The organism is Pseudomonas sp. 22082 (assembly GCF_052046055.1).
In the GTDB taxonomy this organism is placed as follows: Bacteria; Pseudomonadota; Gammaproteobacteria; order Pseudomonadales; family Pseudomonadaceae; genus Aquipseudomonas; species Aquipseudomonas pharyngis.
In genome coordinates, this window is sequence record NZ_JBQEQB010000007.1 from 1 (window position 1) to 55,641 (window position 55,641).

Here is a 55,641-nt window from a genome sequence, read left to right on the forward strand (position 1 = left end):
CTCCACTCAGCCTTCCGATGGGGCCGGCACGTCAAGAGCGGTACTCGAGCTAACGCTCATTGTTTTGAGTGGTGGGAAGCGAACAGCGGAAAACGGAAAACAACTGCGGACTGTTTGATCGTTCCCACGCTCCGCGTGGGAATGCCGCCCGGGACGCTCCGCGTTCCATTCTCGAATGTTTAAAAGTTGTGTCTGTTTCGGCGATCCTTCCCACAATGTTTTCAGGTTGTCCGTCGGAAGTGCGCTCTCTAGTCTTTGGCTGTCGCTGCCAATTCAGCGAACAGGTGTGGAAACCTGATTTCAAGTAGTTGCAAAGCATCTCCCCGTAATCGTTGCCGATGTCTTCTTTCGTCTGCAAACTGCGTCGCGGCGGCTGTGCGCAGGCAGACTTCGGTCTGGCCGGTTGCCTACTTATCGGTTTTCCACCCTGCGTACAGCTGCCACCTCTTGTCGTGTGGAAACGACAAGGGATGGCTCCATAGCCAAGTAGGAGTTTTTCATGGACAAACTGATACCCGACCCACCCCTCGAATCCCCCACCCCACTCGAAGAGGCCATGCGCGCCGAAGACCTCGCCCGTAACCGCGAAGCCATCAAACGCGCCCTCGATTATTACCTCTGCCCCAACCCTGCCAAACCTCGCCCGAGCACGATGTATATGGTCACTCCCAACGTCGACACCGAAAGCCTGCTGGCCAATGCCTGCGAATCCCTGGCCTCGGCCAGTACCATCGCCAGCAATTTCGCCAATGAGCTTTCGGGCCCGCAGCGCAGTACGGCGCTGGGAATCCAGCAGATCATCATGCTGGCCGAGTTGGCGGTGAACAGGGCGCTGGATCGGGTTGATCCGCAAACGTGATCCGCTAGTCGAAGAGTTCCCAAAAGGGACCGGTCGTACCCTTTTGGGGACTCTTTAAACTCCGCACACGCAGGTATACTGCGCGCTTTCGCGGCTCGTCCACCGGGCCGGACTTTTTGCTTCGCGGAGCTTTCATGACTTCCCCAATCGACAACGCTGTGAGCGATGTCCCGGCAGAGCTGGCCGAGGCCGGCGAATCCAAGCCGACCATTCCTGCGTTCAAGTTTCCGTTCAAGCCAGGTGAGCTGGCGGCGGCCAAAGCGGCCAAGCAGCCGCAATTCAAGGGCAAGGACGGTGATCGTCACGCCAAGATTCCGGGTGTGGCGCCTTCGGGTACTCGCCGTTCGATGGGCAAGCGCTGATTCATTCCCGCCTCGGCCGACGCTGTGATTTTCGGTCACAGTGATGGCTAATTGCTCAGTTCCTGAGCCAGATCAACGTTTAACCAGTGAGTGCGCTTAGAGTCAGCAGCCCTGCCGACTCTTTCCAATAAAACGAGCGCGCTTTTCATGAAGATCAATCTCCCGGTGACCGGGCGCAATGTCGATGTTGCGCCGGATGCGAACATTCTCTCGACCACCGATCTGACCAGCGCAATCACCTACGCCAACGACGACTTCATCAGGATCAGCGGTTACAGCCGCGACGAGCTGCTGGGTGCGCCGCACAATTTGCTGCGTCATCCGGACATGCCGGCGCAGGCGTTTGCCCATATGTGGCAGACGCTAAAGCGCGGGCGGTCGTGGATGGGGCTGGTGAAGAATCGTTGCAAGAACGGTGATCACTACTGGGTCAGTGCCTATGTCACGCCGGTCACGCAGAACGGTGCGGCGGTGGAGTATCAGTCGGTGCGTACACGGCCGGATGCGCGGCAGATGGCGGCGGCGGAGCGGGCGTATGCGCAGTTGCGCGAGGGGCGGGTGGCGCGGTGGCAGTGGCTGCCGAGCCTGAGTTTGCGGGCGAAGATCATGGCGTTGACCAGTTCGGTGCTGGCGCTGGTGCTGGGGATGGAAGCCTGGCTGCGGCCGGAGTCCATGGGCATCGAAGCCGCTGCGCTGGTGGCCGGCAGTGGCGCCTGTGCGCTGGGCGTGGGTTGGTTATTGCGGCCGCTGGAGCATTTGACCGAGCGTGCCCGGCTGATTGCCGATAACCCGTTGAGCCAGGGCATTTATACCGGGCGGCGGGATCAGTTCGGGCAGATCGAGTTTGCCTTGCAGATGCTTGAAGCGCAGGTCGGCGCGGTGGTGGGGCGGATCGGTGATGCATCGCAGCGGCTGGCCGGGCATGCGGCGCAATTGGTCGATCATCTGCACAGCAGTCACACCAGCACGTTGGCGCAGCAGGCGGAAACCGATCAGGTGGCGGCGGCGATTCATCAGATGGCGGCCAGTGTGGCCGAGGTGGCCAGCCATGCGCAGCAGGCGTCGGTGGCGGCGGACATGGCGGGTACGGAAACCCGTGAAGGTCATCTGCTGGTGGGCGAGAGTCGCAGTGCAGTGTTGCGGCTGGCCGAGGAGTTGGGGCGGGCGACCGAGGTAATTCATCAGCTCGAAGGCCACAGCATCGAGATTTCCGGGGTGCTGGAGGTGATTCGCAGCATCGCCGAGCAGACCAATCTGCTGGCGCTCAACGCCGCGATCGAAGCTGCGCGGGCCGGGGATGCGGGACGTGGGTTTGCAGTGGTGGCCGATGAGGTGCGTGGTCTGGCTCAGCGTACTCAGCAGTCGACCAACGAGATTCAACGGATGATCAGCACCCTGCAAAACGGCGCGCGGGATGCGGTGCTGGTGATGCAGCAGAGCAGCGAGCATGTGGATAACAGCGTCGAACAGGCCCAGCGTGCGGCCCGGGCACTGGACGGAATCAGCGGGCGGGTCGAGCAGATCACCGAGATGAGTCTGCAGATTGCCGCAGCGGTCGAGGAGCAGAGCGCGGTGAGCGAGGACATCAACCGCAACATCGTCAGTATTCGCACGGCGTGCGAGTTGACGGTGGATGAAGGGCGCCAGAGCCAGCTCAACTCAGAGGATGTGGCGGGGCTGGCGGGGGATTTGCGTTCGCTGGCGCGGGAGTTCTGGGGGCGGCGGCAGGGCGCTTAGGCTGCTCGCAGTGAAATGAACGCGTAGGTCTGCGGCGGCTCGGACACCACCTGTGCCCCGGCCGCCCGCACTTGCCCGGCGATGTCGTCGCCGGAGACATGGAACAGCCATTCGCTGGAAACTTCGCTCAATGGCTGCGCCGCGACCTGATCGATCACCGAGGCAAACGCGCCCATGTCCGGCAGGTACGCGGTGAACCCATCGCCCTTAAGCGCGGTGGTGCGGATGCCGAGCAAACCGCAGATCGCGTCCTTGATCCGGATGTCGTCGCGATCGGCCTGACGCGAGCGCTGGATCAGCGTCACCAGTTCCTGATCCACCAGCTCACCGCCGACGATCAGTTGCGGCCCTTGCTCCCACGATTCTGGCGGGCAGTCCTTGGCGGCAGGGTTCAGCGGGATGTGCGGATTGATTTCGGCGGGATAAATGCGACACACCAGCGGCCGACGCTCGTAGATGCGGCACAGCTTGTCTTCGTCAAGATTCCGGCAGGGGCCGACGTTGTAGGCGGCGAAAGTGATCGCGACGTGGGCGTCGGACATTCCGCTGCGCACCACCGCCGAACGCCGCTGAGCGTGTTCACGCTGCTGTTCCGGCAGGCCCAGGCCGTTGGCAAGAAACGCCTCCACCAGCACGATCACCTGACCGCCGTCAGCCGCCCACATGCGGGCTTCGGCCAGGGTCAGGGGCACATGGTGATCGGTGCAGCATTTGCCGCAGCCTACGCAGGAAAAGGTCGTATTCATTGAGCGGGCAATCTTCAATCAGGGTGTGAATCGGCGACATAAAGCCGCCGTACAGGCCCGGAGTGAAGCAAGTTGTGCGCCATTCGCTCAGGGTTTGGCGGTCGGGCGGATCGAGTCCCATTCGGTGACGAACGCGGTTTTCGACTTTTTGTTGTACAGGCAAAGCTCGGTGCCTTGCTGGCCCTTCATGTGTTTTTGCGGGTACTGGCCTTGCAGCAACAGCGCGGTGTAGCCGACGCGGTCATCGAATTGCGCGGCGTTGCCGACCGGTTTGGCGTTTTTCAGGCCGCTGGCCTTGGTGCAGCTGGCGAGCACGGCTTTGTCGTAGGCCGCCCAGGCGTCGGGGCTGGAGGCGTGGGCCAACGGGGCGATGAGGCAAAGTACGGAGAGGGCGAGGCGTTTCATGGCTCGGGCATCCTTGGAAGTTGATCGCCAAGGTTGGAGTATGCCGCAGGATTTTAGTTTGTCAGTCCGGCACCAATTCCCGGCGAACCACATACATTCCAGACATTTCGTACAAGCGCTGCGCTCGCTGATTGCTCTCCAGCACCTTCAGATCGACAAACCCTTCGCGTCGATCCCGAAACGCCTTGAACGCATGAAGCAGCAACGCCCGACCCAATCCCCGACCTTGCCCCCGAGGATGCACCACCAGATTCTTGATGTAGGAACTGGTCCAGCACTGCGCCAGGCCAATGACGCCTTCGGCATCGCTGGCGATGAAACACAGTGCCGGATCGTATTCCGGATCGGTTTCGAACTGCTGTTGCCAGACGTCCAGCGCCGGCACCCGGCCACCGCCTTCGCGGTAGCCGATCTGCATCAGTTCATGCACGGCGGATGCGCGTTCGGCGCTGTAAGTCGTGAGTTCGATGCCGTTCGGCCATTCGATGGTCGGCACGTCCTGGCTCAGGTCGCGCCGCATCAGAAAACAGAACGTCTCGCTCAAGACTCAGTGACCCTGAGCAGCGACATGCTTGGCCGCTTCGATCAGGCAGTGGGTCAGCTCGGGCGAGGAGAACTTGGTCAGCACGCCGTTGGCTCCGGCGAGGCGGGCCTTTTCGCTGTTCATCGCGCTGTCGAGTGAGGTATGCAGCAGCACGTAGAGGTGGGCGAAGTCCGGGGTTTCGCGCAGGGTGCGGGTGAAGGCGTAACCGTCCATCTCGGACATTTCAATGTCGGAGACGATCAGGTTGATCTGCTGCGCCGTGCCTTGCAGGTCCAGCAGGCAGTCGATGGCTTCCTTGGCGCTGCGCGCAGTGTGGCATTGCAGGCCGAGGTTGCGCAGGGTGTGCACCGATTGCTGCAGTGCCACCTGACTGTCGTCGACCACCAGGATCCGCGCGTTGCCCAGCACTTCGGCGTCTTCCATGCTCAGCTCGGTCGGGGCCATTTCGATCTGTGCCGGGGCGATGCCGTGGATGACTTTTTCAATGTCCAGCACCTGCACCAGCGTGCCGTCGACCGAAGTCACGCCGGTGATGTAGGCGCGCGAACCGCCGGAACCAAACGGCGGCGGTTTGATGTCGGTGGTCAGGCAATGCACGATCTTGCTCACCGCCTGCACATGCAGGCCCTGTTTCGAACGGCTGACGTCGGTGACGATCAGGCAGCCGCCGTTCGGATCTTCCAACGGCCGCTCGCCGATGGCCCGGCTCAGATCGATCACCGACAGCGAAGCACCGCGCAGGGTGGCGATGCCTTTGACGTGCGGGTGCGACTCCGGCAACTTGGTCAGCGGCGGGCAGGGGATGATTTCACTGACCTTCAGCAGGTTGATCGCCATCAGCTTGCCGCTGCGCAAGGTAAACAGCAGAAGCGAAAGTGAATCTGCGCGGGCTTTGTTGGAAGACATAAAAACCTTCTGTGGAGAAAGGTGGGTGGGCGAGGGTGGAAGTCGCCAGAAACTATTGATGCCGGGTTATCGGCGCCAAAAGGTTGGGCTTTAGGTTAGTTGTCGGGTGGCGTTCCGATGAAGGCGCTTTTGAACTTGAAGCACATTTCAGCTTTTCATCCCCAACCGCTTCGCCATCCGCCCCAGATTCGCCCGGTCCAGCCCCAGCTCCCGCGCCGCACTGGCCCAGTTGTCCCGATTGCGCTCAAGCGCTGCACTGATCAACTGCCGCTGATACTGCTCGGTGGCGGTGCGCAGGTCGCCGCTGATCAACGGCTGGAGGGTGGCTGCTTCGGACGGCGCCGGTGAGTTATCCACAACCTCGCGCGGCAGATCGAGATCCAGCGCACTGAGGCTGAGAATCTTCGGCCGCACCTTGCAGTTGCCCAGCGCTTTCAGTGCGCTGCGTCCGATCAGGTGTTCCAGTTCCCGCACGTTACCCGGCCAGGTGTAGGCCAGCAGCGCTTCCTGGGCGTCGCTGTTCAGGCGCAGGCTGTTGAGGCCCATGCGCGAGCGGTTCTGTTCCAGGAAATAGCCGCTGAGCAGCAGCACATCGCGCCCCCGGTCACGCAGCGCCGGCACCCGCAACGGGTAGACGCTGAGGCGATGGTAGAAGTCGGCGCGGTAGCGGCCGCTGCGCACTTCTTCGGCCAGATCACGGTTGGTCGCAGCGATCAGGCGCACGTCGACCTGATGTTCCTTGTCCGAACCCAGGCGCTGCAACTGGCCGCTCTGCAACACCCGCAACAGCTTGGCCTGGACGGTGAGCGACAACTCGCCGACTTCATCGAGAAACAGCGTGCCGCCATTGGCCAGTTCGAACTTGCCGCGCCGGTCGCTGGTGGCACCGGTGAAGGCGCCGCGCACATGGCCGAACAGTTCGCTTTCCACCAAGGTATCCGGCAGGGCGGCGCAGTTGAGGCTGATGATCGGTTTGTCGGCGCGCTTGGAGGCAGCGTGAATCGCCTGGGCCACCAGTTCCTTGCCGACTCCGGTTTCGCCAGTGATCAACACGGTCAGGTCGCTGCCGCCGACCAGGTTGATCTCTTCCACCAGCCGTTTATGCGCCTTGCTCTGGCCGATCATTTCGCGGTTCTGCTGGCCGCTGGCCTGGCGATAGACCTCGGCGCGCTGATGTTCGTCTTCGGCGCGGATCGCCAGACGTTCGATGCGTTCGGCGGCATTCACAGTGGCCGAGGCGAGGCTGGCGAAGGCTTGCAGGGCGTCGAGTTCGATCGGTTCGAAACGCTCCGGATCGAGGGCGTCGAGGGTGATCAGGCCCCAGAGTTTTTCATCGACGAACAACGGACAGCCGAGGCAATCGTGAACTTCAAGATGATCGTCGAGGCCGTCGACCAGCCCGTCGTAAGGGTCGGGCAAATCGCTGTCGGCGGCGAAGCGGGTCGGCCCTTCACCGGCCAGCAGCACTTCAAAGCGCGGGTGTTCGCTGACCTTGAAGCGCCGGCCGAGGGTATCGGTGCTCAAACCGTCCACCGCCAGCGGCACCAGCCACTCACCGTCGAGGCGCAACAATGCGGCGGCATCGCAGGGCAGCAGGGCGCGCATGGCTTCGAGCAGGCGCCGGTAGCGCTCGCCTTCGGGCAGTTCGCGGGACAGGTCGGAAACCAGTGGAAGCAGGGCGGTGAGCAATGATTTGGCGGACATAGGCTTGTAGTCAAAGAGACACGTTGTAGTCGAAGCGACTATAGATGTGCTTGTGTCGATCTGACTACAAAATTTTCAAGATATTGATTTATATAGAAAAAATAGTTGGCACGAATACTGGAATGGATAAGGCACTTTTAGAGAAAGCTCAGGAGTCACCCTTATGCTTAGCGTCCAGGATCGTGCCATCATCAAGTCCACCGTGCCTCTGCTGGAAAGCGGCGGTGAAGCGCTGATCACCCACTTCTACCGGATGATGCTCTCCGAGTACCCGGAAGTCCGCCCGCTGTTCAACCAGGCCCACCAGGCCAGCGGTGACCAGCCTCGCGCTCTGGCCAACGGTGTGTTGATGTACGCCCGCCACATCGATCAACTCGACCAGTTGGGCGATCTGGTGGCCAAGATCATCAACAAGCACGTGGCCCTGCAAATCCTGCCGGAGCACTACCCGATCGTCGGCACCTGCCTGCTGCGCGCCATCTCCGAAGTGCTCGGCGAAGAAATCGCCACCCCGCAAGTGATGAGTGCCTGGGGCGCAGCCTACGGTCAATTGGCCGATATCCTGATCGGCGCCGAAACCGCGATCTATGACCAGAAAGAACAAGCCGTCGGCGGCTGGCGCGGGGCGCGGGAGTTCATTGTCGCGGCCAAGGTCGAGGAGAGCGCGGAAATCACCTCGTTCTACTTCGAACCGGCGGACAAGGGCCCGATCCTCGCCGCCGAGCCGGGTCAGTACATCGGCATGAAGCTGATCCTCGACGGCGAAGAAATCCGCCGCAACTACTCGCTGTCTGCCCTGGCCAACAAAGGTCAGTACCGCATCAGCGTCAAACGCGAACCGGGCGGCCGTGCCTCCAATTACCTGCACGATCAACTGCACGTCGGCGCCAGCATTCAGCTGTTCCCGCCATCGGGTGAGTTCACTCTGACTGCCAGCGACAAACCGCTGGTGCTGATCAGCGGCGGCGTCGGCATCACGCCGACGCTGGCGATGCTGGAAGCGGCGCTGGAAACCGAGCGTCCGGTGTACTTCATTCACAGTGCGCGCAACGGCAGCGTGCATGCGTTTCGGGACTGGGTCGACGGGCTGGCCGCGCGCCATCCGCAGCTCAAGCGCTTCTATTGCTACGCCGAAGATGACGGCGTGAGCCCGGCGGCGGACAAGGTCGGGTTGTTGAGTGAAGAGCAACTGGGCGAGTGGCTGCCGGTGGAGCGTGATGTGGACGCTTACTTCCTCGGGCCGAAAGGTTTCATGGGGGCGATCAAGCGTCACCTGAAGGCGCTGGGCGTGCCTGAGAAGCAGAGCCGGTATGAGTTCTTCGGGCCGGCTGCTGCTCTGGAATAATCCGGAACCGAGTCGCCTTCATTCGCGGGCAAGCCCGCTCCCACATTGGAATGCATTTCAATGTGGGAGCGGGCTTGCCCGCGATTGGCCGTTACGCGGACTTGATTCTTAAATTCTGTTTAAAGGTTAATCGTTTCTTAACCGGTTTATCGTTTATTCCCCGATGCTGATGATAGGCGCTCGTTCGTTTACATGATCAGGATCGTCCCCATGTCGCACTTCGCCTCTTCCCGTCGTTTCAGCCTGGCCACTTTGGGCCTGTCGGTTGCCTTGCTGTCCAGTCCGTTCGCCTTCGCCGAATCCGCCTTGATCGAACCCCAGACCCTGATCGTCGATCAGAGCCTGCCCAAGGCCCAGCGTGATGCGATGGAGCTGGCGGCGCGGCGTTATGGCAGTTTCTGGAACACGGGCGAAGAGGCGTTGGCCACCGCCGCCCTGTCGCCGCAGTTCGTCGACAAGACCCCGCCGGAAGGCCGGGTGCAGGGACCGACCGGGCCGTTGCTGGCGTCGAGGTTCTTTCGCACGGCGGTGCCGGACTTGAGTTGCGAGATCGAACAAATGATCGTCGCCGGGGATCGCGTGGTGGTGCACCTGCACTTTCGCGGGCATTTCACCGGCACCTTCAAGGCTCTCAAAGGGCAGGGCCAGCGTGTAGACTTCCGGGCAACCGATATTTATCAGATCGACAACGGTCGCATCGCGGCCAATTGGCATATCGAAGACAACATCAGCCTGATGGCGCAACTGCAAGCGCAGCCGCCGGCCAGCTGAACCATGGACTTGAAAGGGAAACGCGATGAGCGAGGAAACGATTCGATTGGGACGTGAGCGGCGCTATCTGGTGTTGCTGGGCATCATCTGCCTGGCGCTGATCGGCGGCGCGCTGTACATGCAGATCGTGCTGGGCGAGGCGCCGTGCCCGCTGTGCATCCTGCAGCGTTATGCGTTGCTGCTGATCGCGTTGTTCGCGTTCATCGGCGCGGCCATGCGCACCCGGCGCAGCATCACCGTGTTCGAGGTGCTGGTGGTGATTTGTGCCATCGCCGGGGCCGGCGTCGCCGGGCATCACGTGTACACCCAGTTCTATCCGGCGGTGAGCTGCGGCATCGATGTGTTGCAGCCGATCGTCGATGACCTGCCGCTGGCGAAGATCTTCCCGCTGGGCTTCCAGGTCGACGGTTTCTGCTCGACGCCGTACCCGCCGATCCTCGGTCTGTCGCTGGCGCAATGGGCGCTGGTGGCCTTCGTGCTGGTGGTGATTCTGGTGCCGCTGCTGACCTCGCGTAACCGAAAAGCGTTGCGCTGAATCAACTTTTCGGCGCGTGCGCCGATAAAACAAACGCCTCGATTTGCGGTGACGCAGATTGAGGCGTTTGGCATTTCAGGGTCTGTGTGAAAACACCGTGACGAACGGCAAGTAAGGGGGCGACAGGTGTGCGACATGTTGTCACACGCGCCCAGTCGCAGCGCGGTTCACAGGCCCGGATTGGAGTGCTGTTACAAAAAAGGATTGGTCTGTTTCAGAGTTTTTTGGTTTTTGCACGGGAGTGCCGGATCAGGCAGTTTTAACAGACTCTGACAGATGGCCAAAAGCCTTGGCATATCGGGCTTTGCGCGGATCGCGCCGTGGGAAAAAGCTCTCGGAGCTGTCTGAACTGAGGCCGATAGGCCTACATTTTTTGATGTTTTTGTTGAGAATCGATTTCGATAACATGGGGCACTTTTGCAAAAACGATGATGGATTGTTGCTCTGAGCGATAAAAATTATTTCGGGATAAGACATGGTGTATAGGGCGCTACCTATCTACAATCGCCCGCACTGAATTCCCGGCACTGTTCAGCCTTTATTAAGGAGGCGAGCAGGAAGTCGGGTGTCGGGCAGCCGAGAGGCTTGCGAGACACCCAGGTGTCGGTGCCTTTCCAACTTTCCGCACCAAATGGAATTGGTCTGTAACAAGGCCTTTGACCACGAATTCGAATAAGAACTGACCGCTGTCCCAGGTTTTGTCGAGCGTCTGACGCGCGACGGGCGGCCCTTATTCAATCCAAAGAAAATGCCAACCCTTGGCAGGGTGAAGTGTTGGCGATCAAAACCCAACTGCATTGCGCAAGCTGCTTTAGAGGTCGTGAGATGAGTAAAAACAGGTACCCCAGATTACTAGGCCTAGTGCCGCTGCTCGGCACGTTGTTGCTGGGAGGCTGCAACATGACCTTGCTCAATCCAACGGGCCAGGTCGGCCTGGAACAGCGCAACCTGATCATCACCGCCACGCTGCTGATGCTGTTGGTCGTTGTGCCGGTCATCGTCATGACCTTCCTGTTCGCCTGGAAGTACCGCGCCTCCAACAAGAACGCCGTCTACACCCCGAAATGGTCGCACTCGACCAAGATCGAAGTGGCAGTCTGGACCATCCCGGTCCTGATCATCATTGCCCTGGGTTACATCACCTACAAGTCGACCCACTCGCTGGATCCGTATCGTCCGATCGAATCCGACGTCAAGCCGGTGACCATCGAAGTGGTCGCGCTGGACTGGAAGTGGCTGTTCATCTACCCGGAACAAGGCATCGCCACGGTCAACAAGATCGTTTTCCCGGCGCACACGCCAGTTAACTTCCGGATCACTTCGGACGCGGTGATGAACTCGTTCTTCATCCCTGGCCTGGGCGGCCAGATCTACGCGATGGCGGGCATGACCACCAAGCTGCACCTGATCGCTGACCGCAACGCTGAGATGGACGGCATCTCCGCCAACTACAGCGGCGCTGGTTTCACCGGTATGAAATTCAAAGCGATCGCAACTTCTCAGGAAGATTTCGACGCCTGGGTAAGTGAAGTCAAAAAGGCACCTAAACAGCTTGAAGCCGCTGAATACGCAGCCCTTGCCAAGCCAAGCCAGAACAATCCAGTCGAGCTCTACTCCTCGGTCACGCCGAACCTGTTCCAGACCATCGTCGACAAGTACGAAGGCATGAAACCAGGCAAGCCGCTGAAGCACGAGAAGAAAGAGAAAGAAGTGGCGGCAACGGATATGGACTCGAATTCGCATTCAGCTGCCGGGGCAGAGGAGTAAACGATGTTTGGTAAATTAAGTTGGGAAGCGATCCCTTTCCACGAGCCGATCGTGATGGTCACCATCTCGATGATCGCGCTCGGTGGTCTGGCGTTGTTCGCTGCAATCACCTACTTCAAGAAGTGGACTTACCTGTGGACCGAGTGGCTGACGTCGGTCGACCACAAGAAAATCGGCGTGATGTACATCATCGTCGCCATGGTCATGCTGCTGCGCGGTTTTGCCGACGCCATCATGATGCGGACCCAGCTGGCCATGGCCACCGAGGGTTCGCCTGGCTACCTGCCACCTGAACACTATGACCAGATCTTCACCGCTCACGGTGTAATCATGATCATCTTCATGGCGATGCCATTCTTCACCGGCCTGATGAACCTTGCAGTGCCGCTGCAGATCGGCGCGCGTGACGTTGCGTTCCCGTTCCTGAACTCCCTGAGCTTCTGGCTGCTGGTGTCCGGCGTCGTGCTGATCAACCTGTCCCTGGGCGTCGGCGAATTCGCCAAGACCGGCTGGGTTGCCTATCCACCGCTGTCGGGTCTGCAATACAGCCCTGGCGTGGGGATGGACTACTACATCTGGGCGCTACAGCTATCGGGTCTGGGTACAACGTTAACCGGGGTCAACTTCCTCGCGACCGTGCTGAAAATGCGTACCCCTGGCATGAAACTGATGGACATGCCGATCTTCACCTGGACCTGCACCTGGGCAAACGTTCTGATCGTGGCTTCGTTCCCGATCCTGACCGCTACCCTGGCACTGCTGACCCTTGACCGTTACATGGATTTCCACATTTTCACCAATGAACTTGGTGGCAATCCAATGATGTACGTCAACCTGTTCTGGGCATGGGGCCACCCTGAGGTTTACATCCTGATCCTGCCGGCATTCGGCATTTTCTCGGAAGTCATCTCGGCCTTCACCGGCAAGAAACTGTTCGGCCACCACTCGATGATCTACGCCTCGGGCGCGATCTCGGTACTGGGCTTCATGGTTTGGCTGCACCACTTCTTCACCATGGGTTCGGGTGCCAGCGTCAACGCCTTCTTCGGTCTGGCGACGATGCTGATTTCCATCCCGACGGGTGTGAAGCTGTTCAACTGGCTGTTCACCATCTACCAGGGCCGTCTGCGCTTCACCAGCCAGGTTCTGTGGACCCTGGGCTTCATGGTGACCTTCGCCATCGGCGGCATGACCGGCGTACTGCTGGCCATCCCGGGTGCTGACTTCGTTCTGCACAACAGCCTGTTCGTGATCGCGCACTTCCACAACGTGATCATCGGCGGCGCGGTATTCGGCTACATCGCAGGCTTCGGCTTCTACTTCCCGAAAGCGTTCGGCTTCAAGCTGCACGAAGGCTGGGGTAAAGCAGCGTTCTGGTTCTGGATCTCGGGCTTCTTCGTCGCGTTCATGCCGCTCTACGCTCTGGGCTTCATGGGCATGACCCGTCGTCTGAACGCCACCACCAACCCTGAGTGGGTACCGTACCTGTACGTTGCCATGTTCGGTGCGGTGATGATTGCTGTGGGTATCGCCTGCCAGCTGATCCAGCTGTACGTGTCGGTGCGTGACCGCAAGAAACCGGAAAACATGTGCGAACACGGTGACCCGTGGAATGCCCATACCCTGGAATGGTCGACCTCGTCGCCACCTCCGTTCTACAACTTCGCTGTACTGCCAAAGGCAGACTGCATCGATCCGTTCACCGAGGCCAAGGAAAACGGTACCGCGTACAAGGCTCCGGCCAAGTACGAACCGATCCACATGCCGAACAACACCGCCACTGGCGTGGTGATGGGCGCACTGCTGACCGTGTTCGGTTTCGCGATGATCTGGCACATCTGGTGGTTGGCGATCGCCAGCCTGGCCGGCACTGTCATCTACTTCGTGATCCACGCAGCACGTGACGATCAGGGCTACATGGTGCCGGTCGACGTGATCGAGCGCATCGAAGCCGAGCAGCACAAGCGTCTGGTAGCGGCCGGGAAGATCCCTGCTTCCGCAACCCGTGTTGAAACCAAGTTGGAACAGGCTTAAACAATGTCGAACTTAGTGACCAATGCTGGACACGCCCATGGTCATGACCATGGGCACGATGACCATCACCACGACTCGGGCGAGATGACCGTATACGGTTTCTGGCTCTACCTGATGACCGACTGCATTCTGTTTGCGTCGATCTTCGCGGTGTACGCGGTACTGGTAAACAACGTCGCCGGTGGCCCGTCGGGCCACGACATCTTCGAACTGCCATACGTGCTGGGCGAAACCGCTCTGCTGTTGTTCAGTTCGATCACCTACGGCTTCGCCATGCTGGCGTTGTACAAGGGTAAAAAGCAGCAGGTTCTGGGCTGGTTGTTCATGACCTTCCTGCTCGGCGCAGGCTTCATCGCCATGGAGATCAACGAGTTCCACCTGCTGATCTCCGAGGGCTTCGGTCCTAGCCGTTCGGGCTTCCTGTCGGCGTTCTTCACGCTGGTCGGTACCCACGGTCTGCACGTGTCCGCCGGTCTGATCTGGATGGGCATCATGATGTACCAGGTCAACAAGCACGGCCTGACGGCGACCAACAAGACCCGTCTTAGCTGCCTGAGCCTGTTCTGGCACTTCCTGGACGTGGTGTGGATCTGCGTATTCACCGTTGTTTACCTGATGGGGACCCTGTAATGGCTAATGCACACTCCCATGACAGCCATGATGCTGGCCACGGCAGCGTAAAGTCGTACGCCATCGGCTTCATCCTGTCGGTAATCCTGACCGTCATCCCGTTCGGCCTGGTGATGTTCCCGACCCTGCCGAAGTCGACGACGCTGGCAATCGTCCTGCTGTTCGCCGTGATCCAGGTGATCGTTCACCTGTATTACTTCCTGCACCTGGACCGTTCCATCGCTCAACGTAACAACGTGATTGCGTTCGTCTTTACGGCCATCGTGATCGTGCTGCTGGTCGGTCTGTCGCTGTGGATCATGTTCAGCATCCACACCTACATGATGGCGAAGTGAGGTAAACCCGATGTCGCTCAAGCACTTTATCCAAATCACCAAACCGGGGATCATTTTCGGTAACGTGCTTTCTGTGGCAGGCGGGTTCTTCCTGGCCTCGAAAGGGCATGTCGATCTGGCCGTGTTTCTGGCAGCCATGATCGGCACTTCCCTGGTCGTGGCCTCCGGTTGCGTGTTCAACAACTGCATCGACCGCGACATCGACCTGAAGATGGAGCGCACCAAGAACCGGGTGCTGGTCCAGGGCTTGATCTCCCTGAAACTGGCCCTGGTCTATGCGACCGTCCTGGGTGTCGCCGGCGTTGCGTTGCTGTACAAGGTGGCCAACCCGTTGGCTGCCCTGTTCGCCGTGATCGGCTTCATCATCTACGTCGGCTTCTACAGCCTGTACCTCAAGCGCAAGTCGGTTCACGGCACGCTGGTGGGCAGTCTGTCGGGCGCGATGCCGCCGGTGATCGGTTACGTGGCCGTGACCAACAGCTTCGACATGGCCGCGCTGACCCTGCTGGTGATGTTCAGCCTGTGGCAGATGCCGCATTCCTACGCCATCGCGATCTTCCGCTTCAACGATTACCTGGCCGCATCGATTCCGGTGCTGCCAGTGAAGCGCGGAATCCAGGTGGCCAAGAAGCACATCCTGTTCTACATCCTGGCCTTCCTCGTGGCGACGTTGATGCTGACCTTCAGCGGTTACGCCGGCATGAGCTACCTCGCCGTCGCCGCGGCCATGGGCATGTACTGGCTGTACATGGCCTGGACCGGCTACAAGGCGGTGGATGACACGGTCTGGGCACGCAAGCTGTTCGTGTTCTCGATCTTCACCATCACCGCGCTGAGCGTCATGATGTCCTTGGACTTCAAGGTGCCGACCGAGCTGCTGCTGACGTACGCGCCGTAAGGTTCGAACGTTGTACGAGAAACCCCGCTCATCGAGAGATGAGCGGGGTTTTTTGTTGCTCGGATGATGGAGAAACGACGTCCTTTGTCGTGAACAGCCTCGCTACCAAAGGGGTGCGGTAATCAGCCATTCCCTCGAAACGACTAGCTAGAAATCGACAGGTTGCGATCAACAGGCAAAAGCCCTAGATTCGGATCCAACTTCATGCATCGATCAAGAGGCTGGGCGAAATGACTGAGAGGATGACCTGCGACGAGCGATTCATTGCCCTGGCAAAAGAGCTGAACTACGACATCAATGGCGAGAACACGGTGGGTGGCAATTACGCGCCGTTGATCCGTCATCGCGATGAGATCTACATCAGCGGCATGGTGCCGCGCACCGAGGGCAAGATTCAGTATCCGGGGCGGGTGGGGCAGGAGTTGACGCTCAAGGATGCGCAGGCCGCGGCGAGCATCAGTGCGATGCGCTGTCTGGCCTTTATCGTCGATGCAGTCGGTTCGCTGGACAAGGTCAGGTCGTTGTTGCGGGTCACGGTGTACGTGAAGTCCACGCCGGATTTCGTTGACCTCAGCGAAGTCGCCAATGGCGCGTCGGACGTGTTCAGTTATGTGTTGGGCGATGTCGGGCGACACACCCGCACCACCGTCGGCGTCTATCAGTTGCCGAAAAACGCAGCCATCGAAGTCGATATGATCGCCGCAGTGCATCCTTCGGCGTAATCGCTGAAAGCCGCACAACAAAAAGCCCCGCCTGAATTTCAGTGCGGGGCTTTTTTGTCAGCGCCCGGTATTACTGGGCGGCGATGCTGTAGCCATCAAACGCGGTCTGCTGTTGCAGGGCGGTGATGATGTTCTTGCGATTGATGGCGTGTTCGGCGCCGGTGTTGTCGACGAACGTTTCGCCTTCGATTTCCGCCTCGTCGCCTTCGCCGACGAAGGTGAAGCCGAGGAATTCCAGCGCCTCGCGATCCACGCTCAGGCGCGAACGCGGTGTGCGCATTGGCAGGGTCACGCTGATGCCGTCCTTGCTGATGCTGAACACTTCGACGTCTTTCTTGGCGCGTGCGGCCTTGCTCTTGCCGCCGCTCGGGTTGCTGATCGCCTGATGGGTCTGGTTCAGCACCTTGAGGGCCAGGCCGTAGACGATTTCCTGGAACGCCGGATCGTCCTTGAAGCTGGACAGGATGCGGCTGATCGGGAATTTGCTGCTCAGATCTTCGAGGGCGGCGATGTCGGCAGCCTCGGCGTCCTTCAGGCGCTTGAGTTCGCCCATCAACTCGTAAGCCTGGTCGTCATCGAAGCGGTCGTGGGCCTGACGGATCGCGGCGCGCAGTTCGCGGATCTGATCGCTTTCGCGGCTCGACTGGAACGCGTCCAGCACCATCTCGCTGATGATCTTCGCCTGTGGGATATGTTGTGAAAGATTGATGGAGTTTTCGTATTCCGCTTTGGACGACAGAGTGACTACGGATTCAGCGGTGTTGAAATCGGACATTGAAATTTCACTACTTTTTTAACTTGAGATGAGACGAGAAAGCGCTGGGGGCTTTTTCAGGCCGACTAATTTAGGGGAGCGCGGCAGCGTTGTCACGGAGCAAGGGGCCGGCGGTGCCGATTATTTATCCGGATGATTTGTGTTGAGCAACCTGGCACCGCGAGCGCTGTGCCTTATTCATTGGCGGCGACATTCCTCGGCAACCGCCCGGACGCCAGAGCACGCAGTGTCCAGTAGAGCTTCAACGAACGGGTGCCGATCAGGCCGCCCAGGAACCCCGAAATAATCGACTTGAGCAACAGCAGGTCCGGGGACGCGGAACGCTCCGGATTCACGTCATTCTGGTAACCGAAGTAGTAGTTCGCGGAAAAGAACATCAGGTACATGATCAGGATTTTTACTGTGCCCGGCATGATCAGCCCTGTCGCAGAGTCGTCGAGCACCACGCCCCGCCGAGAGAACGCCAGCCAGGCCGAGAAACCTCCCAGCAACAGTGCGCCGAGCCAGATGCTGAAAAACAAGGCCGGGTTGATCGACAGGTTCAGGGAGTACAGCGACCATGCCAAAAACGCCGGGGGCGTAATCAGCATCGAGGCACGGCTCTCGCGTCGGGGAGAAAACGACTTGATGCCGAAATAAACCACCAGCAGAAAAATCAGGTAAACCCGTAGCGGAGTGTTTTGCAGAATCGTGAGCATTGCGCAGCATCCATGCTGGAAAAGGAGGAGGGTGGAGCATAGTCGGGGTCACAGTAACCGTCGGCTATTTCAGTCGCAAACGCTCCATCGCGATCACCGAGGTTTCAAACCCCAGGCTGGCAAAAAACGCTTCCGCACCTTCGCGCCCGGCACGCAGAACCCAGGTAATGTCGGTGTTGTCGCCCATCACATGTTCGACCAGCGCCCGCCCGATTCCCGCGCGCCGGTGTTGCCCGTCGACCACGACCATCGACAGGTAACCGTTGGACAAACCATCGGTGATGCCACGGGCGAAACCGACAACCTGCTGGCCGCTCAATGCAACGGCAGTGCGTTGGGAGTTCTGAACAAGCTTTGCGAAATGCTCGGCGGTGCCGGTGCGATGACCCCAGCCGTGCCGCCCCAGAAACTGCCTTGCGGCCTCGACTTCCGTCGGCAGGAGGTCGCGTATTGAAATGTCCTTGTTCATTCGTTGATCCCGTCCCTGGTGTATTTCCAACAGTAGTCGCGTTGCTTACGGTCTGCCCCACATCTGCATGGCGAACTCGACGAAGCGACGCAGTTTCGGCAGCCGATAGCGATCCGGCGCGTAAAGCAGATGCATCGGGCGGTTCGGCGGCTGGTAGTCCGGCATCACGACGACCAGTCGGCCGTCGCGCAGGTCCTGTTCCACCAGTGCATCCGGCAGCATCACGATGCCCATGCCGGTGCGCGCGGCCTGATGCAGGCCGGCGGAACTGTTGATCAGCATCGGGCCTTTGACGTCGACCATGATTTCGCCGTCCGGGCCGCTGAGGCGCCACTGCTTTTCCACCGATTGCCAGTCATCGCCGGCAGGGTAGGCGAAGGACAGACAATCGTGCTGGCGCAGTTCCTCAGGCGTGAGCGGCATACCGCGTCGGGCCACGTACTCCGGGGAGGCGCAGACGGTCAGGGTGTAGTCGATCAGCGGGCGGGCGATCAGGTTGGACTGGTCGAAGTGGCCCAGTCGGAAGGCCACGTCGAGACCGCTTTCCAACAGATCCGGGCGACGGTTGGTCAGGATCACGTCGAGTTTGACCTGCGGACATTGCAGGGAAAACTCGCTGAGCGCCGGGGCCAGGCGTTCGACGCCAAAGGTCAGCGGCGCGGTCACCCGCAGGATGCCGCGCGGTTCATCCAGCGTCTGTTCGGCGAGCCGTTCGGAGTCGGCGACCAGACCTAATACCTCCAGGCAGCGCTGGTAGTAAACGCTGCCGAACTCGGTCAGTCGCTGGCGGCGGGTGGTGCGTTGCAGCAATTGCACACCAAGCCGTTGCTCCAGTGCCCGCAGGTGATTGCCCACCATGGTCGTGGACATTTCGCACTGCAGCGCGGCCGCCGTCATGCTGCCGGACTCCACAACCTTGACGTATACGCTCATCGACTGGAACAGATCCATTATCAAGCCTGGCTTCTAAATGATTGAAGTTTTGCCGAGTTTATCCAGTTCAGGTGGATAACCATACTGCCAGCACCTCTCACCTCGCTGGAGTTTGCCGACATGACCGCCGCCCTGATGAACACCTATCAACCGCTGGACCTGAGCTTCATCAAGGGCCTGGGCACCCGACTCTGGGATCAGGCGGGCCGCGAGTATCTGGACGCGGTGGCGGGCGTGGCGGTGACCAATGTCGGTCACTCGCACCCGCGCATCGTGTCGGCGATCAGCGAGCAGGCGGGATTGCTGCTGCACACCTCCAACCTCTACAGCATCGACTGGCAACAGTCGCTGGCGCAGAAGCTGACGCGGCTGGCGGGGATGGAGCGGGCGTTCTTCAACAATTCCGGTGCCGAGGCCAATGAAACCGCACTGAAACTGGCGCGCCTTTACGGCTGGCGCAAAGGCATCGAGCAGCCGCTGGTGGTGGTGATGGCCAACGCGTTTCATGGGCGTACCCTCGGCACCTTGTCCGCCAGCGATGGCCCGGCGGTGCGCCTGGGCTTCAATGAGTTGCCCGGGGATTTCGTCAAGGTTCCGTTCGGCGATCTTGAGGCGCTGGAGCAGGTACAGCGCAAGCATGGCCAGCGGATCGTGGCGATTCTGGTCGAGCCGATTCAGGGTGAAAGCGGCGTGCAACTGGCACCGCCCGGCTACCTCAAGGCCCTGCGCGAGCTGTGCAACCGTCACGCCTGGCTGCTGATGCTCGACGAAATCCAGACCGGTATCGGCCGTACCGGTCGCTGGTTTGCGTTCCAGCATGAAGGCATCGTTCCCGACGTCATGACCCTCGCCAAGGGCCTGGGCAACGGCGTGCCGATCGGCGCTTGCCTGGCACGGGGCAGGGCGGCCGATCTGTTCACCCCCGGCAGCCACGGCAGCACCTTCGGCGGCAATCCACTGGCGTGTCGGGTAGGTTGCACCGTGCTCGAGATCATCGAGGAACAGGGTCTGCTGGAAAATGCCAGGGTTCAAGGCGAGTGCCTGCTGACCCGCTTGCGTGCAGAACTAGCGGACAATCCGAATGTGCTGGCGATTCGTGGGCAAGGGCTGATGATCGGCATCGAACTGAAACAGCCGATCCGCGACCTGACATTGATTGCCGCGCGGGATCATGGACTACTGATCAACGTTACTCGCGGCAAGACAATCCGGCTGCTGCCGCCGCTGACGATTGATGAGCGGGAGGTGGGGATGATTGTCAGAGGGGTGGCGCGAGCGCTGGGCGAGAGCTGATTTCCCGCTTGCGTCTGAAATGGCTGCCGTTTTTTCGGCAGCCATTTTTTGCTTAATCAGGATAATCCGACAAATCCGGCGCCAGCATCCGGGTCTTCGGTGCGCCATTCGAGTTGTGCTGGATGATGTCTTTCGGCTGCCCCTGTTGATTGAAAAACACCTGACCAATCCCCGCCGAATTCCACAGCCGTTCACCCGCTTCGGCGTGTTCCGGCACGTAAGGAACGATGCGCATGCGGCGGCGTTTGGTCAGCCAGTTGAGCGGCGAGCGTGGTGAGTAGAGCCAGCGGTTGAGGCGGTCGAACCATTCCAGCAGGGTAGGCGGGAATTCGTTCTTGATGCCGCTGCTGGTGATCTGCCAGATGCGCGGCCCGGCCTTGCGGTGTCGGATCAGGACTTCGTAGACGAAGGAATAATGCACGTCGCCTGACAGCACCACGTAACTGCCCGGTGTACGTGAGTGTCGGAAAATGTTCAGGATCACCTGGGCGGCGCCGCGATGGGCCATCCAGTTTTCCGCGTCCACCAGCAGTGGATAACCGCACCAGCTGAACACTCGCTGCACGGTTTCGATCAGCTTCACGCCGAAGATCGGCGCCGGCGAAACGATGATCGCCGAAGGATGGTCGAGCAGTTCCTGCTGCAGTTCGCTCAAGGCTTCCCAGTCCAGCAAACCCGACGGTTGCTTGAGCGCCATTTCGCTGCGCCAGCGTCGGGTGCGAGTGTCGAGCACCACCAGTGCCGGGCTGGTTGGCATTACGAAATGCCATTGCTGAAAGCGCAGCAGTTCCTCAATCAATTCGTCCTGCACGGGAGCGTCGAGATAGCGGTCGTCACCGCTGGCACTCAGGCCGCGGGTTTTCTCCAGCACTGCGCTGAATGCATCCGGATTGTTGCCCCAGCCCTGACACAACATGTAGGCGATCAGCGCGTTGCCGATGATGCGTTTGGAGAACGGGTGGCGGTAGGCCGTTTCCTCCCATTGTGCGGACAGGTTCCAGTCGTCGGTGATGTCGTGGTCATCGAAGATCATCAGGCTCGGCAAATGCGCCAAGGCCCGGGCCACCTGGCCGAGGCCGGCCTTGAACCCGTCGATGCGGGTCTGTTCGAGGGCATAGCGCTTGAGGCGTTCCGGCGTCAGCGCTGGCGGCTGCGGATTGACCAGCGTCCAAGGCGTTGGCGACCACACCAGCAAATACATGGCCATGACTTCGGCGAACGTCACAAGGTGATTGTCGGCGCTGCTGCTGGTGAAAATCGGTTTGCGCGCACCGCCGAAGAAACGCTCGCGCAATGTCTCGTTGCTTTCCAGTGCCGGCAGCAAATCCGCGCGGCGGTAGTAGCTGGCCGGGTGTTCGTAGAGTTTCGCGCTGTCGCTGACGACCGCGCCTTCGAGGTGTTCACCGAACAGACCGAGGCGCTCGATCAAGGCATGAATCGCCCGCAACATCGGACCGGCCACATCGTCGGCATAGACCTGATCACCGCTCATCATCAACAGGGCGGGACGTTGTTGCGGATCGGTTTCGGCGGCCAGCAACCGGTCAACGCAGAGCAGGCCGTCGGCGGCCGGGTGATGGGGCTTGCGGCAGGAACCGTGGAGCAACTGGTCGATGCGCGAGCGCAGGACGAAGTTCGGGCAGGTGGCGTCGTCGTAGAGCAGGTGTGGCGCCCAGTCGGCGATGGGTTGCTGGTCATCGATCAACAGGTCGTAGTCGATGCGGGTGTCGCAGGGCAGGGCGGTTTCCAGCGGAACGTCGATCAGGTGAACAAACGCCCGGGTGCCTACCGGAATGACCGTGCATTTCCCGGCATCCAGTGGAATGTCTCCTACGCCTTGCAGGTGCAAGGTCAACGACAGCTCGCGGCTGCCGACCAGCCAAAGCACTAAGCGCGTTGGCTCCAGCCGTCGCAGCAACGGCCCGGCCAGAACAGCGGGCAGTAGGCTCAGGTCATCAGGTGTCGGAGGCATCAGGGGAAAAGCTCAAGGCGCACAGGCCGGCGATGATAGCGCAGCCGGCGCCTCGAACCCTTAAACCAGGCTTAAGAGCCTGTTTTTTCCAGCTTCAGCGCCAACAGGCGCCATTCGGCAGGTGTCGCATCGACTCTTTGCTGTTCCTGTACGGAGCAGTCGAAGCGGTACGTCACGTCGTCGCCATTCATGTTCCGCGCGGTGACGGTGTTGCTGAAGGAGTAAACCTGATCCTTGAAGCGCTGCGGTGTCAGGCTTTTGCTGTCGGCAAAACGGGCAGATGCGGGGAAGCGCAAGGTGCCGGTCACGAACGGGCTGCACATGACATACGCGAGCATCGATTTGTCGCCCTGGGCGTCGGCGCGCAGTTTTTTGCTCAGCGCCGTCAGGGCCTTGCGCCCCTCATCGTCACTCTGGTCGATCACGGTTTGCACCGACATCGTCTTCGGCGCCCGACTGGCATAATTCGGCAGCAGCGCGGAATCCGCTGGAGAGGGCTTGTTGTCCGGCTCGATAGCGGCAAACACCGGCGCATCTTTCAGCGCAGCAGGGCTTGCAACCGCCTCGGCTTCCGGCAGCAACGAGGTCGGCTCGGCTTCCTGCTGTGCCACGACGTTTTCAGTCTGCGCGGCTTCGTAATGATGCGCCGACGGGAGCAGTGAAAAGCTGATCGCCAACACCACCATCGCCACAATGAAACCGCCTGCCGCACCGACCAGGTGGCCGTAGAACAAGTGCCAGCTGCCGCGGTTTTTCACTACCCAGCGCCACATGAAACCCCAGGCCGCGACAAATGCCAGAAAACGCAGAAACTCCATTCGATCCTTTCCTTTTAACCTTTCGCAAAACCCGGAACACGACGGGGGCGTCAAGATACCAAACCTGGTGCATCGCGCCATCAACGCGTCGATCGTTACTCCATGGCATGGATATTCAGTCAAGCGCCTGGATAGATAAGTCGGGTGGTCAGTAGCAGGGCAATAGCTCCCGCCGCAGTCCCATAGACAGCCCCGATCAGATGACGGAGCAGACTGGACTCAGGTCGCTTGAGCTGTGCGACCCACATCCACATGCCGACCAGTGCTCCCGCGCCGCTCATCACAATCAGCAGGCTGCGCGCCGGAATCGGTGGCATCGCCATATTCGCGCCAGCGAAGATCCACTGGTACAGGATCACAAACACCCAGCCTACGATCCAGCCGCTGATGAAGCCGGCGCAGTTCGCTACCAGCAAATTCCAGCGGCCCCTTTCGCCCACGACCCAGATCCAGGTCACAACGTGGACAAACATGAAAAGCCAAGCGTCCATTGCGATCTTTTTCCTGAAAGACATTTCACTTGAGAGGACGTCAGTGCCTCTATTTTCAATAAGGTCGCAAGATAGCAAAACAGTGTCGTAGCGCCACTATCTTCATCCTCCCCAACTGAAGTGCCAGATGCCACTGCCGGCATTTCTGTAAGGCCTTACAGTACGTCTTTCAAATAGCCCTTGAGTGCAAGGAGCGGTGCGTCCAACTGCTCCATCGAACGTGCCTGGTTGAAATCGGCGGACAACTTGTGCAACTCCCGCCCCAACGGCTTTTCCAAACCGCCCAGGGCGTCCATCGCCAGCGTCAGGCACTCGTTCATTTTGAACTGGATCGTCTCGACATCACCCCGGCGCACCAGCAGTTCGAACACATCCTTCTGATAGTCGCCCATGACCATGTCATCGCGCAGGATCGGGCTCAGGCCTTCTTCCTCATACGCGAGTTTGAGGGAGAACAGGGCGACAGTTTCCAGTGACGTTTCCATGGGGTGAACCTGTGTGGGATCTCGCCGGAAAGCCAGCGGCACTTTCCGGCAGACGAAAAAAAAGGCCTTGCTAAGCAAGACCTTTTCTAATTTTGGTGCCCCGAGGGAGACTCGAACTCCCACTCCTTTCGAAAACGGATTTTGAATCCGCCGCGTCTACCAATTCCGCCATCAGGGCTCAATGGCGGCGAAGTATAGAGAGGTGCCTACCGTTGGTCAATCACGTTTCATGGTCAATTTTCGATATTTCCGCTAGACTTTCCGGCCCTGCTAGACGAACCCCATCATGCGCGTTGCTGACTTTACCTTCGAGCTTCCTGATTCGCTGATTGCCCGCCATCCTTTGGCCGAGCGTCGCGGTAGTCGCCTGTTGACCCTGGATGGGGTCAGCGGCGCCCTGGCACACCGTCAATTCACTGATCTGCTGGAGCATTTGCGCCCCGGCGATCTGATGGTGTTCAACAATACCCGGGTGATTCCGGCGCGCCTGTTCGGGCAGAAGGAGTCCGGCGGCAAGCTGGAAATCCTCATCGAACGCGTGCTCGATACCCACCGCGTGCTGGCTCATGTGCGTTCCAGCAAGTCGCCGAAACCGGGTTCGAAGATCCTGATTGACGGCGGCGGTGAAGCCGAGATGCTGGCGCGTCACGATGCGCTGTTCGAGCTGGGGTTTGCCGAAGAAGTGCTGCCGCTGCTCGATCGCGTCGGGCACATGCCGTTGCCTCCTTATATAGACCGCCCGGACGAAGGTTCGGATCGCGAGCGCTATCAGACCGTGTACGCCGAGAAGCTCGGCGCAGTGGCGGCACCGACCGCCGGGCTGCATTTCGATCAGACGCTGATGGAAGCGATCGCCGCCAAGGGTGTCGAGACGGCGTTCGTCACGCTGCACGTCGGCGCCGGCACGTTCCAGCCAGTGCGCGTGGAGAAGATTGAAGATCACCACATGCACAGCGAGTGGCTGGAAGTCGGTCAGGACGTGGTCGATGCCGTCGCCGCTTGCCGTGAGCGCGGCGGTCGAGTGATTGCTGTCGGCACCACCAGCGTGCGTTCGCTGGAAAGCGCCGCCCGCGATGGCGTACTCAAGCCGTTCAGCGGTGACACCGACATCTTTATCTACCCGGGTCGGCCGTTTCATGTGGTCGACGCCCTGGTCACCAATTTCCATTTGCCCGAATCCACGCTGTTGATGCTGGTCTCGGCATTCGCCGGTTATCCGGAAACCATGGCTGCCTACAAAGCCGCGGTCGATAACGGATACCGCTTTTTCAGCTACGGTGATGCGATGTTCATCACCCGTAATCCCGCTCCCCGCGGCCCAGAGGAATCCGTATGAGTCGCACCTGTCGTATGTCGTTCGAGCTGCTTGCCACCGATGGCAAGGCCCGTCGTGGTCGTCTGACCTTCCCCCGTGGCACCGTCGAGACCCCGGCCTTCATGCCGGTGGGCACCTACGGCACGGTCAAGGGCATGTTGCCGCGTGACATCGTCGCCACCGGCGCGGAAATCATTCTGGGCAACACCTTCCACCTGTGGCTGCGCCCGGGTACGGAAGTGATCAAGGAGCACGGCGATCTGCACGATTTCATGCAGTGGAAAGGCCCGATCCTGACCGACTCCGGTGGTTTCCAGGTGTTCAGCCTCGGCGCCATGCGCAAGATCAAGGAGGAGGGCGTGACCTTCGCCTCTCCGGTCGACGGCTCGAAAGTGTTCATGGGCCCGGAAGAATCGATGCAGGTTCAGCGCGACCTGGGCTCCGACATCGTGATGATCTTCGACGAATGCACCCCGTACCCGGCTGACGAAGACGTCGCCCGTGTGTCCATGGAGCTGTCGCTGCGCTGGGCCCAGCGTTCGAAGAATGCCCATGGCGACAACACGGCGGCGCTGTTCGGTATTGTCCAGGGCGGCATGCACCAGGACTTGCGCATGCGCTCGCTGGAAGGCCTGGACAAGATCGGTTTCGACGGCCTGGCCATCGGCGGTCTGTCGGTGGGCGAGCCCAAGCACGAAATGATCAAGGTGCTGGACTACCTGCCGGGCATGATGCCGGCTGACAAACCTCGTTACCTTATGGGCGTTGGCAAACCGGAAGATCTGGTTGAGGGTGTGCGCCGCGGTGTGGACATGTTCGATTGCGTGATGCCAACCCGTAATGCCCGCAACGGGCATCTGTTCATTGATACAGGCGTGCTGAAGATCCGTAACGCGTTCCATCGCCATGATGATTCGCCGCTGGATCCGACCTGCGATTGCTATACCTGCCAGAACTTCTCCCGCGCTTATCTGCATCATCTGGACAAGTGCGGCGAAATGCTCGGCAGCATGCTCAATACCATCCACAATTTGCGCCATTATCAGGTGCTGATGGCTGGTTTGCGCGAGGCTATTCAACAGGGTACATTGGCCGCCTTTGTCGATGCCTTCTACGCCAAACGCGGGCTTCCTGTTCCGCCTTTGGACTGAGTTTTCTGACCCCAAGATTCAACATTTGCAACTGGAGTGCTAAATGAGCTTTTTTATCTCTAATGCCATGGCTGACGCGGCTGCACCGGCTGCAGCGCCTATGGGCGGCGGCTTCGAGTGGATTTTCCTGGTCGGCTTCCTGGTCATCTTCTACCTGATGATCTGGCGTCCACAGGCCAAGCGCGCCAAAGAGCAGAAGAACCTGCTGAGCAGCCTGCAGAAGGGCGACGAAGTGGTCACCACCGGCGGCATCGCCGGCAAGATCACCAAAGTGGCCGATGACTTCGTGGTTCTGGAAGTTTCCGACACCGTGGAAATGAAGTTCCAGAAGGGCGCCATCGCCGCCACGCTGCCAAAAGGCACGCTGAAAGCGATCTAAGGTTCCAACTTCTACTCAATCGACGGGGCGCGCAAGGCGCCCCGCGTTCATAACGGGCGGCGTGATGCTGAACAAATATCCTCTGTGGAAATACATTCTGATCCTGGCGGTGCTGGCGATCGGTCTGATTTATTCCGCTCCGAATCTATACCCCGATGACCCGGCCATTCAGATCAGCGGCGCCAGCACGGCCCTGCAGGTCAACCAGGCCGATCTGGATCGCGTGAGCACCGCGCTCAAGGAATCCGGGATCAACGTCAAGGCTTCGAGCCTGGCTGCGAACGGCAAGGGCGGTCTGATCCGTCTGACCAAGGCTGAAGACCAGCTGCCGGCCAAGGACGTTGTCCGCAAGGCATTGGGTGATGACTACGTCGTCGCGCTGAACCTGGCACAAACCACCCCGCAGTGGCTGCGCAGCGTGGCCGCGCACCCGATGAAGCTGGGTCTGGACTTGTCCGGCGGTGTGCACTTCCTGCTGGAAGTGGACATGGACAAAGCCCTCGACGCCCGCCTGAAAGTCTACGAAGGCGACGTCAAGAGCCTGTTGCGCAAAGAGAAACTGCGTTATCGCAGCCTGCCGCAACTCAATGGTGCCATTCAGCTGGGCTTCAGCGATGCTGATTCCCGTGAACAGGCCCGTGCGCTGATCCGCAAGAATTTCAACGATTTCGACATTGTTCCGGCCGACCTCAACGGTCAACCGGTGCTGCGTCTGGCGATGACCCCGGCCAAGCTGGCGGAAATCCGTGAGTACTCCATCAAGCAGAACTTGACCACGGTACGTAACCGCGTCAACGAGCTGGGTGTTGCCGAACCGATCGTCCAGCGTCAGGGCGCCAACCGTATCGTGGTTGAGCTGCCGGGCGTGCAGGACACTGCCGAAGCCAAGCGTATCCTCGGCAAGACGGCCAACCTGGAGTTCCGTCTGGCGGCAGAGCCGGGTGCTTCGAAAGCCACTTCCGAAACTTTCGAATTCCGCGAAGGCAATCGTCCTCCTGCCCAGATCGAGCGTGGCCTGATCATCACCGGTGACCAGGTGACTGACGCCAAGGCCGGTTTCGGCGAGCATGGTACCCCTGAAGTGAACATCCGTCTGGATGGCCACGGTGGCGAGCTGATGAGCCGCGCGACCCGCAGCAACGTCGGTCGCAGCATGGCGGTGATCTTCATCGAGCAGCGTCCGGTCACCACTTACACCAAGCAAGTGGTCGACGGCGTCGAGAAAGACGTCGCGGTGCAGACCTTCAAAGAAGAGAAGAAGATCATCAGCCTGGCGACCATTCAGTCGCCGCTGGGTGCGCAGTTCCGTATCACCGGCCTGAACGGCCAGGGCGAGTCGTCCGAACTGGCGCTGCTGCTGCGTGCCGGTGGTCTGGCTGCTCCGATGTACTTCGCTGAAGAACGCACCATCGGCCCGAGCCTGGGTGCGGACAACATCACCAAGGGTATCGATGCATCGCTGTGGGGCATGCTGTTCGTCTCGCTGTTCATCATCGCCATCTACCGTTTCTTCGGCCTGATCGCCACCGTTGCTCTGGCGGTGAACATGGTGCTGCTGCTGGCGCTGATGTCGCTGCTGGGCGCCACGCTGACCCTGCCGGGTATCGCCGGTATCGTGTTGACCATGGGTATGGCGGTCGACGCCAACGTACTGATCTTCTCGCGGATTCGTGAAGAGATCGCCGCCGGCATGACCGTGCAGCGTGCAATCAACGAAGGCTTCGGTCGGGCATTCACTGCGATTCTCGACGCCAACCTGACCACCTTGCTGGTCGGCGGCATCCTGTTCGCCATGGGCACCGGCCCGGTGAAGGGCTTCGCAGTCACCATGTCCCTCGGGGTTCTGACTTCGATGTTCACGGCCATCATGGTCACCCGCGCGATGGTCAATCTGATCTTCGGCGGTCGTGACTTCAAGAAGTTGTGGATTTAAGGGGCTGCCATGTTACGTACAATCAACTTCATGGGCGTCCGCAATTTTGCGTTCGGCGTCACCGTATTCCTGACCTTGCTGGCAATCTTCAGCGTTTTCCACAAGGGCATGAACTGGGGTCTGGACTTCACCGGCGGTACGCTCATCGAGCTGACCTACGAGCGTCCGGCCGATGTCACCAAGGTGCGCGAGCAGCTGGTTTCTTCCGGTTATCACGAAGCCGTCGTACAGAACTTCGGCGCGACCACCGATCTGCTGGTACGCATGCCGGGTGAAGACCCGCAGTTGGGCCATCAGGTGGCGGAAGCGCTGCAGAAGGTCGGCGGCGACAACCCGGCGACCGTCAAGCGCGTCGAGTTCGTCGGCCCGCAGGTCGGTGAAGAGCTGCGCGACCAGGGCGGCATGGGCATGCTGCTGGCGCTCGGCGGCATCCTGATCTACCTGGCTTTCCGCTTTCAGTGGAAGTTTGCGGTCGGCGCCATCGTGTCGCTGATCCACGACGTGATCGTGACCGTGGGTATCCTGTCGTTCTTCCAGATCACCTTCGACCTGACGGTGCTGGCGGCGGTACTGGCGATCATCGGTTACTCGCTCAACGATACCATCGTCGTGTTCGACCGGGTGCGTGAGAACTTCCGTGTTCTGCGCAAGGCCACGCTGATCGAGAACATCAACATCTCGACCACGCAGACCCTGCTGCGGACCATCGCGACCTCGGTTTCGACCTTGCTGGCGATCGCGGCGCTGCTGTTCTTCGGCGGTGACAACCTGTACGGCTTCTCCCTGGCGCTGCTGGTGGGTGTTCTGGCGGGTACCTACTCGTCGATCTACATCGCCAACGTGGTGCTGATCTGGCTGAACCTGTCGACGGAAGACCTGATTCCGCCGGTCAACACCGAGAAGGAAGTCGACGACCGTCCATAACGGCCATCGTTTTCCCGGCGGTCAGTCAAAAAAGACGCGAGTTGAACTCGCGTCTTTTTTTTTGCTCCAAGGCTGGGAGAAGCGCGGGCGCGTCCCGCATGTGATGGTCAGGAGGTTCATGTGAACAAGTCGTTGCTGGTTGGTGCGGTATTGGGTGCTGTCGGTGTGACTGCCGGGGGTGCTGTTGCCACCTACAGCCTGGTTAAAAGCGGCCCTGAGTATGCGCAAGTGCTGGCCGTAGAACCGGTCAAAACACAGATCAAGACTCCACGTGAAGTGTGCAAGGATGTGACAGTGACCCGGCAGGCGCCGGTCAAGGATCAACACCAGATTGCCGGCACCGTGGTCGGTGCGCTGGCAGGTGGTCTGCTGGGTAACCAGATCGGCGGCGGCACCGGCAAGAAGATTGCCACGGTGGCCGGTGCGGTCGGTGGTGGTTACGCCGGTAACAAGGTTCAGGAGGGTATGCAGGAGCGTGATACCTACACCACGACTCAGACTCGCTGTAACACGGTGAATGACATCAGCGACAAAGTCGTGGGTTATGACGTCCGATATTCGCTGGACGGCAAGGAAGGCAAGGTGCGGATGGATCGTGATCCGGGCAACCAGATTCCGGTCGACAAGGAAGGCAAGCTGATCCTGTCGCAGAACGAGCCGGGCCAGTGACTGGTTGACGGCTTATAAAAAAAGCACCCTTCGGGGTGCTTTTTCATGCCCATAAAAAAACACCCCGAAGGGTGTTTTTTTTGGTTTCGCGAAACGCTTAGCGCTTCAGCGAGGCCGGCAGGTGCGGCTGGATCGCCGTCAGAACTGCCTTGAAGCATTTGGTGTTGCCGGCAACGACGTGGCCCTTCTCAAGGAAATCGTGACCGCCGGTGAAGTCGCTCACCAGGCCGCCTGCTTCCTGAATCAGCAGGGCGCCAGCAGCCATGTCCCACTCGGACAGGCCCGACTCCCAGAACGCGTCGAAACGGCCGGCGGCCACGTAAGCCAGGTCCAGGCTCGCCGAACCGGCGCGGCGGATGCCGGCAGTCTGGCCAACCAGGGCGCGGAACATGCCCAGGTAGTTGTCGAGGTTGTCCATCTGGTCGTCACGGAACGGGAAACCGGTACCGAGCAGAGCGCCGTCCAGGCTGGTGCGACCGCTGACGCGCAGGCGACGACCGTTCAGTTGAGCGCCGCGACCACGGCTGGCGGTGAATTCTTCCTGGCGAACCGGATCCAGAACAACGGCGTGTTCCAGGCGACCACGGTATTTGCAGGCAATGCTGACAGCGAAGTGAGGAATGCCGCGCAGGAAGTTGGTGGTGCCATCCAGCGGATCGATGATCCACAGGTATTCTTCGCCTTCGATGCCGGTGCCGGCGTGCAGGCCGGTCTCTTCACCCATGATCGAGTGATTCGGGTAAGCCTTGCGCAGAGCGTCGATGATTTTCTGTTCGGCGGCGCGATCGACCTCGGATACGTAATCCTTGGCGTCTTTTTCGTCGACCTTGATGGTATCCAGGCGCTCGATGGAGCGGAAGATCAGTTCACTGGCGCTGCGGGCGGCGCGCAGCGCGATATTCAGCATGGGCTGCATGGATGTGTCACCTAAGGTTGTTAAAGAAAGCCGCGCATTCTATCAGAACTTTTCTTCAGGTGAAGGTCGCTGTTCGCTTTCATAGCTTAACGGTAGGCTGTTCTGTAAGATTTGCACCCCTTTGCCGAGTCCGAGAGCGCCCGCCGTGCTGCAAAATATTCGTGTCGTCCTGGTCAATACCAGCCATCCGGGAAACATCGGCGGGACCGCGCGCGCCATGAAAAACATGGGCCTGTCGCGTCTGGTGCTGGTTGATCCGCGCGTCTTTCCGCATCACGAAGCCGATGCCCGCGCTTCCGGTGCCGGTGACATCCTTGAAAACGCGCAAGTCGTCGCCACCTTGGAAGACGCCCTGGTCGGTTGCAATCTGGTGCTCGGCACCAGTGCCCGTGACCGGCGCATTCCCTGGCCATTGCTGGACCCGCGCGAGTGCGGAACCAAAGTGGTCGAGGAGGCAGGGCAGGGCGCGGAAATCGCGCTGGTGTTCGGTCGTGAAGATTCCGGCCTGACCAATGACGAGCTGCAGCGATGTCACTATCACGTGCACATCCCCTCCGATCCTGAGTTCAGCTCGCTGAACCTCGGGGCGGCGGTGCAGGTGTTGAGTTATGAAGTGCGCATGGCGTGGCTGGCTGCACAAGGTCAGCCGACCAAGATCGAGAAGGAAGAAGTGGCCTCCGTGAAAAGCGCCGAACTGGCGACCATGGATGAGCTGGAGCGGTTCTATGAACACCTGGAGCAGACCCTGGTGGCCATCGAATTCCTCGATCCGGAAAAACCGCGGCACTTGATGGCGCGCCTGCGCCGGTTGTACGGACGCAGCTCGGTCAGCCGGGCGGAAATGAATATTTTGCGTGGCATCCTCACGGAAACCCAGAAAGCGGCCCGTGGCGAGCTCCTTAAGCGGAAGGATTAATGATGTTCGAGCGTTTGCGTGAAGATATCCAGAGCGTATTCCACCGAGACCCGGCGGCGCGTAACGCTTTTGAAGTCCTGACCTGCTACCCCGGCATGCATGCGATCTGGATTCATCGACTGGCCGGCATGCTCTGGCGCAACGATCTGAAATGGCTGGCGCGGCTGGTGTCGAACTTCGGTCGCTGGCTGACCGGGATCGAGATCCATCCGGGCGCCAAGGTCGGTCGACGCTTCTTCATCGACCACGGCATGGGCATCGTGATCGGCGAAACCGCTGAAATCGGCGATGACGTGACGATCTATCAGGGCGTGACGCTCGGCGGTACCAGCTGGAACAAGGGCAAGCGTCACCCGACCCTCGGCGATGGCGTGGTGGTGGGAGCGGGCGCGAAGGTGCTCGGTCCGTTCACTGTGGGTGCCGGCGCCAAGGTCGGTTCCAATGCCGTGGTCACCAAGGAAGTGCCTCCGGGTGCCACCGTGGTGGGGATTCCGGGGCGGATCATCGTCAAGTCCGATGACGAGGCCGACGCCAAGCGCAAGGCGATGGCCGAGAAGATCGGCTTCGATGCCTATGGCGTCAGCGAAGACATGCCCGACCCGGTGGCGCGCGCCATCGGCCAGTTGCTCGATCACCTGCAAGCGGTGGATGGGCGTCTGGAGGGGATGTGCGGTGCGCTGAAGGATCTGGGCAGTAATTACTGTGCGAAAGATCTGCCCGAGCTGCGTGAAGAAGACTTCGCCTGCGTCAAGGGTAAGGACGAATCCAAGCTCCACTGACGCACTTGCAGGGCTGCTGCCAACCGGTGTGCCATTAGGCCGCAGACCCTGCTATCATTCGCGCGCTCTTTTGCGGGTAAACCCGACTAAAGCACTAGGTCTTATAGTTGACTTAAATGCTCGGGAATTGCATACTCCCGCCCATTCCGAACTCCGTGGTAATTGTCCATGCGACTGACTACAAAAGGCCGATACGCCGTGACCGCCATGCTTGACCTGGCGTTGCACGCGCAACACGGGCCGGTGTCCCTGGCCGATATCTCCGAGCGCCAAGGCATCTCCCTGTCCTATCTCGAACAGCTTTTCGCCAAGCTGCGCCGCAGTAACCTGGTTTCCAGTGTTCGCGGTCCGGGCGGTGGCTACCAGTTGTCCCGCGACATGCAGGGCATCCAGGTGGCTCAGGTGATCGATGCGGTGAACGAATCGGTCGATGCAACAAAATGCCAGGGCCAGGGCGACTGCCACTCCGGTGACACCTGCCTGACCCATCACCTGTGGTGCGACCTGAGCCTGCAGATTCACGAATTTCTCAGCGGTATCAGCTTGGCCGACCTCGTAACTCGCCGTGAGGTGCAGGAAGTGGCCCAGCGTCAGGATCAGCGTCGTTGCAATGGCAAGGCGCCGCGCCTGGACAAGATTGAAGCGTCCGCCGTCGAATGACAGCCAGAGAGCTAGCGGCACGCCAGCCAGCCTGATTTAGGAGATAGTCCATGAAATTGCCGATTTACCTTGATTACTCTGCGACCACCCCGGTCGATCCGCGCGTTGCGCAAAAAATGAGTGAATGCCTGCTGGTCGACGGAAACTTCGGTAACCCGGCGTCCCGTTCCCACGTGTTCGGCTGGAAAGCCGAAGAGTCCGTCGAAAACGCCCGTCGTCAGGTGGCCGATCTGGTCAACGCCGACCCGCGTGAAATCGTCTGGACCTCCGGTGCCACCGAGTCCGACAACCTGGCAATCAAGGGTGCGGCACATTTCTACGCCTCCAAGGGCAAGCACCTGATCACCTCCAAGATCGAGCACAAGGCTGTCCTCGACACCATGCGCCAACTGGAGCGTGAAGGTTTCGAAGTCACCTACCTCGATCCGACCGAAGATGGCCTGATCACCCCGGCCATGATCGAAGCCGCGCTGCGCGAAGACACCATCCTGGTGTCGGTAATGCACGTGAACAACGAAATCGGCACCGTCAACGACATCGCCGCCATCGGCGAGCTGACTCGTTCCAAGGGCATCCTGTTCCATGTCGACGCCGCTCAGTCCACCGGCAAGGTTGAAATCGACCTGCAGAAACTGAAAGTCGACATGATGTCGTTCTCCGCCCACAAGACCTACGGCCCTAAAGGCATCGGCGCGCTGTACGTCAGCCGCAAGCCGCGTGTGCGCATCGAAGCGACCATGCACGGCGGCGGTCACGAGCGCGGCATGCGTTCCGGTACCCTGGCGACCCACCAGATCGTCGGCATGGGTGAAGCGTTCCGTGTGGCCAAGGAAGACATGGCTGCCGAAAACGTCCGTATCAAGGCGTTGAGCGACCGTTTCTACAAGCAGGTCGAGCACCTGGAAGAGCTGTACGTCAACGGCAGCCTGACCGCCCGCGTTCCGCACAACCTGAACCTGAGCTTCAACTACGTTGAAGGCGAGTCGCTGATCATGGCGCTCAAGGATCTGGCGGTTTCGTCCGGTTCGGCCTGCACCTCGGCGTCGCTTGAGCCTTCGTACGTACTGCGCGCCCTGGGCCGCAACGACGAACTGGCACACAGCTCGATCCGTTTCACCTTCGGCCGCTTCACCACCGAAGAAGAAATCGATTACGCCGCGCAGAAAGTCTGCGAGGCCGTTACCAAGCTGCGCGCTCTGTCGCCGCTGTGGGACATGTACAAAGACGGCGTCGATATCTCGAAGATCGAGTGGGCGGCACACTAAATATAGAAGCCGCCGGATACAGATCCTGTAGCGACGCGGCGGTTTACGCAGCGCAGTTGCAGGGTCTCAAGAGCGGCCCTGATGAGTGAGGATTGAGAATCATGGCTTACAGCGAAAAGGTCATCGACCACTACGAAAACCCGCGTAACGTCGGCAAGATGAACGCGGAAGATCCTGATGTCGGCACCGGCATGGTCGGCGCTCCGGCGTGCGGCGACGTGATGCGTCTGCAAATCAAGGTCAACGATCAGGGCGTTATCGAAGACGCCAAGTTCAAGACCTACGGCTGTGGTTCGGCTATCGCCTCCAGCTCCCTCGCTACCGAGTGGATGAAAGGCAAGACCCTGGACGAAGCTGAAACCATCAAGAACACTCAGCTGGCCGAAGAACTGGCCCTGCCGCCAGTGAAAATCCACTGCTCGGTTCTCGCTGAAGACGCCATCAAGGCGGCCGTTCGCGATTACAAGCAGAAGAAAGGCTTGATCTGACTTTCAAGATTTGGCGACGAGTAAGGAGTCAACGATGGCTATCAGCATGACAGAAGCGGCTGCTCGACACGTGCGGCGCTCCCTCGACGGGCGCGGCAAGGGTGAAGGGATTCGTCTGGGGGTTCGCACCACGGGCTGTTCCGGCCTTGCCTACGTGCTGGAGTTTGTCGACGAGGTGGTTGCAGAAGATCAGGTGTTCGAAAGTCACGGCGAGAAAGTGATCATCGACCCGAAGAGCCTGGCCTACCTCGACGGCACCGAGCTCGACTTCGTCAAGGAAGGGTTGAACGAAGGCTTCAAGTTCAACAACCCCAACGTACGCGGTGAATGTGGCTGCGGCGAAAGCTTCAACATCTGAGGCTTGTCGTGGGTATTCCTTGTCATTTCGCTTTATTCGAGCTGCAACCGGGCTTCCGTCTGGATCTTGAGCAGTTGGCCACGCGCTATCGCGAGCTGGCGCGCGCCGTTCATCCTGACCGCTTTGCCGATGCTTCCGAGCGCGAGCAGCGGTCGGCGCTCGAGCAGTCTGCACGGCTCAACGATGCCTACCAGACGCTCAAGAGTCCGGCCCAGCGTGCACGCTACCTGCTGACCATCAGCGGGCATGAAGTGCCGATGGAAGTCACCGTCCACGATCCTGAGTTTCTTCTGCAGCAGATGCAATGGCGCGAAGAACTCGAAGATCTGCAGGACAGTGCCGACCTGGACGGTGTCGCGGCTTTCAAGCGTCGCCTGAAAACCGCCCAGGAAGAGCTCAACGAAAGCTTCGCAGCCTGTTGGGATGATGCAGCGCAGCGCGAACAGGCCGAACGCCTGATGCGGCGCATGCAGTTCCTCGACAAGCTCACCTACGAAGTGCGCCAGTTAGAAGAGCGCCTCGACGATTAACCCAGTGCCGCTCCGGTCGCACGCCTGATATACAGATAAGTCCTGATCACGATGGCCCTACTGCAGATCGCCGAACCCGGCCAAAGTCCTCAACCGCACCAGCGTCGTCTGGCTGTGGGTATCGACTTGGGCACTACCAATTCGCTGGTCGCTGCGTTGCGCAGTGGTCTTTCCGAGCCGCTGGCCGACGCCGAAGGACGGGTCATCCTGCCTTCCGCCGTGCGTTATCACGCCGATCGCGTCGAAGTCGGCGAGTCGGCCAAACTGGCTGCGTCCTCCGATCCTCTGAACACCGTGCTGTCGGTCAAGCGCCTGATGGGTCGAGGTCTGTCCGACGTCAAGCAATTGGGCGATCAACTGCCGTACCGCTTTGTCGGCGGCGAATCGCACATGCCGTTCATCGACACCGTGCAGGGCCCGAAAAGTCCGGTCGAAGTCTCCGCCGATATCCTGAAAGTATTGCGTCAGCGCGCTGAAGCCACCCTTGGCGGTGAGCTGGTGGGCGCGGTGATCACCGTTCCGGCGTATTTCGACGATGCTCAGCGCCAAGCTACCAAGGACGCGGCGAAACTTGCCGGTCTGAACGTGTTGCGTCTGCTCAACGAGCCGACCGCTGCGGCGGTGGCATACGGTCTGGATCAGCATGCCGAAGGCCTGGTCGCCATTTACGATCTGGGCGGCGGCACCTTCGACATTTCGATTCTGCGCCTGACCGGCGGTGTCTTCGAAGTCCTCGCTACTGGCGGCGATAGCGCGCTGGGCGGCGATGACTTCGATCATGCGATTGCCGGCTGGATCATCGAGAGCGCCGGTTTGTCCGCCGACCTCGATCCGGGCGCGCAACGCAGCCTGCTGCAAGCCGCCTGCGCAGCCAAAGAAGCCCTTACTGATGCCGACAGTGTTGAAGTTGCCTACGGCGACTGGAAAGCACAGCTGACCCGCGAAGCCTTCGATGCGCTGATTGAGCCAATGGTCGCTCGCAGCCTGAAAGCCTGCCGCCGCGCCGTTCGCGATTCCGGCGTCGAGCTGGAAGACGTGCACGCCGTGGTCATGGTCGGTGGCTCGACCCGCGTTCCACGTGTTCGCGAAGCCGTCGCCGAAGCCTTCGGTCGTCAACCGCTGACCGAAATCGACCCGGATCAAGTGGTGGCCATCGGTGCCGCGATCCAGGCCGATACGCTGGCCGGCAACAAGCGCGATGGCGGCGAACTGCTGTTGCTCGACGTGATTCCGCTGTCCCTGGGGCTGGAAACCATGGGCGGCCTGATGGAGAAGGTGATTCCGCGTAACACCACCATCCCCGTCGCTCGCGCTCAAGACTTCACCACTTATAAAGACGGCCAGTCGGCCATGGCGATCCACGTGTTGCAGGGCGAGCGTGAGCTGATCAGCGATTGCCGCTCCCTGGCTCGCTTCGAATTACGCGGCATCCCGGCGATGGTAGCCGGTGCGGCAAAAATTCGTGTGACCTTCCAGGTCGATGCCGATGGTCTGCTCAGCGTTTCTGCCCGTGAACTGGGTTCGGGCGTTGAAGCGAGCATTCAGGTCAAGCCGTCCTATGGCCTGACCGATGGCGAAATCGCCAAGATGCTGAAAGATTCGTTCCAGCACGCCAACGATGACAAAGTCGCCCGCGTTCTTCGCGAGCAGCAGGTCGATGCCCAGCGCCTGATCGAAGCGGTGCAGGGCGCTCTTGAGGCGGATGGCGAGCGTTTGCTCGACGCTGAAGAGCGCATGGTCATCGATCTGCAGGTGCAGGAACTGACCGAACTGATGAAAGGCACTGATGGTTATGCCATCGAGCAGCAGACCAAGCGTCTGTCGCAAGTGACCGATGCTTTTGCTGCCCGCCGTATGGATCAGACGGTGAAAGCCGCTCTGTCCGGGCGCAATCTGAATGAAATCGAGGATATCTGATGCCGCAGGTCATTTTTCTGCCCCACGAGAAGTTCTGCCCTGAAGGCATGGTTGTCGACGCAGCACCTGGCACGTCGATCCTTGAGCTGGCTCACGAACACCATATCGAGATGGAAAGCGCCTGCGGCGGCGTCTGCGCCTGCACCACTTGTCACTGCATCATTCGCGAGGGTTTTGACTCGCTGGAAGAAGCCGACGAGTTGGAGGAAGATTTCCTTGATCGTGCCTGGGGTCTGGAAGCCCAGTCGCGCCTGGCTTGTCAGGCGATCGTCGGTGAAGAAGACATCACCGTCGAAATTCCGAAATATTCGCTTAACCATGCGGCCGAAGCGCCGCACTGACTGGTAAGACTGTCATGAGCTACGGTTGGAATGATGTTCAACGTATTGCAGAAGAGCTGGCGGAAGCCAAACCGGGTGTAGACCCGTTTTCTGTCAATTTCGTCGACCTGCAGCAATGGATCAAAGAGCTGCCGGATTTCGACAATACCTCTGGTCGTGTTGGCGAGAAGGTGTTGGAGGCGGTTCAGACTCTTTGGGCCGAAGAATTGGACTGATCGTCCTCGCAGGTTAGGCAATACCCAAGAACCCGCGTATAATTCGCGGGTTTAATTTTTCGCAAATTACCGTTTCTGGAGTTACACCATGGCTGTTCAACGTACTTTCTCCATCATCAAGCCTGACGCCGTTGCTAAAAACGTGATCGGCAAGATCACCACTCGCTTCGAAGACGCTGGCCTGCGCGTTGTAGCTTCGAAACTGAAGCAACTGTCCAAAGCCGAAGCCGAAGGCTTCTACGCTGAGCACAGCGCTCGTGGTTTCTTCGGCGACCTGGTTGCCTTCATGACTTCGGGTCCAGTTGTCGTTCAGGTTCTGGAAGGCGAAAACGCCATCGCTCGCAACCGTGAGCTGATGGGCGCTACCAACCCTAAAGAAGCTGCTCCAGGCACTATCCGTGCTGACTTCGCTGAATCGATCGACGCCAACGCTGTTCACGGTTCGGACTCCGAAGCCGCTGCTGCTCGCGAAATCGCTTACTTCTTCGCAGCTACTGAAGTAACCACTCGCTAAGCATTGGCTTAAGAGTGAAGGTGAATCCATGACTACATCGACTGTTAAAACCAACCTGCTGGGTCTGACCCAGCCGGAAATGGAAAAATTCTTCGACTCAATCGGGGAGAAGCGTTTCCGTGCCGGTCAGGTAATGAAATGGATTCACCACTTTGGCGTCGATGATTTCGACGCCATGACGAACGTCAGCAAGGCCTTGCGCGAGAAGCTCAAGGCTGTTGCTGAGGTCCGTGGTCCCGAAGTGGTCAGCGAGGACATTTCCAGCGACGGCACCCGTAAGTGGGTGGTGCGCGTGGCGTCCGGCAGCTGTGTCGAGACCGTTTACATTCCCCAGGGCAAGCGCGGCACTCTGTGCGTTTCGTCCCAGGCAGGCTGTGCCCTGGACTGCAGTTTCTGCTCCACCGGCAAGCAAGGCTTCAACAGCAACCTCACCGCCGCCGAAGTCATCGGTCAGGTGTGGATTGCCAACAAATCCTTCGGCAGTGTTCCGGCTACCATCGACCGCGCCATCACCAACGTGGTGATGATGGGCATGGGCGAACCGCTGCTGAACTTCGATAACGTCGTGGCCGCCATGCATCTGATGATGGATGACCTGGGCTACGGGATCTCCAAGCGCCGCGTGACCCTGTCCACATCGGGCGTGGTGCCGATGATCGATGAGCTGGCCAAGCACATCGACGTATCCCTGGCGTTGTCCCTGCACGCACCGAATGACGCATTGCGTAACCAATTGGTGCCGATCAACAAGAAATATCCGCTTAAGATGCTGCTCGAGTCGTGCCAGCGCTACATGTCCGCCCTTGGCGAGAAACGTGTGCTGACCATCGAGTACACCTTGCTCAAGGACGTCAACGACAAGCTTGAGCACGCCGTGGAAATGATCGAGCTGCTCAAAGATATTCCATGCAAGATCAACCTGATTCCGTTCAACCCGTTCCCGCATTCCGGGTACGAGCGGCCGAGCAACAACGCCATCCGCCGGTTCCAGGATCAGCTTCACCAGGCCGGTTTCAACGTCACCGTGCGCACCACCCGTGGTGAAGACATCGACGCGGCTTGTGGTCAATTGGTAGGGCAGGTGCTGGATCGCACCCGTCGCAGCGAACGTTACATCGCCGTGCGCGAATTGAGCGCCGACAGCGATTTGGCACAGAACGCCGCGAACACTAACTAAGAGAGGATCTCTATGTCCCTGCGCTTTGCGCTGCTGTTGCTGTTGGCCAGCCTGTGTGCTGGTTGTGTCCTGTCGGGCGATTACAACCCGATGAAGACCAGCAAGGGCCGTGACGAAGCGCGGGCTGCCTACGTGCAGCTGGGGCTGGGATACTTGCAGCAGGGCATGACCGAACGGGCCAAGGTTCCACTGAAAAAAGCCCTGGAGCTGGACGGTTCGGATCCCGACGCCAATGCCGCGCTGGGGCTGGTGTTCCAGGCCGAAATGGAACCTGCGCTTGCTGACGAACACTTCCGCAAAGCCTTGTCCTCCCGTCCCGCCGATGCGCGCATCCTCAACAACTACGGCAGTTTTCTCTACGAAGAACAGCGTTACAAGGAAGCCTACGAGCGTTTTGAACAGGCGGCCGCCGATACCCTGTATCCTGAGCGTTCGCGGGTGTTCGAGAACCTCGGCATGACGGCGGCGAAGCTCGGGCAGCGTGATCTGGCGCAGCAGCAGCTGGAAAAAGCGCTGCGTTTGAACCGCCAGCAGCCACGGGCATTGCTGGAAATGGCTGAGTTGTCATTCGAAGACAGGCATTATGTGCCCGCGCGTGACTATTACGACCGTTTCAGCCAGCTCTCCGAGCAAAATGCACGTAGTCTGTTGCTCGCCGTTCGGTTGGCAAAAGTATTTGAAGATCGCGACAAGGCCGCCAGTGCGGGCCTGCAATTAAAACGACTCTATCCCGGTACGCCGGAATATCAGCAATACCTGTCGGAGCAATGATGAAAGCGGCGCATCCCGAAGTTGTAGCAGCGAATCGCGTTAACCCCGGTGAGACCCTGCGCCAGGCCCGCGAAAGCAATGGCTGGTCGCTGGCCGAAGTGGCCCTCAAGCTCAACCTCACCGTGACTTCCCTGAGCAATCTTGAAGCCGGCGCCTTCGACAAGTTGCCCGGGCATACTTTCGCTCGCGGCTACATTCGCGCGTACGCCAAATTGCTCGGCATGGATCAGACCGTTCTGGTCCAGCAATTCGACCAGTCCACCGGCACCGATTCCCAGGGCAGCAACGTCCACGCTCTGGGTCGTATTGAAGAGCCGGTACGGGTTTCCCACACCATTTTGCGTATCGTCAGCCTGTTGCTGCTGATTGCGGTCATCGGCGGCGGTTTCGTCTGGTGGCAGGATCAGACCTCCCTGCGTACCAAGGACCTGATCGGCCTGGCGCCGGAGCACGTCGAAGTCGAAGGCGCTGACGGCACCACCCAGATTCATCCGCTGGACGAGCCGGAAGACCAGGCCGTTGCGGAAGGCGAAGCCGAGGGCTCGACCGCTCTGGCGCTGCCTCAATCGGAAACTTCAGCTGAATCGACCGGCGCCGAGACCGAGGCCGCAGCTCCTGCGACCGCACCGGTTGCTCCTGCATCTGCTGCGCCAGCCGCGACTCCGGCTGCACCGGTTCATACGCCAGCGCCTGTGGTGGCTGCTCCGACAACTCCAGCGCCTGCCGCTCCGGCCACGCCTGCACCGACCGTTGCTGCCCCGGCAGCCCCGGCCGTCGCTGCACCCGCGCCGACAGCGCCAGTTACTCCGGCTGCAGGTCAGGGCCAGGTTCAGGTGCAGTTCATCGCCGATTGCTGGACTCAAGTGACCGATGGCAGCGGCAAGGTTCTGTACAGCGGCCTCAAGCGCAAGGGCGACAGCCTGTCTGTCGTCGGCAAGCCTCCGTTTGCCGTGCGTCTGGGCGTTGCCCGTGGCGCGCAGGTCAGTTACAACGGCCAGCCGGTCGATGTCGCTCCGTTCACCAGTGGCGAGACCGCTCGCCTGAAATTGGGTCAATAAGTCATGCACGGCGAATCTCCAATCAAACGTCGCGAATCGCGCAAGATCTGGGTCGGTAACGTGCCCGTGGGCGGCGATGCCCCTATCGCTGTGCAGAGCATGACCAACAGCGACACCAATGACGTCGCTGCCACCGTCGCGCAGATCAACCGTCTGGAAGCCGCCGGCGTCGACATCGTCCGTGTTTCGGTACCGGACATGGACGCCGCCGAGGCGTTCGGCAAGATCAAGCAACTGGTCAAGGTGCCGTTGGTTGCCGATATCCATTTCGACTACAAGATCGCTCTGCGCGTGGCCGAACTGGGTGTGGACTGCCTGCGCATCAACCCGGGCAACATCGGTCGCGAAGACCGCGTGCGTGCGGTGGTCGATGCCGCCCGTGACCGCGGGATCCCGATCCGCATCGGCGTCAACGCCGGTTCCCTGGAAAAAGACCTGCAAAAGAAATACGGCGAGCCGACGCCGGCCGCGCTGGTCGAGTCCGCCCTGCGTCACGTCGAGCACCTCGAGCGCCTGAATTTCCAGGACTTCAAGGTCAGCGTGAAGGCTTCCGACGTGTTCATGGCCGTTGAAGCCTACCGTCTGCTGGCCAAGGAAATCGTCCAGCCGCTGCACCTGGGCATCACCGAAGCCGGTGGATTGCGCTCCGGTACAGTGAAATCCGCCGTGGGCCTAGGTATGCTGCTCGCCGAGGGGATTGGCGATACTATCCGCATCTCGCTGGCGGCCGACCCGGTCGAGGAAGTGAAGGTCGGTTACGACATTCTCAAGTCTTTGCATCTGCGTTCCCGTGGCATCAACTTCATCGCCTGCCCGAGCTGCTCGCGGCAGAACTTCGATGTGGTCAAGACCATGAACGAGCTGGAAGGGCGCCTTGAAGACCTGCTGGTGCCGCTGGATGTCGCGGTGATCGGTTGCGTGGTCAACGGCCCCGGCGAAGCCAAGGAAGCCCATATCGGCTTGACCGGCGGCACGCCAAACCTGATTTACATCGACGGCAAGCCGTCGCAGAAACTGACGAATGACAATCTGGTGGACGAGCTGGAAAAGCTGATCCGCGAGAAAGCGGCCGAGAAGGTCGAAGCTGACGCAGCGGTTATTGCGCGCGGCTGATCGAACGAATTAAGGAATTTCTGTGAGCAAGTCTCTGCAAGCCATTCGTGGCATGAACGACATCCTGCCGGAACAGACGCCGGTATGGCGCTATTTCGAAGGCACCGTTTCGCGTCTGCTGGATAACTACGGTTACAAGCAGATCCGCATGCCGATCGTCGAGTTCACCGAGCTGTTCAAGCGCTCGATCGGTGAAGTGACCGACATCGTCGAAAAAGAGATGTACACCTTCGAAGACCGCAACGGCGACTCGCTGACCCTGCGTCCGGAAGGCACGGCCGCGTGCGTGCGTGCGGTGCTCGAGCACGGCATCACCGGCGGTGGCCAGGTGCAGAAACTCTGGTACATCGGCCCGATGTTCCGTCACGAGCGTCCGCAGAAAGGCCGTTATCGCCAGTTCCACCAGATCGGTCTGGAGGTGTTCAACCTCGACGGTCCGGACATCGACGCCGAACTGATCATCATGACCTGGCGCCTGTGGGGCGAGCTGGGCATCCGCGATGCGGTCAAGCTCGAGCTCAACAGCCTCGGCACCAGCGAGTCCCGCGGCCGTTATCGTGAAGCGCTGGTCGAGTACCTCTCGGCGCACCACGACAAACTGGACGAAGACAGCCAGCGTCGCCTGAAAACCAACCCGCTGCGCGTGCTCGACACCAAAAATGCCGACACCCAGGCCGTGCTGGTCGATGCGCCGAAAATGGCCGACTACCTGGATGACGAATCCCGTGCCCACTTCGAAGGCCTGAAGGCCCGTCTGGATGCCGTCGGCATTCCTTACGTGCTCAACCCGAAGCTGGTGCGTGGTCTGGATTACTACAGCAAAACCGTATTCGAATGGGTCACCGACAAGCTCGGCGCCCAGGGCACCGTCTGCGCGGGTGGGCGCTATGACGGTCTGGTCGAGCAGATGGGCGGCAAGCCGACCCCGGGCGTCGGTTTCGCCATGGGCATCGAGCGTCTGGTACTGCTGCTGGAAACCCTGGAGCAGATCCCGGAAGAAATCTCCCGTCAGGTTGACGTCTATCTCTGCGCCTTCGGCGAAGAAGCAGAGCTGGCCGGTCTGGCCCTGGCCGAGCGGGTACGCGACCAACTGCCCAACCTGCGCCTGCAAGTCAATGCCGGCGCCGGCAGCTTCAAGAGCCAGTTCAAGAAAGCCGACAAGAGCGGTGCGCTGTACGCACTGATCCTCGGTGACGACGAAATGGCCCAGCAAGTGGTAGGTTTCAAACCCCTGCGTGGCCAGGGCGAACAACAAAGCATTGCCTGGGATGCGCTCGCTGCACACCTGGCCACCTGCGTCGTGCAGGGTTGAAGCTGTCCAAACAGCCGATTTAGCGATTAAGGAGTATTGGGGTGTCGAGTACCGAAGACGAACAGTTGGCGGATTTGAAGGACTGGTGGACACGCAACGGCAAACCTCTGGTCACCGGCGGCCTGTTGGCGCTGGTCATCGTGTTCGGCTGGCAGGCATATCACAAGTATCAGAGCAACCAGTCGCAAGGCGCCTCGGTGCTCTATCAGCAATTGCTGGAAACCACGCTGACCCCGGACGGCAAGCCTGACGCCGCGCGCGTTGCGGATCTGGCCGGCAAGCTCAACAGCGAATTCGGCGGTTCTGCCTACGCGCAGTACGGTAGCCTGTTCGTGGCCAAGGTCGCGGTCGACAGCGGCAAGCTGGACGACGCGGCGACCGAACTCAAGGCCATCGTTGCCAAACCGGCCAACCCGGCGCTGGGCGAAATCGCCCGTCAGCGGCTGGCGCAGGTACTGGGCGCACAGAACAAGGCCGATGAAGCCCTGAAACTGCTCGAAGGCGATGCCGACAAGTCGTTCCTGGCCACTCGCGAAGAACTCAAGGGCGACCTGCTGGTACAGCTGGGCCGTACCGACGAAGCGAACGCGGCGTATCAAAAAGCCAAGGCGGCACTGTCGGATGAAGCGGCGGTCGGTGGCCTTCAAATCAAGCTGGACGACCTGGCCAAAGGGGATGCGTGACGTGATCCGTTGGAAGCATGCAGCATTGCTGGCTCTGGCCATTCTGGCCGCGGGTTGCAGCAGCAACAGCAAAAAAGAACTGCCACCGGCCGAGCTGACCGACTTCAAAGAAGAAGTGGTCCTGCACAAGCAGTGGAGCCGTTCGATCGGTGACGGTCAGGGCGAAACCTACAACATGCTGGTGCCGGCGATCGACGGTGACACCATCTACGCGGCCGATGTGACCGGTATCGTGATGGGCCTGGATCGCGGCAACGGCGACGTGAAATGGAAGAAAGACCTTGAACTGCCTGTGTCCGGCGCCGTTGGCGTGGGTTACGGTCTGGTCATGGTCGGCACCCTGCGCGGTGAAGTCGTTGCCCTCGACGCCATCAACGGTGAAGAAAAGTGGCGCTCGCGCGTCAACAGCGAAGTCCTCGCGCCACCGGCTAGCAACGGTGACGTGGTGGTGGTACAGACCCAGGACGATCGTCTGATCGGTCTGGACGCGGCCACCGGCAACCAACGTTGGGTGTATGACAGCACGCCAGCCGTACTGACCCTGCGCGGCACCAGCGCACCGATTGTCACCAACCGCCTCGCGGTGGCTGGCCTGTCGACCGGTAAAGTGGTCGCTCTCGACATTTCCAACGGCGTGCCGGTCTGGGAACAGCGGATCGCGATTCCACAAGGTCGTTCGGAACTGGAGCGCGTGGTCGACATCGACGGCGGTCTGCTGCTGTCCGGCGGTACCTTGTACGTTGCCAGCTATCAGGGTCGCGTTGCGGCACTGGATCTGGAAAGCGGCCGTCAACTCTGGCAGCGCGACGCGTCGAGCTACGCCGGTGTTGCCCAGGGTTTCGGCAACGTCTACGTAAGCCTGTCGTCGGGCACCGTTGAAGGCGTCGACGAGCGTTCCACCACAGCCCTGTGGAGCAACGACTCGCTGGCCCGTCGTCAACTGTCGGCGCCGGAAGTGTTCTCCAGTTACGTTGCTGTCGGTGACCTGGAAGGTTACCTGCACCTGCTGAGTCAGGTGGACGGTCGTTTCGTCGGCCGCGAGCGCATCGACAGCGACGGCCTGCGTGCCCGTCCGCTGGTGGTGGGTGACACGATTTATGTGTATGGCAACAGCGGCAAACTGGAAGCCCTGACCATCAAGTAACAACTATGCTTGGGGTTAATACCCCAGGCGGCCTTGCTTCTGCAGGGTTTGCAGCACCCACGGGTGTTGCCCCGAGCACCAGCCGCTGCCTCGCAGCGGCTTTTGTATTTTCTGAAATAACGAAGTGGAGAGCCGCATGGTTCCCGTAATCGCCCTGGTGGGCCGACCGAACGTCGGCAAGTCCACCTTGTTCAACCGCCTGACCAGGACTCGTGACGCCATCGTCGGCGACTTGTCCGGTCTGACCCGTGATCGCCAGTACGGTGAGGCCAAGTGGCAAGGGCGTTCCTACATTCTGATCGACACCGGCGGTATCTCCGGTGACGAGCATGGTATGGACGAAAAAATGGCCGAGCAGTCGCTGCTGGCCATCGAAGAAGCGGATGTCGTTCTGTTCCTGGTAGATGCCAAGGCGGGTTTCACTGCCGCCGACCAGATGATCGCCGAACACTTGCGCAAACGTAACAAGCGTTCCCACGTGGTGGCCAACAAGGTCGACAACATCGACCCGGAAATGGCCCGCGCCGAATTCGCCCCGCTGGGCATGGGCCACGCGATTCCGATCGCCGGCGCCCACGGTCGCGGCATCACGCAATTGCTGGAAGCCGCCCTGAGCGACTTCCCGCGCGACGATGACGAGCCGGCGGAAGGTGAAGAGGAAGAAGTGGTCGCCGAAGGCGAGGAAGCCAAGCGCATTCCTGGTCCGAGCGAAAAAGACGGGATCAAGATCGCCATCATCGGCCGGCCGAACGTCGGCAAGTCGACCCTGGTCAACCGCATGCTCGGTGAAGACCGGGTAATCGTCTACGACCAGCCCGGCACCACCCGCGACAGTATTTACATCCCGTTCGAGCGTAACGACGAGAAATACACGCTGATCGACACCGCCGGTGTACGCAAGCGCGGCAAGATCCACGAAGAAGTCGAAAAATTCTCCGTGGTGAAAACCCTGCAGGCGATCAAAGACGCCAACGTGGTGATCTTCGTGATGGACGCCCGCGAAGGCGTGGTCGATCACGACCTCAACCTGCTGGGCTTCGCCCTTGAAGCAGGTCGTGCGCTGGTGATCGCGATCAACAAATGGGACGGCATGACGCCAAGCGAGCGCGACTTCGTGAAGGTCGAGTTGCAGCGTCGGTTGTTCTTCGTTGATTTCGCCGATATCCACTTTATCTCGGCACTGCACGGTACCGGCGTGGGCAACCTTTACGCCTCGGTGCAGAACTCGTTCAAGTCGGCGGTCACCCGCTGGCCGACCAGCCGCCTGACGCAGATTCTCGAAGACGCGGTCAGCGAGCACCAGCCGCCGATGGTCAACAGCCGCCGGATCAAGCTGCGTTACGCTCACCTGGGTGGTGCGAACCCGCCGATCATTGTGATCCACGGCAACCAGATCGAGAAAGTGCCGAAGTCGTACGTGCGCTATCTGGAAAACACTTACCGCCGTGTGCTCAAACTGGTCGGTACGCCGATCCGTATCGAGTTCAAGGGTGGCGAGAACCCGTACGAAGGCAACAAGAACACGCTGACCGACCGCCAGGTCAACAAGAAGCGTCGCTTGATGTCGCACAACAAGAAAGCCAGCAAGAAGCGCCGCGACAAGAAGTAAGGTCGTTGCGAACAGAGAGAAGGGGCGCCGTTTGGCGCCCTTTTTTTATGGGCGCCGGATGGGCTATCCTCGGGCTCTCCCGCGCCGTCGTCAGAGCCGGGGCAGAGCAGGGAACCCCGATGATCACCAGCAAGCTGCCGAATGTCGGCATCACTATTTTCACGCAGATGTCTCAGCTCGCGGCGCAGACCGGAGCGATCAACCTTTCCCAGGGTTTTCCCGATTTCGACGGCCCGCAGGCACTGCGCGACGCAGTCGGTCGACACATCGCCAGTGGCCATAACCAGTATTCGCCCATGACCGGCCTGCCGGCGCTGCGCCAGCAGATTGCGGCAAAGATCGCCCGCAGTTATGGCGCCAACGTCGATGCCGACAATGAAGTGACCGTGACCCCCGGCGCCACCCAGGCGATTTTCTGTGCGATCCAGGCGGTTATCCACAGCGGCGACGAAGTCATCGTGTTCGACCCGGCCTACGACAGCTACGAGCCGTCGGTGGAACTGGCCGGTGGGCGCTGCGTGCATGTGCAACTTGGGCTGAAGGATTTCTCCATCGACTTCGACAAACTCAGCGCAGCCCTGAGCCCGCGCACGCGGATGATCATCCTCAACACCCCGCATAACCCGAGCGGTGCATTGATCAGCCGCGCCGAGCTGGATCAGTTGGCGGCGTTGATCCGTGATCGCGACATCTACGTGATCAGCGACGAAGTCTACGAACACCTGGTATTCGACGGCGTGCCGCACGTCAGCGTGCTGGCCCATGAAGAGCTGTATCAGCGCGCCTTCGTGGTCAGCTCGTTCGGCAAGACTTATCACGTCACCGGCTGGAAAACCGGCTACGTCGTGGCGCCGCCGGCCCTGACGGCAGAGCTGCGTAAAGTGCACCAGTACGTCAGTTTCTGCGGCGTGACACCGTTGCAGTACGCCCTGGCCGATTACATGGCCGAGCATCCGGAACACGTCGAAGAGCTGCCGGGTTTCTATCAGGCCAAGCGCGATCTGTTCTGTGATCTGCTGGCGCCGTCGCGATTCAGTTTCACTCGGGTCACCGGCACCTATTTCCAGTTGGTCGATTACTCGCAGATTCGCCCTGACCTGAACGATGTCGAGATGGCGATGTGGATGACTCGCGAGCACGGCGTGGCGAGCATTCCGGTGTCGGTGTTCTACCAGAATCCACTCGAAGGCCAGCGCCTGGTGCGCCTGTGCTTTGCCAAACGTGAGGAGACGCTGCGGGAAGCGGCGGCCAAACTATGCGTGATCTGAGTGCGTTGCCCGATCTCAATCTGGCGCTGATCCAGACCAGCCTGGCCTGGCACGACCGTCAGGCCAATCTCGAGCATTTCGACGCGTTGCTGGAGCAGGCGCGCGGTGCCGATCTGATCATCCTGCCGGAAATGTTCACCACCGGATTCTCCATGGAATCCGAAACCCTGGCCGAAGCCGAAAACGGCCCGACCAGCAAATGGCTGCGGGCCCAGGCAGCGAAGCTGAACGCGGTCGTCACGGGCAGCGTGATCATCCAGGCGGCCGACGGCAGCCACCGCAACCGCTTGCTGTGGGCGCGGCCGGACGGCGAAGTGCTGCATTACGACAAACGCCACCTGTTCCGCATGGCCGGCGAGCACAATCATTACACGCCCGGCGAGCGCCAGGTGCAGTTCGAACTCAAGGGCTGGCGGGTGCGTCCGCTGATTTGCTACGACTTGCGCTTCCCGGTGTGGAGTCGCGACGCTCAGGACACCGACCTGCTGCTGTACACCGCCAACTGGCCGGGCGCACGGCGTCAGCACTGGAACCGGTTGCTGCCGGCTCGCGCCATTGAAAACCTGTGCTATGTGGCGGCGGTCAACCGGGTGGGTACCGATGGCAAGGGTTTTGCGTATACCGGCGACAGTCAGGTGCTGGATTTCCAGGGCGAGACGTTGCTGGCGGCGGGAGAGGCTGACGGGGTGTTCAAGGTGGTTCTGGAAGCGGCTTCACTGGCGGCTTACCGCGAGCGGTTCCCGGCGAATCTGGATGCCGACACCTTCGAGTTCACCTGACATTTGCAGCGTCTGCAAAAGCCTTTTCGCGGGCAAGCCCGCTCCCACAGTGTTCTATGGTGTGCATGAGTCTGGGGTGCACCNCCCGCGAAGGGGTCATTACAGACAGCACTAAAATGGCAGGCAAAAAAAGGCCCCGGAGTTCGCACTCCGGGGCCTTTCGTATTGCAGCGGTCAGTTACGCCGCTTTCGCTTCCGGCTGGCTCAGCGAGCGGTTCAGCGCGCTGAACAGGGCCTTGAAGCTGGCGGTGGTGATGTTTTCATCGATGCCCACGCCGTGCACCGCACGCTCGCCGTTCACACGCAGTTCGATGTAGGCCGCCGCCTTGGCGTTGGTGCCCGCGCCGATGGCGTGTTCGTTGTAGTCCATGATCTCCACCGGAATCGGCAGACCGGCCACCAGCGCTTCCAGTGCGCCGTTGCCCTTGCCGCGCCAGTGCAGGTTGGTTTCGCCCTGACCCTTGCTCGCCACTTCCACTTCGACGGCGCTGTTGCCGTTTTCTTCCTGCAGGCGATGGCTGACCAGCGCGTACGGGGTGTTGGCTTGCAGGTATTCGCTGTGCAACAGCGCGTGGATTTGCTGGGCAGTCATCTCCAGACCCAGGCGGTCGGTTTCACGCTGCACGACCTGGCTGAATTCGATCTGCATGCGACGTGGCAGGCTGATGCCGTATTCCTGTTCCAGCAAGTAGGCGATGCCGCCCTTGCCCGACTGACTGTTGACGCGGATCACCGCCTCGTAGCTGCGGCCGATGTCGGCCGGGTCGATCGGCAGGTACGGTACTTCCCACAGTGCGTCGGATTTCTGCTGGGCGAAGCCCTTGCGGATCGCGTCCTGGTGGGAGCCGGAGAACGCGGTGTGCACCAGGTCGCCGACGTATGGGTGGCGCGGGTGAACCTGGATCTGGTTGCACTCTTCAACGACTTTGCGCACGCCGTCGATGTCGGAGAAGTCCAGTTGCGGGTCGAGGCCCTGGGTGTACATGTTCAGTGCCACGGTCACGAGGTCGACGTTGCCGGTGCGCTCGCCGTTGCCGAACAGGCAGCCTTCGACGCGGTCGGCGCCGGCCATCAGGCCCAACTCGGTGGCGGCCACGCCGGTGCCACGGTCGTTGTGGGTGTGCAGGCTGATGATCACGCTGTCACGACGGTTGATGTTGCGGTGGAACCACTCGATCTGGTCGGCGTAGACGTTCGGCGTCGCGCATTCAACGGTGGCCGGCAGGTTGAGGATGATCTTGTGCTCAGGCGTCGGGTTCCAGACCTCGATCACCGCGTCACAGACTTCCTTGGCGAATTCCAGCTCGGTGGCGCTGAAGGTTTCCGGCGAGTACTCGAAGGTCCACTCGGTGTCCGGCTGCATGGCGGCGTATTTGACGAACAGCTTGGCAGCGTTGACGGCGATGGCCTTGATCCCGTCCTTGTCCTGGTTGAAGACGATGCGACGGAAAGAAGGGGAGGTGGCGTTGTACAGGTGAACGATGGCTTTTTTCGCCCCGCGCAGGGATTCGAAAGTGCGCTCGATCAGGTCTTCACGGCCCTGAGTCAGCACTTGAATAGTGGTGTCGTCCGGGATGTGGCCGTCTTCGATCAAAGTGCGCACGAAGTCGAAGTCGGTTTGCGAAGCGGCCGGGAACGACGCCTCGATTTCCTTCACGCCCACTTGCACCAGGGTTTTCCAGAAGCGCAGTTTTTTCACCGCGTCCATTGGCTCGATCAACGACTGGTTGCCGTCACGCAGGTCGGAGCTGCACCAGATCGGCGCGGCATTGATGGTTTTCGACGGCCAGGTGCGGTCCGGCAGGTTGATCACAGGAAACGCGCGGTATTTCGAAGACGGGTCTTTGAGCATGCTCATCGGGAAATTCCTTATTGTCTGGGCCGAAAAGAGGCGGCCTGCCGGTGTAACGAACGTTCTTGGAAAAGCGTGGGACGAGGCGCAGCGATTCAGCCCGGCAGTCGTGCGCTGACGAGGCACAGGCTGCGGTGCTGGCGAAGCTGAATGAGGGTGTGAGAGGTTTTCATGCCCTCAACCCTAACCGCGAGGGATGAGGATGGCAAGCAGTCGGAAAAAATTGAGAGGAATACCCGGAAAGCGGTTTTTTCCGAGATTTTATTCTTGAAATCGCGCTTATTGTTGGCCGGGATTGCGCGGACCATTCGTCGTGCGCAATCCCTGCTGGTGGGGGTTCAGACTGAAATCAAGGCTGGAAAGCCCCAATGAAAATCGCCGGATCGACCCGCGCATCGTTCAGGCTGACGTTCCAGTGCATGTGCGGCCCGGTCGCCCGACCTGTAGCGCCAACCTTGCCCACCACCGCACCGCGCGCCAGTTGCTGGCCGTTCTGCACATCAATCTTCGACATGTGGCAGAACATGCTGATGAAGCCCTGGCCGTGGTCGACGAACACGGTGTTGCCATTGAAGAAGTAGTTGCCGATCAGGATCACCTTGCCCGCCGCCGGGGTCTTGATCGGTGTGCCCGCCGGCACCGCGAAGTCCAGACCTGCGTGCGGATTGCGCTCTTCACCGTTGAAGAAACGGCGCACGCCGAACTTGCTCGACAGCGGCCCGTTGACCGGCTTGTCCAGCAACAGGTTGCTCGGCGTGTTCGGGCTGAAGCTGCGGTAGGCCTTGATCTGCTCGGCCAGTTCGCCCTCGATGCGCTTGAGGTTGGCCGGGTTCGGGTTGACCTGCTGAGTGTTCTTCAGGGTGATGTGCTGTTCCGGGTATTTCTTGTTACCGACATTGAAGTTGAGGTTACGTCCGCCACTGCTGATCTGCTGAACGCCGGGTTTGACGGTCAACGGAACGCCGACAATCGCCAGCCAGTTGTTCTGCTCCTTGACCACCAGCACCGGTTTGCCCTGATACGTGGCTTTAGGCGCTTGCGCAGCGGTCCCCAGATCGACGACCGCCACGCCGCCCGGCACCGGTTTGTTCAGCAGGCGGGTGATGTAACTGTCGGCGTGGGCGTTGAAGGTCAGGCACAGGAACAGCAGCGGAGCAAGAAAACGCGGCATGGATCAGTCCAGTAAAGAGAGAGTGACAGGCGTCAGGTGATTGTCCTCGACGCGCACTTGCAGTTCGCCTTCGCCCAGTCTGGCCTTGAGGCGCTGGCCGGTGTGAGTCTGCGCGGCGTTGCGAATCGCGTTGCCGCGCTCATCCAGAAGAATGCTGTAGCCACGGCCGAGAGTCGCCAGCGGGCTGACCACGTGCAGGGTCTGCATCTGGCTTTGCAACTGCAGGCGACGGCGTTTCAAGCCTTCGTTCATCGCGCGTGGCAGGCGCTCGGCGAGGCTGTCGAGACGCTGGCGCAACAGGGCCAGCTGGCGTCCCGGATGCTGCCCGGCGAGGCGGGTTTCCAGGCGGATCAGGCGTTCACGACGGGTATTGAGCTGGCGCTCGAACGCCCGACGCATGCGCATGTCCAGATCATCCAGGCGCTGTGCCTGTTGACGCAGACGCTCGCCAGGATGGCGCAAGCGGCGGGTCATGCCTTCAAGGCGCAGGCGATCGCGCATCAAGCGGTCACGCATGCGCATCACCAACCGGCGATGCAGGCTTTCGACCTGACGGATCAGATGGCTGGAATCCGGGGCAAGCAGTTCAGCAGCAGCGGACGGCGTCGGCGCACGCACATCCGCCACGAAGTCACTGATCGACACATCGGTTTCATGGCCGACTGCGCTGACGATCGGCGTAACACAGGCATCGACCGCCCGGGCCACGGCTTCTTCATTGAAGCACCAGAGGTCTTCCAGCGAGCCGCCGCCACGGGCCAGGATCAGCGCGTCGAACCCACGGGCATCCGCCAGTTTCAGGGCGCGGACGATCTGCGCGGTGGCTTCGCGGCCCTGAACGGCGGTGGGAATCAGCGTCAGTTGCACCTGCGGCGCGCGGCGGCGGAACACGCTGATAATGTCGCGAATCACCGCGCCGGTCGGCGAACTGATGATGCCGATGCGCTGCGGGTGCGCCGGCAGCGGCACCTTGCGCTCGGCACTGAACAGGCCTTCGGCGCTGAGCTTTTCCTTCAAGGCATCGAAGGCCAGGCGCAGCGCACCGTCACCGGCCGGCTCCACGGTGTCGAGGATCAGCTGATAGTCGCCACGCCCTTCGAACAGCGAGACCTTGCCGCGCACCTTGACCGCCAGGCCATCCTTCAGCGCCTGACGCACACGCGCCGCATTCTGGCGGAACAGCGCGCAACGCACCTGCGCGCCACTGTCCTTGAGCGTGAAATACACGTGGCCGGACGCCGGGCGGGCGAGGTTGGAGATTTCGCCTTCGACCCAGATGTTGCTGAACACGTCTTCGAGCAACACCCGCGCGCGGCCGTTGAGCTGGCTGACGGTCAGGACTTCTCGGTCCAGGCCGAGTCTTGCAAAGGGATCTCTAATCATGGGGCGCAGTTTAAAGGCATTCGCCGGTGAATGTCTGGAGGAAGTGTCGCACCAGAGGTGTGGGATTTTGCCGAGAAGCGAGGGCGACGGTGCTCTGGCAATCGCCGGTCAGCGGCAGAAATCTCACACCGGTGGGCGCGATGTCCTGCATCGATTCCGGCAACAGAGCAATGCCGAATCCGGCCTGGATCAACTGCAATTGCGTGGTTTTGCGCGACATCACCCGCGCAGCCTGGGGGAAGAAGCCGTGACGCATGCACAGGTCGGCGCACAAATAGCTCAGCCCGCCGCGCTGCGGGTGCGGGATGGAAATGAATGCTTCGTCTTTCAGTTGCGCCAGGTCGACTGCCTCCGCCAACGCCAGTCGATGATCCGCGGGCACGGCAAGCAGCAAACGTTCGGTGTAGAGCGGCACAATCTGAACGCCCTCGCGCTGGCGCAGCACCGGCAGCCGCAGAAGGCCGATATCGAGGCGGCCCTCGGCCAGTTCTTCAAGTTGTGCTTCCGAGGAGAGCGAGCCGATGTCCAGCGAAACGCCGGGTTGCTGCTCCAGATATGCGCTCATGTCGCGCAACAGTCGGCCGCTGATCGGCACGGTGCTGGAGTGACACACGCGCAAGATGCCGCGCTGGCCCTGGCCGATTTCCGTGGCCAGGGTGCTGGCCTTGTTCAGTTCATTGAGCAGGTTTCTCGCCCGGGGCAGGAACGCTTCGCCAGCGGCGGTGAGCCGGGGCTGGCGTGCGGTGCGTTCGAACAGCGGCGTTTGCAGGCGGGTTTCCATGTCCTTGATCTGCCGGCTCAACGCCGATTGAGCGAT

Annotated in this window: 58 protein-coding genes, 1 tRNA gene and 1 pseudogene (1 of these 60 only partly in view); 41 read left to right on the forward strand and 19 right to left on the reverse strand. The window is 60.4% G+C overall.

What is annotated here, in order from left to right:
• The first annotated feature begins 499 nt into the window (after positions 1 to 499).
• From ACTJK9_RS10050 to ACTJK9_RS10065, 4 genes and pseudogenes are all read left to right on the forward strand, one after another.
• Positions 500 to 859: a DUF6124 family protein gene (locus ACTJK9_RS10050; protein ID WP_085610952.1), complete on the forward strand. Its 360-nt coding sequence runs from the start codon at positions 500 to 502 to the stop codon at positions 857 to 859.
• A gap of 134 nt (positions 860 to 993) precedes the next feature.
• The gene (locus ACTJK9_RS10055; protein ID WP_039765632.1) at positions 994 to 1,221 is read left to right on the forward strand and encodes a hypothetical protein; all 228 of its coding nucleotides are present in this window, start codon (positions 994 to 996) and stop codon (positions 1,219 to 1,221) included.
• Between the two features lie 147 nt (positions 1,222 to 1,368).
• Positions 1,369 to 1,650, forward strand: a pseudogene (locus ACTJK9_RS10060) (PAS domain-containing protein); the annotation flags it as partial.
• A 243-nt stretch (positions 1,651 to 1,893) separates the two neighbouring features.
• Entirely contained in the window at positions 1,894 to 2,958 is a 1,065-nt protein-coding gene (locus ACTJK9_RS10065; protein WP_409348359.1) for a methyl-accepting chemotaxis protein, read from the forward strand.
• Here ACTJK9_RS10065 and ACTJK9_RS10070 read toward each other — a convergent pair.
• From ACTJK9_RS10070 to norR, 5 genes are all read right to left on the reverse strand, one after another.
• A complete protein-coding gene (locus ACTJK9_RS10070; protein ID WP_414881374.1) occupies positions 2,955 to 3,704 on the reverse strand; it encodes a YkgJ family cysteine cluster protein in 750 nt (249 codons plus the stop codon). The two genes, ACTJK9_RS10065 and ACTJK9_RS10070, sit on opposite strands and share 4 nt — an antisense overlap.
• Positions 3,705 to 3,791: 87 nt before the next feature.
• Complete coding sequence (locus tag ACTJK9_RS10075; RefSeq protein WP_039765638.1) at positions 3,792 to 4,109, reverse strand: hypothetical protein; 318 nt, start codon at positions 4,107 to 4,109, stop codon at positions 3,792 to 3,794.
• Positions 4,110 to 4,170: 61 nt separating this feature from the next.
• A complete protein-coding gene (locus ACTJK9_RS10080; RefSeq protein WP_440813858.1) occupies positions 4,171 to 4,629 on the reverse strand; it encodes a GNAT family N-acetyltransferase in 459 nt (152 codons plus the stop codon).
• A gap of 27 nt (positions 4,630 to 4,656) precedes the next feature.
• On the reverse strand, positions 4,657 to 5,559 hold the full coding sequence (locus tag ACTJK9_RS10085; protein WP_011335848.1) for a chemotaxis protein CheV: 903 nt from the start codon (positions 5,557 to 5,559) through the stop codon (positions 4,657 to 4,659).
• Between the two features lie 147 nt (positions 5,560 to 5,706).
• Entirely contained in the window at positions 5,707 to 7,263 is a 1,557-nt protein-coding gene (gene norR, locus ACTJK9_RS10090; protein ID WP_440813622.1) for a nitric oxide reductase transcriptional regulator NorR, read from the reverse strand.
• A 163-nt stretch (positions 7,264 to 7,426) separates the two neighbouring features.
• Here norR and hmpA point away from each other — a divergent pair, with 163 nt between their 5' ends.
• The 9 genes from hmpA (at position 7,427) to ACTJK9_RS10135 (ending at position 16,300) form a co-directional block, all read left to right on the forward strand.
• A complete protein-coding gene (gene hmpA, locus ACTJK9_RS10095) occupies positions 7,427 to 8,608 on the forward strand; it encodes an NO-inducible flavohemoprotein (RefSeq protein ID WP_440813625.1) in 1,182 nt (393 codons plus the stop codon).
• 210 nt (positions 8,609 to 8,818) lie between these two features.
• Positions 8,819 to 9,379, forward strand: a complete 561-nt coding sequence (locus ACTJK9_RS10100) for an ester cyclase (RefSeq protein ID WP_085610945.1) — start codon at positions 8,819 to 8,821, stop codon at positions 9,377 to 9,379.
• A 25-nt stretch (positions 9,380 to 9,404) separates the two neighbouring features.
• Entirely contained in the window at positions 9,405 to 9,914 is a 510-nt protein-coding gene (locus ACTJK9_RS10105; RefSeq protein ID WP_007956723.1) for a disulfide bond formation protein B, read from the forward strand.
• An 825-nt stretch (positions 9,915 to 10,739) separates the two neighbouring features.
• Positions 10,740 to 11,681, forward strand: coding sequence for a ubiquinol oxidase subunit II (cyoA, locus tag ACTJK9_RS10110; RefSeq protein WP_011335843.1), 942 nt, complete (start codon positions 10,740 to 10,742; stop codon positions 11,679 to 11,681).
• Between the two features lie 3 nt (positions 11,682 to 11,684).
• The gene (gene cyoB, locus ACTJK9_RS10115; RefSeq protein ID WP_064383941.1) at positions 11,685 to 13,715 is read left to right on the forward strand and encodes a cytochrome o ubiquinol oxidase subunit I; all 2,031 of its coding nucleotides are present in this window, start codon (positions 11,685 to 11,687) and stop codon (positions 13,713 to 13,715) included.
• 3 nt (positions 13,716 to 13,718) lie between these two features.
• Complete coding sequence (locus ACTJK9_RS10120) at positions 13,719 to 14,345, forward strand: cytochrome o ubiquinol oxidase subunit III (protein WP_007956720.1); 627 nt, start codon at positions 13,719 to 13,721, stop codon at positions 14,343 to 14,345.
• On the forward strand, positions 14,345 to 14,680 hold the full coding sequence (gene cyoD / locus ACTJK9_RS10125; RefSeq protein WP_007956718.1) for a cytochrome o ubiquinol oxidase subunit IV: 336 nt from the start codon (positions 14,345 to 14,347) through the stop codon (positions 14,678 to 14,680). The genes ACTJK9_RS10120 and cyoD overlap by 1 nt, the downstream gene beginning before the upstream one ends.
• Positions 14,681 to 14,690: 10 nt before the next feature.
• Complete coding sequence (gene cyoE, locus ACTJK9_RS10130) at positions 14,691 to 15,578, forward strand: heme o synthase (RefSeq protein WP_039765651.1); 888 nt, start codon at positions 14,691 to 14,693, stop codon at positions 15,576 to 15,578.
• A 230-nt stretch (positions 15,579 to 15,808) separates the two neighbouring features.
• On the forward strand, positions 15,809 to 16,300 hold the full coding sequence (locus ACTJK9_RS10135) for a RidA family protein (RefSeq protein ID WP_011335841.1): 492 nt from the start codon (positions 15,809 to 15,811) through the stop codon (positions 16,298 to 16,300).
• A 70-nt stretch (positions 16,301 to 16,370) separates the two neighbouring features.
• Here ACTJK9_RS10135 and ACTJK9_RS10140 read toward each other — a convergent pair whose 3' ends face one another.
• The 4 genes from ACTJK9_RS10140 to ACTJK9_RS10155 form a co-directional block, all read right to left on the reverse strand.
• Entirely contained in the window at positions 16,371 to 17,075 is a 705-nt protein-coding gene (locus ACTJK9_RS10140) for a hypothetical protein (RefSeq protein ID WP_085610944.1), read from the reverse strand.
• Between the two features lie 173 nt (positions 17,076 to 17,248).
• Positions 17,249 to 17,773 carry a hypothetical protein gene (locus tag ACTJK9_RS10145; protein WP_440813631.1) on the reverse strand — a complete coding sequence of 175 codons (525 nt, stop codon included), beginning with the start codon at positions 17,771 to 17,773 and terminating at the stop codon, positions 17,249 to 17,251.
• Positions 17,774 to 17,837: 64 nt separating this feature from the next.
• Positions 17,838 to 18,242, reverse strand: coding sequence for a GNAT family N-acetyltransferase (locus tag ACTJK9_RS10150; RefSeq protein WP_085610942.1), 405 nt, complete (start codon positions 18,240 to 18,242; stop codon positions 17,838 to 17,840).
• A 45-nt stretch (positions 18,243 to 18,287) separates the two neighbouring features.
• The gene (locus tag ACTJK9_RS10155) at positions 18,288 to 19,193 is read right to left on the reverse strand and encodes a LysR family transcriptional regulator (RefSeq protein ID WP_007956710.1); all 906 of its coding nucleotides are present in this window, start codon (positions 19,191 to 19,193) and stop codon (positions 18,288 to 18,290) included.
• 102 nt (positions 19,194 to 19,295) lie between these two features.
• Here ACTJK9_RS10155 and ACTJK9_RS10160 point away from each other — a divergent pair, with 102 nt between their 5' ends.
• A complete protein-coding gene (locus ACTJK9_RS10160; protein ID WP_440813634.1) occupies positions 19,296 to 20,468 on the forward strand; it encodes an aspartate aminotransferase family protein in 1,173 nt (390 codons plus the stop codon).
• A gap of 52 nt (positions 20,469 to 20,520) precedes the next feature.
• On the opposite strand, the gene ACTJK9_RS10165 is transcribed toward ACTJK9_RS10160, so the two are convergent.
• The 5 genes from ACTJK9_RS10165 to ACTJK9_RS10185 all read right to left on the reverse strand — a co-directional run bounded on the left by ACTJK9_RS10165 (position 20,521) and on the right by ACTJK9_RS10185 (position 24,412).
• Positions 20,521 to 22,440 carry an alkaline phosphatase D family protein gene (locus tag ACTJK9_RS10165; RefSeq protein ID WP_440813637.1) on the reverse strand — a complete coding sequence of 640 codons (1,920 nt, stop codon included), beginning with the start codon at positions 22,438 to 22,440 and terminating at the stop codon, positions 20,521 to 20,523.
• A gap of 71 nt (positions 22,441 to 22,511) precedes the next feature.
• Complete coding sequence (locus ACTJK9_RS10170; protein WP_440813640.1) at positions 22,512 to 23,258, reverse strand: hypothetical protein; 747 nt, start codon at positions 23,256 to 23,258, stop codon at positions 22,512 to 22,514.
• 119 nt (positions 23,259 to 23,377) lie between these two features.
• Positions 23,378 to 23,749, reverse strand: a complete 372-nt coding sequence (locus ACTJK9_RS10175) for a hypothetical protein (RefSeq protein ID WP_085610938.1) — start codon at positions 23,747 to 23,749, stop codon at positions 23,378 to 23,380.
• A gap of 155 nt (positions 23,750 to 23,904) precedes the next feature.
• Positions 23,905 to 24,234, reverse strand: a complete 330-nt coding sequence (locus tag ACTJK9_RS10180; RefSeq protein WP_440813643.1) for a hypothetical protein — start codon at positions 24,232 to 24,234, stop codon at positions 23,905 to 23,907.
• Between the two features lie 93 nt (positions 24,235 to 24,327).
• Positions 24,328 to 24,412, reverse strand: a tRNA-Leu gene (locus tag ACTJK9_RS10185).
• 108 nt (positions 24,413 to 24,520) lie between these two features.
• Between ACTJK9_RS10185 and queA the strand changes: the two genes are divergently transcribed.
• From queA to ACTJK9_RS10215, 6 genes are all read left to right on the forward strand, one after another.
• Positions 24,521 to 25,570: a tRNA preQ1(34) S-adenosylmethionine ribosyltransferase-isomerase QueA gene (queA, locus tag ACTJK9_RS10190; protein WP_236191092.1), complete on the forward strand. Its 1,050-nt coding sequence runs from the start codon at positions 24,521 to 24,523 to the stop codon at positions 25,568 to 25,570.
• Positions 25,571 to 25,584: 14 nt separating this feature from the next.
• Positions 25,585 to 26,700: a tRNA guanosine(34) transglycosylase Tgt gene (gene tgt, locus ACTJK9_RS10195; RefSeq protein ID WP_161794909.1), complete on the forward strand. Its 1,116-nt coding sequence runs from the start codon at positions 25,585 to 25,587 to the stop codon at positions 26,698 to 26,700.
• 43 nt (positions 26,701 to 26,743) lie between these two features.
• Entirely contained in the window at positions 26,744 to 27,079 is a 336-nt protein-coding gene (gene yajC / locus ACTJK9_RS10200; RefSeq protein WP_007956696.1) for a preprotein translocase subunit YajC, read from the forward strand.
• Positions 27,080 to 27,143: 64 nt separating this feature from the next.
• Entirely contained in the window at positions 27,144 to 29,012 is a 1,869-nt protein-coding gene (secD, locus tag ACTJK9_RS10205) for a protein translocase subunit SecD (RefSeq protein WP_039765691.1), read from the forward strand.
• 9 nt (positions 29,013 to 29,021) lie between these two features.
• Complete coding sequence (gene secF / locus ACTJK9_RS10210) at positions 29,022 to 29,936, forward strand: protein translocase subunit SecF (protein ID WP_007956694.1); 915 nt, start codon at positions 29,022 to 29,024, stop codon at positions 29,934 to 29,936.
• A 120-nt stretch (positions 29,937 to 30,056) separates the two neighbouring features.
• Positions 30,057 to 30,605: a glycine zipper 2TM domain-containing protein gene (locus ACTJK9_RS10215; RefSeq protein WP_007956693.1), complete on the forward strand. Its 549-nt coding sequence runs from the start codon at positions 30,057 to 30,059 to the stop codon at positions 30,603 to 30,605.
• 97 nt (positions 30,606 to 30,702) lie between these two features.
• Here ACTJK9_RS10215 and suhB read toward each other — a convergent pair whose 3' ends face one another.
• Positions 30,703 to 31,521 carry a type III secretion system regulator SuhB gene (gene suhB / locus ACTJK9_RS10220; RefSeq protein WP_007941397.1) on the reverse strand — a complete coding sequence of 273 codons (819 nt, stop codon included), beginning with the start codon at positions 31,519 to 31,521 and terminating at the stop codon, positions 30,703 to 30,705.
• Positions 31,522 to 31,666: 145 nt separating this feature from the next.
• Here suhB and trmJ point away from each other — a divergent pair, with 145 nt between their 5' ends.
• From trmJ to ACTJK9_RS10325, 21 genes are all read left to right on the forward strand, one after another.
• Entirely contained in the window at positions 31,667 to 32,437 is a 771-nt protein-coding gene (trmJ, locus tag ACTJK9_RS10225) for a tRNA (cytosine(32)/uridine(32)-2'-O)-methyltransferase TrmJ (RefSeq protein WP_007956692.1), read from the forward strand.
• 2 nt (positions 32,438 to 32,439) lie between these two features.
• On the forward strand, positions 32,440 to 33,216 hold the full coding sequence (gene cysE / locus ACTJK9_RS10230; RefSeq protein WP_007956691.1) for a serine O-acetyltransferase: 777 nt from the start codon (positions 32,440 to 32,442) through the stop codon (positions 33,214 to 33,216).
• Positions 33,217 to 33,384: 168 nt separating this feature from the next.
• Positions 33,385 to 33,876: a Fe-S cluster assembly transcriptional regulator IscR gene (iscR, locus tag ACTJK9_RS10235; RefSeq protein ID WP_007956690.1), complete on the forward strand. Its 492-nt coding sequence runs from the start codon at positions 33,385 to 33,387 to the stop codon at positions 33,874 to 33,876.
• 50 nt (positions 33,877 to 33,926) lie between these two features.
• A complete protein-coding gene (locus ACTJK9_RS10240; protein WP_064599246.1) occupies positions 33,927 to 35,141 on the forward strand; it encodes an IscS subfamily cysteine desulfurase in 1,215 nt (404 codons plus the stop codon).
• Positions 35,142 to 35,242: 101 nt separating this feature from the next.
• Positions 35,243 to 35,629, forward strand: coding sequence for a Fe-S cluster assembly scaffold IscU (gene iscU / locus ACTJK9_RS10245; protein ID WP_003227907.1), 387 nt, complete (start codon positions 35,243 to 35,245; stop codon positions 35,627 to 35,629).
• A 34-nt stretch (positions 35,630 to 35,663) separates the two neighbouring features.
• A complete protein-coding gene (iscA, locus tag ACTJK9_RS10250; protein WP_003227904.1) occupies positions 35,664 to 35,987 on the forward strand; it encodes an iron-sulfur cluster assembly protein IscA in 324 nt (107 codons plus the stop codon).
• A gap of 8 nt (positions 35,988 to 35,995) precedes the next feature.
• Entirely contained in the window at positions 35,996 to 36,517 is a 522-nt protein-coding gene (gene hscB, locus ACTJK9_RS10255) for a co-chaperone HscB (RefSeq protein WP_039765708.1), read from the forward strand.
• A 51-nt stretch (positions 36,518 to 36,568) separates the two neighbouring features.
• Positions 36,569 to 38,434, forward strand: coding sequence for a Fe-S protein assembly chaperone HscA (gene hscA, locus ACTJK9_RS10260; RefSeq protein ID WP_007956686.1), 1,866 nt, complete (start codon positions 36,569 to 36,571; stop codon positions 38,432 to 38,434).
• Positions 38,434 to 38,775, forward strand: coding sequence for an ISC system 2Fe-2S type ferredoxin (gene fdx / locus ACTJK9_RS10265; RefSeq protein WP_007956685.1), 342 nt, complete (start codon positions 38,434 to 38,436; stop codon positions 38,773 to 38,775). The genes hscA and fdx overlap by 1 nt, the downstream gene beginning before the upstream one ends.
• Before the next feature lie 14 nt (positions 38,776 to 38,789).
• Complete coding sequence (iscX, locus tag ACTJK9_RS10270; RefSeq protein WP_008084655.1) at positions 38,790 to 38,990, forward strand: Fe-S cluster assembly protein IscX; 201 nt, start codon at positions 38,790 to 38,792, stop codon at positions 38,988 to 38,990.
• 88 nt (positions 38,991 to 39,078) lie between these two features.
• A complete protein-coding gene (gene ndk / locus ACTJK9_RS10275; RefSeq protein WP_039765715.1) occupies positions 39,079 to 39,504 on the forward strand; it encodes a nucleoside-diphosphate kinase in 426 nt (141 codons plus the stop codon).
• A gap of 28 nt (positions 39,505 to 39,532) precedes the next feature.
• Complete coding sequence (rlmN, locus tag ACTJK9_RS10280; protein ID WP_007964428.1) at positions 39,533 to 40,681, forward strand: 23S rRNA (adenine(2503)-C(2))-methyltransferase RlmN; 1,149 nt, start codon at positions 39,533 to 39,535, stop codon at positions 40,679 to 40,681.
• 12 nt (positions 40,682 to 40,693) lie between these two features.
• A complete protein-coding gene (pilW, locus tag ACTJK9_RS10285) occupies positions 40,694 to 41,452 on the forward strand; it encodes a type IV pilus biogenesis/stability protein PilW (protein ID WP_007956682.1) in 759 nt (252 codons plus the stop codon).
• On the forward strand, positions 41,452 to 42,510 hold the full coding sequence (locus ACTJK9_RS10290; RefSeq protein ID WP_085610921.1) for a RodZ domain-containing protein: 1,059 nt from the start codon (positions 41,452 to 41,454) through the stop codon (positions 42,508 to 42,510). The genes pilW and ACTJK9_RS10290 overlap by 1 nt, the downstream gene beginning before the upstream one ends.
• A 3-nt stretch (positions 42,511 to 42,513) precedes the next feature.
• Positions 42,514 to 43,623: a flavodoxin-dependent (E)-4-hydroxy-3-methylbut-2-enyl-diphosphate synthase gene (gene ispG, locus ACTJK9_RS10295; protein ID WP_007956680.1), complete on the forward strand. Its 1,110-nt coding sequence runs from the start codon at positions 42,514 to 42,516 to the stop codon at positions 43,621 to 43,623.
• 22 nt (positions 43,624 to 43,645) lie between these two features.
• Complete coding sequence (hisS, locus tag ACTJK9_RS10300) at positions 43,646 to 44,935, forward strand: histidine--tRNA ligase (protein WP_064383908.1); 1,290 nt, start codon at positions 43,646 to 43,648, stop codon at positions 44,933 to 44,935.
• 41 nt (positions 44,936 to 44,976) lie between these two features.
• A complete protein-coding gene (locus tag ACTJK9_RS10305; protein ID WP_011335807.1) occupies positions 44,977 to 45,618 on the forward strand; it encodes a tetratricopeptide repeat protein in 642 nt (213 codons plus the stop codon).
• Complete coding sequence (gene bamB, locus ACTJK9_RS10310; protein WP_085610920.1) at positions 45,611 to 46,762, forward strand: outer membrane protein assembly factor BamB; 1,152 nt, start codon at positions 45,611 to 45,613, stop codon at positions 46,760 to 46,762. The genes ACTJK9_RS10305 and bamB overlap by 8 nt, the downstream gene beginning before the upstream one ends.
• A gap of 136 nt (positions 46,763 to 46,898) precedes the next feature.
• On the forward strand, positions 46,899 to 48,371 hold the full coding sequence (gene der / locus ACTJK9_RS10315) for a ribosome biogenesis GTPase Der (RefSeq protein ID WP_007956675.1): 1,473 nt from the start codon (positions 46,899 to 46,901) through the stop codon (positions 48,369 to 48,371).
• A gap of 119 nt (positions 48,372 to 48,490) precedes the next feature.
• Complete coding sequence (locus ACTJK9_RS10320; protein WP_440813653.1) at positions 48,491 to 49,639, forward strand: pyridoxal phosphate-dependent aminotransferase; 1,149 nt, start codon at positions 48,491 to 48,493, stop codon at positions 49,637 to 49,639.
• Positions 49,627 to 50,418: an amidohydrolase gene (locus ACTJK9_RS10325; RefSeq protein WP_064383905.1), complete on the forward strand. Its 792-nt coding sequence runs from the start codon at positions 49,627 to 49,629 to the stop codon at positions 50,416 to 50,418. The genes ACTJK9_RS10320 and ACTJK9_RS10325 overlap by 13 nt, the downstream gene beginning before the upstream one ends.
• 178 nt (positions 50,419 to 50,596) lie before the next feature.
• Here the strand turns inward: ACTJK9_RS10325 and leuA are convergent, their stop codons facing one another.
• From leuA to ACTJK9_RS10345, 4 genes are all read right to left on the reverse strand, one after another.
• Positions 50,597 to 52,276 (reverse strand): 2-isopropylmalate synthase, encoded by a 1,680-nt coding sequence (gene leuA / locus ACTJK9_RS10330; RefSeq protein WP_064599237.1) that lies wholly within the window; start codon positions 52,274 to 52,276, stop codon positions 50,597 to 50,599.
• 343 nt (positions 52,277 to 52,619) lie between these two features.
• A complete protein-coding gene (locus ACTJK9_RS10335) occupies positions 52,620 to 53,441 on the reverse strand; it encodes a peptidoglycan DD-metalloendopeptidase family protein (protein WP_221398058.1) in 822 nt (273 codons plus the stop codon).
• 3 nt (positions 53,442 to 53,444) lie between these two features.
• A complete protein-coding gene (xseA, locus tag ACTJK9_RS10340; RefSeq protein WP_236191096.1) occupies positions 53,445 to 54,824 on the reverse strand; it encodes an exodeoxyribonuclease VII large subunit in 1,380 nt (459 codons plus the stop codon).
• Positions 54,825 to 54,834: 10 nt separating this feature from the next.
• On the reverse strand, positions 54,835 to 55,641 hold the 3' portion of the coding sequence (locus tag ACTJK9_RS10345) for a LysR family transcriptional regulator (RefSeq protein ID WP_440813658.1). Its footprint extends 81 nt past the window's final position; the window shows 807 of its 888 coding nt (coding positions 82-888); its start codon lies beyond the right edge, outside the window — the gene reads right to left on this strand; the stop codon is at positions 54,835 to 54,837.

Coding starts and splice junctions, on each gene's coding strand:
- queA (WP_236191092.1), top strand. CDS start 24,521: ATGCGCGTTGCTGACTTTACCTTCGAGCTTCCTGATTCGCTGATTGCC.
- rlmN (WP_007964428.1), top strand. CDS start 39,533: ATGACTACATCGACTGTTAAAACCAACCTGCTGGGTCTGACCCAGCCG.
- ACTJK9_RS10075 (WP_039765638.1), bottom strand. CDS start 4,109: ATGAAACGCCTCGCCCTCTCCGTACTTTGCCTCATCGCCCCGTTGGCC.
- ACTJK9_RS10175 (WP_085610938.1), bottom strand. CDS start 23,749: ATGGACGCTTGGCTTTTCATGTTTGTCCACGTTGTGACCTGGATCTGG.
- ispG (WP_007956680.1), top strand. CDS start 42,514: ATGCACGGCGAATCTCCAATCAAACGTCGCGAATCGCGCAAGATCTGG.
- leuA (WP_064599237.1), bottom strand. CDS start 52,276: ATGAGCATGCTCAAAGACCCGTCTTCGAAATACCGCGCGTTTCCTGTG.
- ACTJK9_RS10165 (WP_440813637.1), bottom strand. CDS start 22,440: ATGCCTCCGACACCTGATGACCTGAGCCTACTGCCCGCTGTTCTGGCC.
- ACTJK9_RS10085 (WP_011335848.1), bottom strand. CDS start 5,559: ATGTCTTCCAACAAAGCCCGCGCAGATTCACTTTCGCTTCTGCTGTTT.
- tgt (WP_161794909.1), top strand. CDS start 25,585: ATGTCGTTCGAGCTGCTTGCCACCGATGGCAAGGCCCGTCGTGGTCGT.
- ACTJK9_RS10100 (WP_085610945.1), top strand. CDS start 8,819: ATGTCGCACTTCGCCTCTTCCCGTCGTTTCAGCCTGGCCACTTTGGGC.
- pilW (WP_007956682.1), top strand. CDS start 40,694: ATGTCCCTGCGCTTTGCGCTGCTGTTGCTGTTGGCCAGCCTGTGTGCT.
- ACTJK9_RS10070 (WP_414881374.1), bottom strand. CDS start 3,704: ATGAATACGACCTTTTCCTGCGTAGGCTGCGGCAAATGCTGCACCGAT.
- ACTJK9_RS10325 (WP_064383905.1), top strand. CDS start 49,627: ATGCGTGATCTGAGTGCGTTGCCCGATCTCAATCTGGCGCTGATCCAG.
- ACTJK9_RS10150 (WP_085610942.1), bottom strand. CDS start 18,242: ATGAACAAGGACATTTCAATACGCGACCTCCTGCCGACGGAAGTCGAG.
- ACTJK9_RS10055 (WP_039765632.1), top strand. CDS start 994: ATGACTTCCCCAATCGACAACGCTGTGAGCGATGTCCCGGCAGAGCTG.
- yajC (WP_007956696.1), top strand. CDS start 26,744: ATGAGCTTTTTTATCTCTAATGCCATGGCTGACGCGGCTGCACCGGCT.
- xseA (WP_236191096.1), bottom strand. CDS start 54,824: ATGATTAGAGATCCCTTTGCAAGACTCGGCCTGGACCGAGAAGTCCTG.
- ACTJK9_RS10290 (WP_085610921.1), top strand. CDS start 41,452: ATGAAAGCGGCGCATCCCGAAGTTGTAGCAGCGAATCGCGTTAACCCC.
- ACTJK9_RS10120 (WP_007956720.1), top strand. CDS start 13,719: ATGTCGAACTTAGTGACCAATGCTGGACACGCCCATGGTCATGACCAT.
- ACTJK9_RS10135 (WP_011335841.1), top strand. CDS start 15,809: ATGACTGAGAGGATGACCTGCGACGAGCGATTCATTGCCCTGGCAAAA.
- iscX (WP_008084655.1), top strand. CDS start 38,790: ATGAGCTACGGTTGGAATGATGTTCAACGTATTGCAGAAGAGCTGGCG.
- iscR (WP_007956690.1), top strand. CDS start 33,385: ATGCGACTGACTACAAAAGGCCGATACGCCGTGACCGCCATGCTTGAC.
- secD (WP_039765691.1), top strand. CDS start 27,144: ATGCTGAACAAATATCCTCTGTGGAAATACATTCTGATCCTGGCGGTG.
- norR (WP_440813622.1), bottom strand. CDS start 7,263: ATGTCCGCCAAATCATTGCTCACCGCCCTGCTTCCACTGGTTTCCGAC.
- bamB (WP_085610920.1), top strand. CDS start 45,611: ATGCGTGACGTGATCCGTTGGAAGCATGCAGCATTGCTGGCTCTGGCC.
- iscU (WP_003227907.1), top strand. CDS start 35,243: ATGGCTTACAGCGAAAAGGTCATCGACCACTACGAAAACCCGCGTAAC.
- ACTJK9_RS10320 (WP_440813653.1), top strand. CDS start 48,491: ATGATCACCAGCAAGCTGCCGAATGTCGGCATCACTATTTTCACGCAG.
- ACTJK9_RS10050 (WP_085610952.1), top strand. CDS start 500: ATGGACAAACTGATACCCGACCCACCCCTCGAATCCCCCACCCCACTC.
- der (WP_007956675.1), top strand. CDS start 46,899: ATGGTTCCCGTAATCGCCCTGGTGGGCCGACCGAACGTCGGCAAGTCC.
- ACTJK9_RS10170 (WP_440813640.1), bottom strand. CDS start 23,258: ATGGAGTTTCTGCGTTTTCTGGCATTTGTCGCGGCCTGGGGTTTCATG.
- hmpA (WP_440813625.1), top strand. CDS start 7,427: ATGCTTAGCGTCCAGGATCGTGCCATCATCAAGTCCACCGTGCCTCTG.
- ACTJK9_RS10335 (WP_221398058.1), bottom strand. CDS start 53,441: ATGCCGCGTTTTCTTGCTCCGCTGCTGTTCCTGTGCCTGACCTTCAAC.
- ACTJK9_RS10180 (WP_440813643.1), bottom strand. CDS start 24,234: ATGGAAACGTCACTGGAAACTGTCGCCCTGTTCTCCCTCAAACTCGCG.
- cyoD (WP_007956718.1), top strand. CDS start 14,345: ATGGCTAATGCACACTCCCATGACAGCCATGATGCTGGCCACGGCAGC.
- ACTJK9_RS10080 (WP_440813858.1), bottom strand. CDS start 4,629: ATGCGGCGCGACCTGAGCCAGGACGTGCCGACCATCGAATGGCCGAAC.
- iscA (WP_003227904.1), top strand. CDS start 35,664: ATGGCTATCAGCATGACAGAAGCGGCTGCTCGACACGTGCGGCGCTCC.
- cysE (WP_007956691.1), top strand. CDS start 32,440: ATGTTCGAGCGTTTGCGTGAAGATATCCAGAGCGTATTCCACCGAGAC.
- suhB (WP_007941397.1), bottom strand. CDS start 31,521: ATGCAGCCCATGCTGAATATCGCGCTGCGCGCCGCCCGCAGCGCCAGT.
- cyoB (WP_064383941.1), top strand. CDS start 11,685: ATGTTTGGTAAATTAAGTTGGGAAGCGATCCCTTTCCACGAGCCGATC.
- ndk (WP_039765715.1), top strand. CDS start 39,079: ATGGCTGTTCAACGTACTTTCTCCATCATCAAGCCTGACGCCGTTGCT.
- ACTJK9_RS10140 (WP_085610944.1), bottom strand. CDS start 17,075: ATGTCCGATTTCAACACCGCTGAATCCGTAGTCACTCTGTCGTCCAAA.
- ACTJK9_RS10155 (WP_007956710.1), bottom strand. CDS start 19,193: ATGGATCTGTTCCAGTCGATGAGCGTATACGTCAAGGTTGTGGAGTCC.
- hscA (WP_007956686.1), top strand. CDS start 36,569: ATGGCCCTACTGCAGATCGCCGAACCCGGCCAAAGTCCTCAACCGCAC.
- secF (WP_007956694.1), top strand. CDS start 29,022: ATGTTACGTACAATCAACTTCATGGGCGTCCGCAATTTTGCGTTCGGC.
- ACTJK9_RS10145 (WP_440813631.1), bottom strand. CDS start 17,773: ATGCTCACGATTCTGCAAAACACTCCGCTACGGGTTTACCTGATTTTT.
- ACTJK9_RS10105 (WP_007956723.1), top strand. CDS start 9,405: ATGAGCGAGGAAACGATTCGATTGGGACGTGAGCGGCGCTATCTGGTG.
- ACTJK9_RS10065 (WP_409348359.1), top strand. CDS start 1,894: ATGGGCATCGAAGCCGCTGCGCTGGTGGCCGGCAGTGGCGCCTGTGCG.
- ACTJK9_RS10240 (WP_064599246.1), top strand. CDS start 33,927: ATGAAATTGCCGATTTACCTTGATTACTCTGCGACCACCCCGGTCGAT.
- cyoA (WP_011335843.1), top strand. CDS start 10,740: ATGAGTAAAAACAGGTACCCCAGATTACTAGGCCTAGTGCCGCTGCTC.
- cyoE (WP_039765651.1), top strand. CDS start 14,691: ATGTCGCTCAAGCACTTTATCCAAATCACCAAACCGGGGATCATTTTC.
- ACTJK9_RS10160 (WP_440813634.1), top strand. CDS start 19,296: ATGACCGCCGCCCTGATGAACACCTATCAACCGCTGGACCTGAGCTTC.
- fdx (WP_007956685.1), top strand. CDS start 38,434: ATGCCGCAGGTCATTTTTCTGCCCCACGAGAAGTTCTGCCCTGAAGGC.